Here is a 43646-nt window from a genome sequence, read left to right on the forward strand (position 1 = left end):
TTTCCGCCGCGACCGGCACCCCACCCTGCACCCGCACCTGCACCTGCTCCCACGCCGGCACCTCCTCCGCCGGCACCGGCACCCGCTCCGGCACCCCAGCCTGCACCGGCTCCTGCTCCGCCTGCAGTGAATCCCGGCGGAGTGGCGGCAGCCGTCAGTTACGCCCGTGCGCGCGTCGGAGCGCCCTATTTCTATCAGTGGGGAGGCAACGGTCCGCGGGGTTATGACTGCTCCGGGCTGGTGCAGCAGGCCTTTGCCTCAGGAGGCATCTCACTCCCGCGTACAGCGTCCGCGCAGTTCTACGCGGCACAATCCCATGTGCCGCTGTCGCAGGCACAGTTCGGTGACCTTGTCTTTTGGGGCGAGGGCGCCGGCATCTGGCACGTTGCCATCTACGTAGGTAACAACACCGTGGTCAACGCCCTGAACCCCTCACAGGGCATTCTCGAGGTGAATCTCGCGAATATGAGCGGGATGGGCGCACTCAACCCGCTCGCTGCGCGGTTCTAGGCGACCATCGGTCCGAAGTTTGCGCGGTCCGTCAGGCGAGGATCCTCCCTGTCCGGCACCACAAGAACCGGGCCTTTCGCGTGGTGCAGCACGCCCTGGCTGGTGGAGCCGAGCAGCATTCCGGCGAATCCGCCGCGGCCGCGGGTGCCAAGCACAACCAGCTCGGCCGTCCGTGATGCCTCGATCAGCACCTCAACGGGAGGCCCGTCGAGGAGTTCCACTGATATGTCCAGTTGAGGGAAATGGCTCTGCAGCCATGCCTTCCCCGCGTTGAGTTGAACCATGATCTCCGCGTGGAGTGCGTCCCGGTCAACCGGGGTGGGCATCCATGCAAGTGAACCGGTGAAGGGCGGCAGTGAACACACCACCCGTACGGGCAGACCACGAGACTGCGCCTGCTCGGCTGCAATCAGCGAAGCCATGCGCGCCTGCTCGGAGCCGTCAACTCCGACCACAACCACCTTTTCGATCTCTTCCGCGCGCGGGCACGGCTCGCCCTTCGGTTTCGGTGCGGATACGCCGGCCTCATCGAGCCTCGGGGCACAGTACAGCGGTACAACCACAGTGGGGCACTTTGAGTGCGCCGGCAGTGCGGCGCTCACGGAGCCAAGGAGGCGTCCAACGAAGCCTCCCCTGCCACGCGAACCCACAACCATGAGTTCGGCCTCCTCGGAGAGCTCAAGGAGCACACCTGCGGCATCACCGCTCTCCACCCGCGGCACAATTTCGATGTTGTGGTGACCGGCTATCTTGCTGATGGACTGATCGAGGACCGCCTGCGCCCCCTCCCGGATCACCGAATCATCCACGGTTGCGTAACCGGCATCCATGCTCGACGCCGCGAAGACCGGGACGGTATAGGCAGTTACTACATGGAGTGGGCAGTGGCGGCGCTCGGCCTCCTGTGCCGCCCAGACGAGAGCACACATGCTCTGGTCGGAGCCATCAACCCCCACAACCAGTCCGCGCCCCTGGGAATGCCACGGCGCCTCCGGCTTATGAGCCTCACTCATGGTCCGCCTCCTCGCGGTTGAACCTCAATTGACACCTTCGCTCAGCCGTCCAGATATTTCTAGCCTACTCTCCAGTAGGAGGACTATTCAGCACCCAAAAAGTTATATAGGCTTCGAGAATCGTTATCGGGCGGATGGTCTCCACAAAGGTTCCCGCCCGCTTTCAGTGCGCTTGGTTGACCCGTTCGCAGCCAAGTGTCCGCACAGCCCGGAAGAGGCGCCGGGCTGTGCGGAATTCTCCTTCGTCCAGGAGGTTTTCATCGATGCTGCCGAAGCCGATCGACCACGTCGCCGCTGATCCTTCCGTGCCCTCAGCCGCAGAGATGACCACCACAGTGGTGATTGGCTCCGGGTTGTCCGGGCTGGCCGTTGCCAGCGAGCTGAGCCGGCGCGGCGTGCAGTCCATCGTGGTCGAGAGCATCGAATGCCTGAACTCCGGGCCAAACCGAACCGTAATGACGGACTCGGTGTCGCTGTCCGAACGCACGGAACTCCTGCGGCTGCTGCGCTGCTACGCGTCAAGCCATTCACTGGACATCCGCCAGGAGACGGTTGCTGAGGGACTGTGCATGGTGGGCTACTCCCAGCTTCTTCCGGCTCCGGTACTCGGGTCCAAGAAATGGGCGGTGCAGACGCGGAACGGCGTCCTGCTCGCAGACCACGTGGTCTTGACCAAGTATCCACAGAACCAGCTGCGCCGTTTCGTGCAGTCCCTCGGCCTCGCAGTGGGAATCGACATCAAAGCGGCGCTTCGGGCTATCGGTCTCTACCTCATCGGGGTGGGCGAGATGCTGACGCCGACAACTCGGGAAATTGTCCGGCAGGCCAAGGTCATCAGCGACTCAATTGTCTCGCAGGGAGCTCTCGCGGCTCAGGTGATCCAGCCAGTGAAGGCTTCCGTGATGGCCGCCGCTGTTGCCGGATCAACCAGGCGTCCGCCCGCAATCAGCGCCTGAGAAGGTGCCTACGCGGCGTCGTCGTTGTTGCCCTGGGTGAGGCGCCGCCTGGCTCCAAGTGCCAGCACCACAGCGAGCGCAATCAGCACCGCAATCATCAGGATGACTCCCCAGGAAAGACCGGAGTCTGCCGCCGGCTCCTGGTCAAGCGCGCCGGGGTCAGCTGTTTCGATCGGGCCTGCTGTACCCGCGGACGCCTCAGGCGTCCCCGCAGCCTCAGACGCCTCGGCAGCAGCGCCTGCCGTAGCCGTGAAGTCGAAGGTACCTTCAATCGGGTGCGAATCAGAGGACACCACACGCCAGTTCACCGTGTAGGTTCCGGCCGGCGCCCCGGCGCGGATCGCCTGTGTGGCCACGGTGTCAGTGATGGAGACCTCGCCCTCAGCCCAGTCTTCGCCCGCAGCATCAAGCACCTGAACCTGCGAGCCGATGGTCGCAGGAACATTGGTGAACGTGAGTTCAATCGCCTGAGGCATTGTCTTGAGCGTTGCACCCGGCTCCGGAGTCGAGGAGCTCAGCTCATCATGCGCTGACGCAATCGAGGCTGATCCCAGGACTAACGCGAACGCAACCAGAAGTACGCCGGCCAGGAGCACGGCGGTGCGCTGAACGGAACGCGCACCCGGAATACGCGCCGCGCGCGCTGCAACTACTGCGGAAGGCTTCATGCCTTAAGCCTACGGGAGCGAACTGGCAGGATCCTGAATCCGCCATTGGATAGACTCCTTGAGCGAAACTCCCCCACCAACAGAGGAATACCCGTGCCTGAACTGCGCACCGCGATGGACCGCTACTTCCAGCTCACCGCTCGCGGATCAACCTACTCACGTGAAATCAGGGGCGGCATCGCCACGTTCTTCGCGATGAGCTACATAGTGGTGCTCAACCCGCTGATCCTCGCTGGAGCGGACGCAAGCGGAGGCAGCCTCGGGTTTGAACGTGTGGCGGCAGTGACCGCGCTCGTCGCGGGACTGCTGACCATCCTCATGGGCGCCTGGGCCAAGTATCCCTTTGCTCTTGCCACCGGGCTGGGCGTCAACGCCTTTGTGGCCATCACGGTTGCCACCAATCCGGAGCTCACCTGGCCGGAAATGATGGGCCTTGTGGTTCTTGCCGGCCTGACCATGCTGGTGCTGGTCCTGACGGGCTTCCGTACCGCAGTCTTCAATGCCGTGCCGGAGAGCTTGAAAACAGCGATCGTCGTCGGTATCGGGCTCTTCATCGCACTGATCGGACTGGTGAACGCCGGTTTTGTCCGGCGTATCCCAGATGTTGCGGAGACCACCGTGCCGGTCGGGTTGGGATTCGGGGGCGTACTCCTCGGCTGGCCCACCCTGGTGTTCGTATTCGGCCTGATCCTGACCATCGCACTGGTGGTCCGCAAGGTTCGCGGCGGCATCCTGATCGGTGTCATCGCCGCCACCATTCTGGCCGTCATCATCGAAGCCGTGGCGAACGTCGGGCCGAGTGTGGGACCGGACGGCTCCAACCCACAGGGCTGGTCGCTCGTTGTTCCGGAGCTTCCTTCCGGGGCCTGGATCGGCCTCCCCGACCTGAGCCTGGTCGGCAGTGTCAGCGTCTTCGGGGCGTTCGGCAGCCTCGGCGCCACCGCCGCCCTGCTGCTCACCTTCACCATCCTGCTCAGCATCTTCTTCGACGCCATGGGCACCATGGTGGGCCTGGCAAATGAAGCAAAGCTGGTGGACAACCGGGGCAACATCCCCGGCGTCGACCGCGTTCTCATTGTTGACGCTCTCGGAGCGGTGGCCGGCGGGGCGGGATCAGTCTCTTCCAACCAGATCTACGTCGAATCGGGCGCCGGTATCGGCGAAGGCGCGCGCACCGGCATCGCCAACATCGTGACCGGCCTGCTGTTCCTCGTGGCCATGTTCTTTACGCCGCTGATCTCGCTGGTGCCGTTCGAGGCAGTGGCGCCTGCCCTCGTCGTCGTTGGTTTCATGATGGTGTCCCAGGTGGGCCGGATTGACTGGCAGGACTGGGGAATCGCCATTCCCGCGTTCCTGACGTTCACGCTCATGCCGTTCACCTACTCGATCGCCAATGGACTGGGCGCCGGGTTCATCGCGTACGTCCTGGTCCGCACGTTCCAGGGCAGGGCCAGGGAAATCCACCCGCTGATGTGGGCCGTGGCAGGTGCATTCGTGGTGTTCTTCGGGATCGGCCCGATCGAGCAGCTGCTCGGCGTCGGCTGACCCACCCGTTGCTAGTCGGTGAGGACTGCCGCGCCACTGATGAAACGGGTCACCTGCGCATCCCGCCACAGGTGCGCCGGCACTCCGCCGCCAAGCAGCTCACGAGCCAGGCCGGGATCCTCCCCAAGTGGAGCATCGCTTCCGGCAAGAATCACATTCCCGTAGCGCCGGCCCTTGAGCATTGCGGGGTCCGCAATGATCACGGTATGGGTGAAGGCAGCGGAGATGGTCGCCGCCTCGCGCCGCGCCATCCCCAGGTCCGGGAAATCCCCGCAATTGACGACATAGACCCCGGCCGAATCCAGGACACGCTTGGCGTGCTCAACAAACTCGACGGTGGTCAGCGGGGCTGGAGTGCGGCTGCCCGCGAAGACGTCCCGGATGATGAGGTCCCGGCTACTCGCGGACAGTGCCTCAGTGACTTTGCGCGCTTCGCCAACACGGATCCGTAGCAGCGGTGCACGCGGCAGGTCGAACCACTCACGCACCAGGCCCGCGAGCGCGCCGTCGAGTTCCACGACCACCTGCCGCGCATCGGGAAAGGTCACGGCAAAACTCCGCGCCAGCGAGCAGGCCCCGCCACCAAGATGCAGGGCGCGGAGCCGGAACGTGGACGGCCACTGGGACGTTACCAGCGAACTGATCCAGCGCATGTACTCGAAGTCGAGCCGGGCAGGATCGGTGAGGTCGATGTGGGAACTCGGCACACCATTGATGTGAAGCACCCAGCCGTTGGGATTGAAGCGGTCGTGGACGAGCTCACAAGTGCCGGTGTCGATGGTGTGAATGCCGGGAACCGGACCGCCGTCTGTGCCCGCTGTTTCCCTGCGCTCGCGCTGGCGTCCCATTGATCCTTACGCTTTGCCTGGTGCCGTTCGGCTAGTAAGGACGGACGGCACCCTGGTGGTGCAGGTGTGCGTTGACCTGCCGCACCCTGCCCGGAATGGTGAACAGGTCAATGACCATCATGATCCACAGCGGGATCAGGAACAGGAACCCGAGAACAAACCACGCCGTGGCGTAGCCAATGAGACCCAGGCCCAGGTAGAGGAAGCCCATCCCGTTCTGGCGCAGGTAGAACTTGTGGGCGCCGAAGTTTCCGAGCAGGAACCAGAGCAGGTAGGCGAGCCAGCTTTCCTTCGCGGCGTAGACCACCACGTGTTGAGAAGGCTGGTTGCCGTAGTAGTTGGACACGTCATTCCCCTGTCAGTTGTGAACCTGATGCCGAAGCGCTGATGCGCGGCGGCTCGACGGCGCAGGCAGCGCGCACCATCCGAATCTCATGAAGGCCGTTCCACCGTTCGGAGAGTTGTTCCCGCTCTCCGTCCGGAGCGAAGCCGAGCTTGCGGTAGAAAGCGATGGCGCGTTCGTTGCCCTCCAGGACCCAGACGCACGCGGCGGCATCGCCGATAGCGGCATCGGCGAGCGCCCGGCCCAGACCGGTGCCGTAATACTCCTCCAGCACGTACAGCATAAAGAGTTCGACGGCGGCAGGAGGGTTATCACCCCGCGCCTCACCGCCTGCTGCAATACCGACGATCGCGCCGTCGTCGTTGACCGCTACCAGCGGTACGCTGCCGCTCTCATCGAATCCCTGTCTCCACGCTTCGGCGATGGCTTCGATGCCGTCATCCAGGCCATCGAGGACTTCTTCGCGCACCTTCCCCCGGTAGGCCTGGCGCCAGCCCTGGTTCTTCATGCGCAGCGCAGCTTCGGTCTCGTCGATGCGGAGCGGACGGATGGTGGCCATGCCGTTCATGCTATCGGGAACGACGACGGTCACTCGCCTGCAGCGGTTGTAGTTGCGTCCTAGTTGACGATGGCGACCGCAAACCCATCCCAGTCCTTGGACCCAACTGTCTGCAGGGCAGTCGCATCAAGGCGCGGGTGGCTACCGAGCAGTTCCAGCGCCCTGCGGGTGCCCTGGATGTCTTCGTCGCCGTTCTCGTCCAGCACGCTGCCCCCGCGCACCACGTTATCGAGCACAATGACGGATCCCGGCCGGGACAGCTTCACCGCCCACTCCAGATAGTTGGGGTTGTTCGCCTTGTCCGCGTCGATGAAGAAGAGGTCATAGGGCCCTTCCAGCGTGGGAAGCGTCTCCAGTGCCGCTCCCACGTGCACGGTTACCTTGTGCCCGACGCCGGCCACCTCCAGATTGCGCCTGGCCACCTCTGCATGGGCGGGCTCATACTCGCAGGTATCAATGGTTCCGCTCTCGGGAAGACCGCGTGCCAGCCAGGTGGTGCTGAAGCCGCCCAGCGTACCGATCTCCAGGACCCGCTTCGCCTGATGGATACGGGCAAGGAGCATGAGGAACTTGCCCTGCCCGGCAGTCACTTCAATGGCAGGCATACCTGCGTTGCGGGTATTGTCAACGGCCGCAAGGAGAGCGGCGTCCGGTTGGACCACCGTGCGGTTCAGGTAGCTGTCAACCTCTGTCCAGTTACTCATGAGTGGCCCTGGTACTCGTCCATCTCATCAATCGCGCGCTCGAGGCGCTCCACTTTTCCGCTGAGCTCGCCCGTGTGGCCGGGACGGATGTCCGCCTTGAGCACCAGGGAGACGCGGCTGCCGTACTTGGCCACTGCCTCCGTAGCGCGTCTGACCACGTCCATGACCTCATCCCACTCACCCTCGATCTCGGTGAACATGGAACTGGTGGAGTTCGGCAGGCCGGAGTCACGCACGATCTTCACGGCTTCGGCTACCGCGGCGTGAACCGAACCGTCCCCGTTTTCGCTGGTGTCCTGACGTGCGCCGCTGGGCCGGCCGGAAGGTGCAACTGAGAAGGCTACGAGCATGGGAAACAGTCTGTCAGGTTTGGCCCCACCGGTCACCCGTTCCGTACGTCGAGGGTGAACCGGCAGTCCGGAGGGTGACGCAGGCAGCAGGCGCCGGGCAGTGACTATGCACCGTCGATCGTGCAGGATGAAGGAATGACCACCCGCGGAATTTATGTCAGCGCCATGGCCCCCGGGTCAGGCAAATCGCTCATCTCCCTGGGGTTGGCCAGCATGCTGCAGGGGCACGCGGACAGGATCGGCTTCCTTCGCCCAATCTCGGAAGCGGAAGACGGCAACGATGATCCGATGGTTCTCCTCATGCGGCGCGCGTTCGGGCTGGATGAGAAGACCGCCAGGAGCGCCATGACGCGGGCGGAAGCCCGGGCCCTGCTCGTGTCCGGCGAGCGCGAGGAAATCGATGCGCGTTCCGTCTCCGTGTACAGCGAGATGGCGCAGTCCTGCGACGTAATCATCGTGGAGGGGACGGACCTGAGCGGGCAGGACGCCGCCGTCGAGTTTGATCTGAACGCACGGCTGGCCAACAATCTGGGCGCCATGGTACTTGCCGTGGTAAGCGCAAAGGACATGACCTCCGCTGAGGCAGCTGACGCCGTCGACGTCGCGCGCAGGGAACTGGACGCAGCGGAGGTGTCGCTGCTGGCCATGATGGTGAACCGTGCGGCAGAGAGCGCCGTAGAGGCCATCCGCGATCAGGTGCGCCCGGGGAAGTCCGGCCGCCCGGTCTACGTCATTCCCGAAATGAGCGAGATCTCCCAGCCGACAATGGCGGAGGTTGCCGGCGCCCTGGACGCGCGTCACATCGCCGGCGGCGCCAGCCTGGAACGTGATGTCTCCTCCATCCGCGTCGCTGCCATGAACGTTGGCCACTTCCTGGAACTGCTGACCGACGGCGCCCTCGTGATTGTTCCCGGAGACCGGGCGGACGTGCTGGTGGCAACTGTGGCGTCGTCGTTCTCGCCTGAGTTTCCCGTGCCCTCCGGCATGATTCTCACCGGTGGTCTGACGCCGGACCCCAATATCCTTGCCCTGCTTGCCCATGCCACCTTCCCTGTTTTCGCGGTCGACGACGACACCTACACGGCCGCGAAGCGCGTCAGTGAGGTGCGCGGCGAGATTGCGACCGGCTTGCGGCGCAAGGCTGCCGCCGCACTTGGTGTGTGGGCACGGCAGGTGGATGCGACGGAGCTGCTGGAGCGCCTTGAGCTGCCCCGGCCGGTGAAGATGACTCCGCTGCGGTTCCTGCACGAGCTGATCGAGAAGGCCCGCGCGGACCGTAAGCATGTGGTTCTACCCGAAGGCCTGGACGAGCGGATCCTCCGCGCCGCTGAGATCCTGCGCCGCCGGGATGTCTGCGACCTGACAATCCTCGGACCGGAGGGACAGCTGCGCGAGCGTGCCGCCGGCCTCGGTGTGGACCTGACCGGGCTCACCCTGCTGGACCCGGCAACCTCGGACCTGCGCGAGGAGTTCGCTGCGGAGTACGCGCGGCTGCGTGCGCACAAGAACGTCTCGCTCGACGACGCCCGGGACCGCATGCTCGATGGCTCCTACTTCGGAACAATGATGGTTCAGCTGGGTTACGTTGACGGCATGGTCTCCGGCGCCGCGCACACCACCGCGAACACCATCCGGCCCGCGCTTGAGTTCGTGAAGACGAAGGAGGGCGTGAAAATTGTCTCCTCCGTGTTCCTGATGCTGCTTCGTGACCGCGTGCTGGTGTACGGAGACTGCGCCGTCAATCCGGATCCCACCGAGGAGCAACTGGCGGATATCGCTGTGGCGTCGGCTGAAACGGCTGCCCAGTTCGGGGTTGAACCGCGCGTGGCCATGCTCTCCTACTCCACCGGAGAGTCGGGTTACGGAGGCGCAGTGGACGAGGTGCGGCGGGCCACGGAGCTGGTCCGCTCGATCCGCCCCGACCTGCCGGTGGAGGGGCCCATCCAGTACGACGCCGCCGTAGACGCCTCCGTGGCAGAGTCCAAATTGCCCGGGTCGTCGGTCGCGGGGCAGGCAACCGTCTTCATATTCCCCGATCTGAATACAGGCAACAACACGTACAAGGCGGTTCAGCAATCAGCCGGTGCGGTCGCCGTGGGGCCGGTGCTTCAGGGCCTGCGCAAGCCGGTCAATGACCTGTCACGGGGCTGCACCGTCGAAGATATTGTGAACACCGTCGCCATCACCGCCGTGCAGGCGCAGGGCACACCAGCGCAGGAGGCGCCATGATCATCCTCGTCATCAACTCGGGCTCGTCATCGCTCAAGTACCAGGTCCGGGATTCCGTGAGCGGGGAGCGCCTGGCCAACGGGCTGATCGAGCGCATCGGCGACACCGCGAACGGCGGCCCGAAGGATCACACCGAAGCGCTGGACCGGGTCACCGAGGAGCTGGACGCCAAGCTGCAGGGCAAGTCCATCGACGCCGTCGGTCACCGCGTGGTTCACGGCGGCGAACGGTTCAGCGAACCAGTGCTCATCACGAATGAGATCATCCGCGCGATCGACCGGCTCAACCCACTGGCCCCGTTGCACAATCCTGCCAACGTGCAGGGTCTGCGCGCCATTGCCGAGCGGTGGCCGGACATGCCGCAGGTGGCAGTGTTTGACACGGCCTTCCACCGCACGCTGCCCGAGCATGCGTGGCGGTACGCCGTGCCGGATGAGCTGTACAAGAAGTTCGGCATCCGCCGGTACGGGTTTCACGGCACCTCCTTCGAGTACGTGACTCGGCACGCCGCCGAGCTGCTCGGGATGCCGCCAACCGAATTCACGGGCATCATCGCGCACCTGGGCAACGGCGCGTCCATTACTGCTGTGCAGGATGGCCAAAGCATTGATACCTCGATGGGGTTCACTCCGCTGGAGGGACTTGTCATGGGAACCAGGTCCGGCGACATCGACCCGTCGATCCTGCTGTTCCTCAGCCGGGAGGGCTACATGGAGAAGGATCTCGATCAATTACTCAACCGCGGGTCCGGCTTGAAGGGCCTCACAGGCCACAATGACATGCGTTCCATCGAGGAGTCCGGGGACGCTGCCGGCACCATGGCGCTGGAGATCGCCTCCTATCGCCTCGCGAAGTACATCGGCGGGTACCACGTTGCTGTTGGAGGCGCGCAGGCGCTCGTGTTCACGGCGGGCATCGGGGAGAACTCCTGGCGTTTCCGGGAGCGGGTGGTCAAGCGTCTGGGCGCCCTGGGTGTCTACATTGACGACGCCGAAAACCAGAAACCGGGCGGCTCGCCGCGGGAGATCAGCACAGAGGAATCGGCTTTCCCGGTCCTCGTGGTGCCCACAGACGAAGAGGCGGCTATCGCTGAGGCGACTGCCGCCGTCGTCGGCTCTGTCTAGATCCCTGCTAGTGAGCCACTCGGCACACGCGAGCGGCCGTATTCACGGGGCTAGGGGGCGCCAAGCAGACGCGCCAGTGCCGCGGCGCCCGCCCCCACGAGGACGACGACGAGGAACGGTGCCCGCAGCCACAGCGCCACCCCTGCTGCGACGAGGGCCGCGAGGCGCGCATCAATCACCAGGGATTGCCCGCTCGAAAAGGTGTTCACGACGGTCAGTGACGCGAGCAGCCCGATAGTCAGCGTGCCGGCGACGCGGGTCATGTGCGGGTTCTCCATGAGGCGCGCGGGCACCAGATAGCCGGCGAGCTTCGTGAGATAGCTGATTCCGCAGGCAATGAGGATCCAGATCCAGAGGTTCACCGGTGTCCTTCCGTGGGATAGGGCTCGACATCGGGCTCCAGGCCCTCGCGCGGGGGACCGGAACTGAACCAGCCGGCCAGCGCAGCTACCGCGGCGGCCACCAGGATCGGGATGCCCGCAGGCACAAAGGGGACGGTGAGCAGGGTAACCAGCGCACAGACCACGGCGATGGCCGCCGGCTCCCGCGCCTTCAGCCGGGGCCACAGCAATCCGAGGAATGCGGCGACCGCAGCGCCGTCCAGGCCCCATTGCGCAGGATCACCGAGTGCGTTCCCCAGTAGCGCGCCCGCAAGGGTGAAGACATTCCATAGAACGTATATACCGATCCCTGCAACCCAGAACCCGCGCGCCTGCTCCTGGGGATCGCTTTGTCCCGTGGCCGTCGCCGTCGATTCATCAATGGTTACCTGGGCGGCCGCGAAACGGCGCAGGCTGCGCGGCCGGAGCATCGCGTTCATCTGCATGCCGTAGACGGCGTTGCGGATACCGAGCAGGGAAGCCGCGGACATCGCGGCCGCCCCGGTTCCGCCGCCTCCCACCACGCCGATGAACGCGAACTGGGAACCGCCGCTGAATAACAGGAGACTCAGTGCCATGGTCTGCAGGAGGTCCAACCCGGAGGCGACTGACAGGGCACCGAAAGACACCCCATAGAGGCCGGTAGCCACGGCAATTGACAGTCCAACCCGGACAGCCGGGGATCTCGATAACTCCACCGGCCAAGCGTATGCCGTTCCGCCTATGGGGTTCACTTCCGACGGAATCCCGGCAATACTGAGTATAGTCAGCATGCTTACCAACCCCTTGGAGAGACCAACATGAAGGCACTTACCTGGCAGGGCAAGCGATCGCTCAGCATCGACAACGTTCCTGATCCGCGAATTCAGGAGCCCACGGATGCAATCGTTCGCATCACTTCAACCGCGATCTGCGGATCTGACCTCCACCTCTACGAGGTGCTCGGTCCGTTCATGAACAAAGGGGACATCCTTGGCCATGAACCAATGGGCATCGTGGAAGAGGTGGGAAGCAGCGTAACCAACCTCACGCCCGGAGACCGCGTGGTCATCCCGTTCAACGTAGCGTGCGGCCACTGCTGGATGTGCAATCAGGGCCTGCAGTCCCAGTGCGAGACCACCCAAAGCAGGGACAAAGGCACTGGCGCGAAGATGCTCGGGTATTCGGAACTGTATGGCTCCGTGCCGGGCGGCCAGGCCGAATACCTGCGCGTTCCGCACGCAAACTACGGGGCCGTCAAGGTGGGCAGCGAGCTGCCCGACGAGCGCTACCTGTACCTTTCCGATATCCTCCCCACCGCCTGGCAGGGCGTGAAGTACGCGGACGTGCCCGACGGCGGGACCCTGGCCGTCTTCGGTCTTGGTCCCGTTGGCCAGTTCGCCAGCAGGGTCGGCAAGTACCTCGGTCAGCGGGTAATCGCGGTTGAGCCCGTGGCGGAGCGCCGCGCAATGGCAGAGCGGCACGGCATCGAGGTTGTCGACTTCTCGAAGAATGTCGGCGATGAGCTTCGGGAAATGACCGACGGGCGCGGCCCGGACGCCGTCGTTGACGCCGTCGGCATGGAGGCACATCACTCACCCCTCGGCGCCTTCGCACAGCAGGCCGTCGGGCTCCTCCCTGACGCTGTAGCCAAGAAAGCCATGGAAACAGCCGGAGTGGACCGGCTGAGCGTCCTGCACGCGGCGATTGATGCGGTGCGCCGGGGCGGAACTATATCAATCAGCGGCGTGTATGGCGGCACGGCAAGCCCCATGCCTCTGCTGACCATGTTCGACAAGCAGATTCAGACACGCATGGGTCAGTGCAATGTCCGCCGGTGGACCGATGAACTGCTTCCCATCGTGGAAGACCCCTCGGATCCGCTGGGCGTCATGGATCTCAAGACCCACGAAGTTCCTCTGGATGAGGGACCGGCTGCCTACGAAACCTTCCAGAAGAAGGAGGACGGCTGCATCAAGGTGGTGCTCAAGCCTTAACCGTCCACCGTTCATCTGACAGGACACGCCCCTTATGATCCTTCATAAGGGGCGTGTCCTGTGAAATCAGTGCGCGAGGGAGACCTGCTGGGCCGCGTGGATCGCATCGGCGGCCCGCACCAGCCCCAGGTGGGAGAACGCCTGAGGGAAGTTCCCGGCCATCCTGGCGTTTCCGGCGTCGTACTCCTCGGACAGCAGGCCAAGCTGGTTGGCGTAGCCCACCAGCTGGTCCATCAGTTTCTTGGCGTCCTGAAGCCTGCCGGTATGCGCATACTGCTCAACGAGCCAGAAGGAACAGGCAAGGAACGGGTGCTCGCCGGGCGCCAAGCCATCGATTGATGATTCGGTGCGGTAGCGGAGTAGCAGCCCATGCTCATCGAGCAGCTCTTCTTCCAGCCTCGCAACCGTGCCGATCATCATCGGGTCGCCGTAATCAACGAATCCGACCTGCGGCAGCTGCAGCAGTGATGCATCCACCAAGGTGGTGCCGTAATACTGGGTGAAAGAGTCCACCTCCCTGCTGAAACCCTGCTCAAGGATCTCGATGCGGAGCTCATCCCGGAGTTGCTCCCATCGGTCTGCCTCACCCTTGAGACCGTGTTCGCGGACCGCGCGGGCTCCGCGGTCGAACGCGGCCCACATCATGACGCGGGAGTGCGTGAAGTAGGCCGGCTCACCGCGCATCTCCCAGATACCGTGATCCTTGGCGCTCAGGTGTTTCTCCAGGAACCCCAACAGTGCATGCTGCAGCGGCCAGGAGAATTCGTCTTCCTTCACTCCGCGCTTGCGCAGCTTTTCCAGGGCAACCATCACTTCACCGACGACGTCGGCCTGGTATTGGGTCACGGCCCCGTTGCCGATCCGAACTGGAGCGGAGTCCGCGTAACCCGGCAGGTGCCCCAGGACTTTCTCGGGAAGGTTCCGCTCACCCGAAACGCTGTACATGATCTGGAGATCCTCGGGGTCGCCGGCAACCGCACGGAGCAACCAGTTCCGCCATTCCGAGGCCTCATCCTCGTAGCCGTGCGTCATCATCGCTTCGAGCGTCAATGCGGCGTCACGTAGCCAGCAGAACCGGTAATCCCAGTTACGCTCGCCGCCGAAGGCCTCGGGCAGCGACGTGGTGGGGGCCGCGACGATGCCGCCGGTGTCTTCATGCGTCAGGGCACGCAGCACCAGGAGTGAGCGCTTGACGATGCCGTCATACTCGCCCTGCTTCTCGCAGCTTTCCGCCCAGCCCTGCCAGTAGTCGATGGTTGCCTGCAGTGTGACGTCGAAGTCCAGGGGCGTCGGCTGCGGACGGTGGGATGGGTACCACACCAGCTCGAGGTCCACCTTTTCACCGGCTTCGACGGTGAACTCTCCCACGTGGCGGTGATCGGCGGCGCGCGGAAGATGGGTGCCACGCAGGAGCAGGGCATCCGGCCCGGCCATCGCGAGAATTCCGGGACCGCCCTCCTCATGGGTACGCCGCACCCATGGCAGCACCTCGCCGTAGCCGAAGCGCACTACAAGCTCCTGGCGCATCGGCACTGATCCGCTGATTCCCTCGATGCGCCGTGCAAGGGATGCGCGCCGGTCATGGATGGGCATGTAGTCGGTCACCAGGACTTCACCGGCTTCGGTACGCCATCTGGACTGCAGTACGAACGTGGAGTCGATGTACTTCCACTCCACCAGCTCCGCAACACCGGCGGCGTGCGCCGGCGCCACGAGCCAACGTCCGTGATTGTCATTGCCCAGCAGCGCGGAAAAAACCGACGCCGAGTCGAACCGAGGGTAACAAAGCCAGTCCACGCTCCCACCCCGGGAAACGAGCGCACCGGTATGAAGATCGGAAATCAGCGCGTAGTCCTCAATCGGCATAGCCATGCGATAACTCAATCACACCCGGCCGGTCGAGGACTCCCCTTTGAGCCTGCCAAGAACATGCGCCGGACGGTTGGTAGTGATCTCCTGGGCGCCGAGGTCGCGGAGGAGGTCTATGTCGTCGTCAGCGTCAACCGTCCACACCCGCAGGCGAAGCCCGGACTCGAGCCACCGCGCAACCCGGTCCGGATGCGCACGCACGTACGCGATGCTTGGCCCGGCGATTCCCACCGCTCCACTCGCGATGATGCGCTCGCCCTCGTGCAGCGCGCGCCGGAGGAGGTTCATCACGGCCGCAGCGGTGAGTGGGCCCAAAGTTTCGCGCACGTCATCAGGCTGCACGTCGGCCACCAGCTGGCAGACGACGTCGGCGGGCACGCGCTCCAACAGGTGGCGGACCGAGTCGGGATTGAAGCTCATGAAAGTGATGTGCAGGTTGGCGAGCCGGGAAGTCTCCGGGTCATAGCCCTCCCTCATCAGGAAGGCGATCAGCCGTTCCTCCAGCTTGAGCCCGAAGGGGCTCGGGTGCTTCAGCTCGATGGCCAGCTCAAGCTGGCGTCCGTCCGTACGCAGGAGATCCAGCAGGTCTTCGAGCGTGAGCAGCTGATCGGCCACACCGCCATACCCTGGCGGGATATTCGCCCCCTTCCATGACGCGAAGTCCAGTTCACGCAACTGTCGCAGCGTATGATCTCCCACGTCGCCCGTTCCGCTGGAGGTGCGGTCCAGCGTGGTGTCGTGAATGCAGACAAGTTCCAGGTCCTCAGTGAGGTGGACGTCGCATTCCACCCCGTCAGCACCTTCCGCGAGCGCCTGCAGAAAAGCAGCGCGGGTGTGTTCCGCGTACTGTTCGCTCGCCCCGCGGTGCGCGAAAACCAGGTGCTTCACTGCTCGTTGTTCTGCCACAGGCCTTACGCTAGCGAATCGGCGGCGTGACTGTCCTCCGGACGGCTGGTTAGATGGGAATTCAGCATCGATGCGGAGGACTAAGTGAGCATTGCGTTGACCGATACGGAGCGCGCCGCGGGTCTGAGGCGGATGAAGACCGTTGCGACGGGCCTGCTCGCCATCATGGCGGTGATTTTCCTGATCGCCTTCGCCCTTCAGGAGCAGTACCCGTGGTTGCAGTACGTCCGCGCTGCTGCGGAGGGCGGCATGGTGGGAGCCCTGGCCGACTGGTTCGCCGTGACGGCCCTGTTCAAGTACCCGATGGGGCTCAAGATTCCCCACACGGCGATCATTCCGCGCAAGAAGGACCAGATCGGCACATCACTGGGGCAGTTTGTGGAGGAGAACTTCCTGTCGGAGTCCGTGGTGCAGCAGAAGCTTTCCTCACTCGGCCTCGCCCAGCGCGCCGGCGCATGGCTCTCCCGGCCGGAGGGGGCAGACCGCGTAGCCGTGGAAGGTGCCGCCCTGATCCGCGGTGCTTTCACCGTGCTGGATGACGACGCCGTCCAGAAGGTCATCGAATCAATGGTGCGCAAGCACGTGGTGGACCCACCGTGGGGGCCGCCGGTCGGTCGCATGGCAGAGCGCGTCTTCGAGGAGGGACACCACCACCGGCTCGTTGACCTGCTGGTGGACCGGGCAGCCGAGTGGGTGGACGGCAATTACGACGTCGTTTCCAGCGTTGTGTCCCAACGCTCACCCACATGGGTGCCGCACTTCGTGGACGGGCTCGTCGGCGACAAGGTTTATGTGGAGTTCCTCAAGTTCGTTCGGGCGGTCCAGGCGGATCCCCAGCACGATGTCCGGCTCTCCATCGACAAATACCTCAAGGACCTCGCCCAGGATCTGCAGCATGATCCGGTCATTATTGCGAAGGCCGAGGAAATCAAGGCCGGCATCCTTGATGACCCGCGTCTGCATGATGTTGCCGCACGGGCCTGGTCCACCATCAAGACAGCCCTCCTGGAAGCAGTCAATGACCCTGATAGTGAACTGACCCGAAACTTCAAGGCTGCGGTCCGCGACTTCGGGCGGCGTCTCACCACGGACGAGGATCTTGCGCGCAAGATCAACACGTGGATTTCCGACGGCGCCGGTTACCTCGTGCGGACCTACCGAAGCGACATCGCGGGCATCATCTCCGAAACTGTGGAGCGCTGGGACGCCGAAGAAACCTCACGGAAGATCGAACTCCAGGTCGGTAAGGATCTTCAGTTCATCCGGATCAACGGCACCGTGGTCGGCGCTCTTGCCGGACTGGGCATCTTCTCATTGGCGCACGCGCTGTTCGGCTAGCGTCAGGGCTGCGGGCCGTTACCGGTCTCCGGGAGCTTCTCGAGCTCCGTGAGCAGCTCACCGGGGATGACGGTGGGCGGTGGACCGAAGGCTTCCCGGGTTGCCTCGATGACCGTACGGCCCATCTTATGGTTGGCCACCCCGCCCACAGCTGCGCCTACCCCGAACGGGAGCGCCCGGCCCAACAGGGCGCCGCCCTGGCGCGCGAGCATGCGCTTGAGGAAACGCTTGCGGATGCTGGCGCCGATGCCGCGTACTGCGGAGGAGGACATCGACCCCCCGACCACGTTGCCCCAGTGACGCGTGACCCCGCCCGCTGATGACCCGATGGTCGCCTGGATGAGAGCCGAGCCTTCCTCACCCATGAGGATGGCCATGACGAGAGTGCGGGCACGTTCCGGATCCTCTGTGGAGATTCCGTGCAGCTCCGCGACTGATTGTGCATAGAGCGCCGTTGCCTCCAGAAAACCGACGGTGGCGGCGGCGGAAAGTCCCAGCGAAACCACTGTTCCAATAGCCGGGACGACGGCGGTGCCACCGACAGCTGCTCCTGCGGTTGTGATCGCAACGAGATAGTCGCGCTCCAGTTTTGCGTTCAACTCGGCACCGGTGGCCGTTGGGTTTTTTCTGCGCAATCGCCGCAGGTTGGCGAGAACCAACGGTCGTTGAATATCGATAGCCCGTTCCACCGCGCGCTGGATGCCCGGCTTTGGTTGGCCGTTGCGGTCGAATACCGCTCCGCTGGCAAATTTCCCCGCGGGGTTGAAGCGTGCCATAACTGATCCTTCCGTCGAGATGTTCAAGTTTGGGCGAGCGCTTGCTCAACGCAAAACGCCCCGTCGGATGGGGGCCGGCGGGGCGTTTGGTCGATGTACCCGGTTTATGCGTGCGAGCGATTCTTGGTGATCGCTCCGTAAACGAGGAGAACGATGATCGCGCCGCCGATGGCCAGCAGCCACGAGGAGATCGAGAAGAACTCGTTCACGCCGACATTGAAGAGGAGGTTACCCAGGAAGCCTCCGAGGAGGGCCCCAATCACGCCCAGGATCAGGGTCATGATCCAGCCGCCGGCCTGCTTGCCGGGCAGAATCAGCTTGGCGATGGCTCCCGCAATAAGGCCGAGAAGAAGAAATGCCAGGAAATTCATGAAGTGCTCCTTTATCGAACTTCTAACTGCGCAACATATATGTCGATTTCGACGATGCACCGGAGTGCAACTGCACACTACCTTACTTGATAAGTGAGCTTAGTAATAGCATACGCCTCACCGGTGGAACTATTAAACTCCTGCTCGGCGACTTTGCAACCCCTTGTAATCGAAACTTCACCAGAAACGGGATCGACAGTATGCTGATCACGTGGCGCTTATATTCCGGCAACCCGCCGTGGCTACTGGGACTAACAGAAGAATTCCTGAAGCGGGTCAAATCAAGGAGTGGTTGGCATGAGAATCGGTTCCTCCATTGTCCTCATTGCACTTGGTGCAATATTGGCCTTCGCAGTCTCAGATAATCTGGTGAACTTCATCGACCTCACCCTGGTGGGTTACATCCTGATGGGGGTCGGCATTCTGGGGCTAATCATTTCGCTCCTTATGAATGCTCCCCGCAACCAGAAGCGGGTCAGCGAGTCGCGTACCGTCCAGGACCCCAACACCGGCGAGCGGATCACCCGAAACGAGACCCGCGACGGCGGGATCTGACCGAACCTGTCAGCGGGGCTGCCGAGCAGTCCGTACAAGAGAAGCCATCAGCGCCGTCGGCGCTGGTGGCTTCTTCCTTTTCGCGCCCTCTCCGAGGAACTGCCATAAGCAGATCTGCCTTTCCTTCCGTTTTCCATTGACACCCAAACAGAAACACAGATAGAGTCACTGAAACGGAAATGGTTGTGACGGCAGTCACGCAGCGAGGAGGAACGGTGTTCGCCGAGGAACGCTATAACAGGATCGCAGCGCTGGTTATGTCCGAGGGCCGGGTAACTGTGGCCCAGCTGGCATCGCGGTTCAACATCACCAAGGAGACTGTCCGGCGCGATCTCGCACTGCTGGAGAAGGACGGGCTCCTGCGTCGGGTACACGGCGGTGCCGTTCCGGCCGCCAGCGCAAGCACCACTGAGCTCAGCCTCACAAGCCGTGAAGGCCGCAACCAGGCAGAGAAAGCACGCATCGCCAAAGCCGCGCTGACAATGGTTCCCACCGAAGGTTCGATTGTGCTGGACGGCGGAACCACCACAAGCAGCCTCGCTGCACTCCTTGCGCAGGAAGCTGGGAACCAGCTCCTCGTCATCACCCACTCCGTACCGGTCGCCTCCACCCTGATCGGCTCATCACTCCAACTGGAATTCATCGGTGGCCGGGTCCGCGGCCTGACCAGTGCCTGCGTCGGCAGCGGCACTGTTGCGCGCTACAGCGGCTTCCGCCCGGACGTCGTTTTCATCGGAACCAACGGAGTGCACCCGGAATTCGGGCTCAGCACTCCTGACCCGGAGGAGGCCTCTGTGAAGGCAGCAATCGTTAGATCCGCTCGCCGCGTCGTCGTACTGGCGGACGCGTCGAAATTGAACACAGAGACGCTCGTCAGCTTCGCCGAACTTGGCGACATAGACGCCCTGGTCACCGACGCCCAGCCGGACACCGGTTTCACCCGCGCCCTCGCCGAGGCGGACGTCGAGCTGGTCATCGCATGATCATCACGCTCACAGCCAATCCCAGCCTGGACCGCACTATTGAACTCGCCGCCCCCCTGGCCCGCGGTGCGGTGCAGCGTGCAACGGCCAACCGCCAGGAGTCGGGCGGCAAGGGAGTCAACGTCTGCCGGGCCCTGTCCGCCGGCGGCGCCGAGGCGCTGGCAATCCTTCCCGGCCACGAGGATGATCCGGTACTCACCGGTCTCCACTCCGCCGGTGTCCCCTACCGCAATCTGCCCATCGCGGCAGCACTTCGCAGCAATGTCACGCTGACGGAGCCGGATGGCACCACCACCAAAATCAACGAGCCCGGTCCGGCACTGAACCAGCGGGAAGCTGACGCCCTTATTGACCTGGTGGTGGAACTGTCCGACGACGCCCGCTGGCTGGTCCTTGCAGGGTCCCTTCCGCCGGGCCTTGCCCCGGATTATTACGCTGAAGTCGTTCGCGCGGTAAGGAACCGCCACGGCGACCGCGCTCCACTGATCGCTCTGGATGCGTCCGAAGCAGCGCTCATAGCGGCGATCGAGAACAACGCCGCTCCGGACCTCCTCAAGCCGAACGCCGAGGAACTCTCCCAGCTCACCGGCCTTGGAGTTGGAGACAGCCTCGAGGACCAGCAGGACCTCGCGGTCGAAGCAGCTACCCGGCTGCTCGCCCGCGGCGTCCGTTCGGTCCTTGCAACCCTCGGTTCCAAGGGCGCTCTTTTGGTTACCGCCGACGGCGCGTGGCACGCACAGCATCCACCCATCACAGCAATCTCCACCGTCGGCGCCGGAGACTCCGCGCTTGCCGGCTACCTCCTGGCGCAAACCCGCGGCGCCAGTGCCCCCGACTGCCTGCGCCAGGCGGTGGCTCACGGCTCGGCTGCTGCATCCCTACCGGGTTCAACAGTGCCGGCCCTGCACCAAACCACACCGGACGCGGTTACGGTCCGGGTGCTCGCTTCAACCCATGCTTCCCCCAACCACCCATAACCTCCAAAGGAACTCCCATGTCCGCAATGATTACGCCCGAACTTGTCGTTCTCGACACGTCGCTGGGCACTGACCGCGCCGGCGTCATTCGCCGGCTCGCCGAACTGGTGGTGGCGCAGGGCCGCGCCGACCAGGTGGAAGGGCTTTTCGCCGATGCTCTGGCCCGCGAGGAAAAGACAGCCACCGGCATCCCCGGCGGCATCGCCATTCCGCACTGCCGGTCCACTGCCGTTCTTGAACCGACCCTGGCGATGGCACGCCTTGAGCCGAAGGTGGACTTCGGCGCCAAAGACGGCCCGGCAGACCTGGTGTTCTTCATAGCGGCTCCGGAAGGCGCCGACCAGCAACACCTCAAGCTGCTGTCGAAGCTCGCCCGCTCCCTGATCAAGAAGGACTTCACCGCCGCGTTGCGCTCCGCATCCACCGAGCAGGAGGTCGTGGCTCTGGTGGAGGAAGCCCTCGAAGCCGCTCCTGCCAGGAAGGAAGGCGGCGCTACTGCCGTGAAGCCTGAGTCCGCGGACCCGGGAACCACAACGCCGCCGGACGCAGCCCGGACCAAGCGACTGGTCGCCGTGACCGCATGCCCCACAGGTATTGCCCACACCTACATGGCAGCCGACTCACTCGTCGCCGCGGCCAAGGAGCGTGGCATTGACCTGCAGGTCGAGACGCAGGGCTCCTCAGCATCCACTCCCCTCGACCCGTCAGTGATCGCTGCAGCGGATGCAGTAATTTTCGCCGTCGATGTCGACGTCCGGGACAAGCACCGGTTCGCCGGCAAGCCGGTCATCAATGCGCCGGTCAAGCGCGGCATCGACGAGCCGGGAGTCATGGTCGAGGAAGCCATCGCCGCGGCAGATAACCCCAATGCCCGCCGAGTTGCCGATTCCTCCATGCCTGGGTCCGACGACGACGGCCCTCGTGAAGGTGTCGGCGGCCAGTTGAAGCGCGCGCTTCTTACGGGCGTCAGCTACATGATCCCGTTCGTTGCAGGCGGCGGGCTCCTCATTGCCCTGGGCTTCCTCCTCGGCGGGTATGACATCACCGGATTCGCTGATGACATGGTGGTCAACAACAGCCTCTGGAACCTCCCTTCCGAGTTCCCCGAGACAGCCCAGGGCGCTCTCGGCGCATACCTCGGGGCGGTGTTCTTCAAGATCGGTTCCCTGTCGATGGGCTTCCTGGTCCCAGCCCTGGCGGGCTACATTGCCTACGCACTCGCTGACCGTCCCGGCATTGCCCCGGGCTTCGTTGCCGGTGCTGTTGCCGGCTTCATGGGCGCGGGTTTCCTGGGTGCGATTGTCGGCGGTCTCCTGGCCGGCTACGTCGCCATGAAGATCGGTAAGCTGGCAGTTCCCCGCTGGCTGCGCGGCCTGATGCCGGTAGTGATCATCCCGCTGGTGGCGTCGATTGTGGCCTCCGGCCTCATGATCCTTATCCTGGGTGGTCCGATTGCCGCCCTGACCGTTGCGCTCAACGATTGGTTGTCGGGTTTGACCGGCACCGGTGCGGTTCTGCTTGGCATCATCCTCGGGCTCATGATGGCAATTGACCTCGGCGGTCCCATCAACAAGGTTGCCTACGCCTTCGCAGTCGCCGGCCTCGGCGCTGGAGCCATCGACAACCAGGCTCCGTGGCAGATCATGGCGGCCGTCATGGCCGCCGGTATGGTCCCGCCGCTGGCAATGGCCTTGGCCACCGTGATCGACCGCCGCCGCTTCTCCCTCGCAGAGCGCGAGAACGGAAAGGCTGCATGGCTCCTCGGCTCCGCGTTCATCTCGGAAGGCGCCATTCCGTTCGCTGCCGCTGATCCGCTGCGCGTCATTCCCGCCGGAATGCTGGGAGCCGCGGTCACCGGCGCGATGATCATGGGTACCGGAGTCACCTCCCAGGCACCGCACGGCGGAATCTTTGTATTCTTCGCAATCGGTAATGTCGTTATGTTTGTTCTATCGATTCTCGTGGGCATGGTCATCTCGGCCCTTGCCGTGGTGGCCCTGAAGCGGTTCGCCGTGCGCAAGCCGGCCCCGGCCGCCGCCTCCGAGTCGGTTGCCGCATAGTCCCTGACTGAGGAGTTGGACCATTGAGCACCTTCACCGGCGTAGGGGTAAGCCCCGGCAGGATCGTTGGACCGGTGCGGCAGATGCCGCGCCCGGTAGCTGAACCGTCCGCCCGGGAGAAATGGTCCAACACCACGGTTGATGAGGAAACGGCCAGGCTGAAGGCTGCCGCGAAAAACGTGCAGGCCGAACTTCAGCAACGCGCCGACGCCGCAACCGGTGACTCGAGGGCGGTCCTTGAGGCAACTGCCATGATGGCCGCGGACCCCATGCTTCTGAAGTCCGCGAACGCCCTCATTGTTGCCGGAACCTCTGCCGAGCGCTCGGTGTGGGAAGCCGGCTCCCAGGTGGCGGACATGCTGAGGGGCCTCGGCGGTTATATGGCCGAGCGCACCCAGGACGTCCTGGACGTCCGCTCCCGGATTGTCGCCGAGTTGCGCGGGCTGCAGGCGCCCGGTATCCCGACAGCCGACCATCCGTTCGTCCTTGCGGCGGAGGACCTCGCCCCTGCGGATACCGCCACGCTCAACCCGGAGCTTGTGATCGCCCTGATCACCAGCTCCGGGGGTCCGCAGTCACACACGGCCATCCTGGCCCGCGCGCTGGGGCTGCCCGCCGTCGTCGCCGCCCGCGGCGTTGAGACTATCGACGACGGCACTGAGGTGTTTGTCGACGGCGCCGCCGGAACCGTGCTCGCCGGCCCGGGCGATGCAGAACGGACGGCAGCGGCCATCTGGGCGGAGCAGGCACGTTCGCTCGGTAGCTACAGCGGAACCTGCACGACGAAGGACGGGCACCGGATCCCGCTGCTCGCCAATGTGGGATCGGGTGCTGACGCCCGCAAGGCGGCCGATGCTGGAGCTGAAGGCGTAGGACTACTGCGCACCGAGTTCTGCTTCCTCAACCGCGATACCGAGCCGACGGTCGAGGAGCAATCCGCGGCATACCGTGAGGTGTTCGACGCGTTCCCTGCCTGCAAGGTAGTGATCCGCACTCTTGATGCCGGCGCAGACAAGCCCCTGCCCTTCCTTACCGATGCCTCCGAACCCAACCCCGCGCTCGGTGTTCGCGGCTACCGCACCGAGCTTTCGACGCCCGGTGTGCTGGACCGCCAGCTGAAGGCAATCAGCGAAGCAGCCGACGGCGCAACAACGGACGTCTGGGTCATGGCACCCATGATTTCCACAGCGGAGGAGGCCCAGCACTTCGCTGAATCCTGTGCGGCAGCGGGATTGAAGGTGCCCGGCGTCATGGTTGAGGTTCCGTCTGCAGCGCTGACCGCAGGAGCAATCCTGCAGCGCGTGAACTTCGCGTCGATCGGAACCAATGACCTGACGCAGTACGTCATGGCAGCGGACCGCCAACTCGGGCCGCTGGCCGCCCTGAACGACCCCTGGCAGCCGGCTGTCCTCCAGCTGATCCGGCAGACGGTGGCCGGTGCCGAGACGGCGCGTGGCGGTAAACGTTCCAGCGGGGAACCCAACGGTGACAACGGGAAGTCGGTCGGAGTGTGCGGTGAGGCGGCCGCAGATCCGGCCCTCGCCGTCGTGCTGGTGGGTCTGGGCGTCACGTCGCTGTCCATGAGTTCGCGCGCATTTGCCGCCGTGGCTGCCGTGATTGGTTCAGTGTCCCTCACCGACGCACAGGGACTGGCACAACAGGCCCTGGCTGCACCCACTGCGATCGAGGCACGCACAGCGGTGCGTGCCGGTTTGCCGATCCTCACAACCCTGGGCCTGTAGGCTCGCACAACAGCAAACGGAAGGAAGATCATGATCGAACGCAAAGCAACCGTAGCCAGCCGGGTTGGGCTCCACGCCCGTCCTGCCGCCATCTTCGCCGAAGCGGCGGGGGAACAATCGGCTGACATCACTATTGCCCTGGAGGGGAGCCCGGCTGACGAGGCCATGGACGCATCAAGCATCCTGTCGCTGATGAGCCTGGGCGCCGAGCACGGTGATGTTGTTGTGCTCCGCTCCGAGGACGACGGCGCCGGGGACGCCCTGGACTCGCTGGTCCGTATCCTCGAAACCGATCACGACGCCTGACAGCAGGCTTTTCCGGCGGCGGCAGCCCGGCCTGGAAACGAAATAGGTGCGTCCACCCGTTCTAATGGACGCACCTATTGCTGTGTAACCCGTTGACCCCCCACGGACACCGGGAGTTACATAATCATAATTTTGACACACCAGGATGAAAACGTGAACAGAGTTCGCGATATTGGTCGAAATAATCCGGCGAAAAGACTAACCGTGGATCAGTCGCGCCGGTGTTCATTGGCCAGGAAATTGGCGGAGCGGTTGCGTACCGAACGCCGGCGGGACAGCCAGATCATGGTGAGGCCGCTGGTGACGAGGACAATCGCGCCGAACGGCAGAATGAGGTCCGCCGCCCCGGTCCTGACTCCGGTGAACTTGAGTGCAGTGTGGGCAAGCACCATAGCGAATCCGCCCGCCATGAAGGCCGCAGCGACTCGGTGAAGGCCCCGCGCGGAGGTGTCCCGCGCACTTGCGATCGCCGGGCCCAGCAGGCATGCGCCGACATACGCCGGGTAGATTCGGCCCAGGTGGGAGTACCAGTGCACGGTTGGTTGGTCTGCGTATTCCCGCAGCCCCGTCGAGGACTCCGGAAGGTCACTGAGTCCGAACAGAATCACCGTGGCCAAAACCGTGAGTCCCAGTACAGCAGCACCTAATGGTCCACTGATCAGCCTTAACGCGCTCTCGGAGCTGAACGCTGCCGCGCCTCGAAGCCCCAGGAGCAGCATGATGGCATACAGGCTGAACCGGATGAGCAGGTTCGCAATATTGGCCCCGCCGAGCAAGCCGTCAACAAAAAGATAAATCGGCGCCAGGCTGAGGCCCACCGCCACACACAGCAGAACCAGCACAGCGAAGATGCTCCGGCCTTTACCCCGCAGGGCATCCGGGAGGCGTGTAGCCGCGAAAATGACGCACAACGCGAGCGCAAGCCCCTGGATAAATGATCCTGCGCTCATCCGAGGTTCTCCCATAAGGTCTGGTCACGAGTGTTGTCCTGCTCCTGTTTACGGAGCCGCTTACCCAATCCGTCAAGCCGGTCCCGCGCTATCAGGATGAGTTTCGAATCAGGCAGGGAACTCAGCACCTGCTCACGGCCGTCATCTGCCCAGCTGCCTTCCTGCGGTGTGAGCAGCCCGGTGACAACCAGGCCGTTTGCGAGCGAAACCCCGGAAACCCTGGCCACCTCAACGCACAACTGGGTACTCAGCCGGCCGGCGCTGAGTTGCGCCGAGAGGTTTTGCGGAGCAATGCCGGTGCGCGTGGTCAGCGCCTGGCGGAGTTCACCGCCGTCGACCGCATCGAACCACGAGCGCACTGAGTAGCGATGGGGCAGTGGTGCAAGCCGGAAACTCAGCGGACTGCCCACCCAGTCTGTTTCCTCACTGCGGCCAAGGATCAGCCGCAGCAGATCCATCGGGGAAACCTGGCTGAGATATTCCTCGCCGGTGGGCGGCAGGATTCCCTCCGCGAGGTCCAGGTAGCCGTCAAACACACTCAGCGCCTGAACCGGCGGAATCCCGTAGGCGCGGGCGATGTTGATGACGGTTTCTATGGAGACTTTTCCACGGACCAGCTGCTGCGCCAGTGTGGACCGCTTGATGTCCGCCTTCCGGCAGAGGTCGGAAACCGTTGCCTCAGGTGCTATCTGGGTACGCCACAGCTGGAAAGCTTTGGCTGTGACTGCCATCATCACCCTTCAGGAACATTTCGACTGGACTTCTGACCCCTACTGTGAAGTATAGTTGGAGAGCTGGCTCCCCATTCTGCGATTCCCCCATACGCAGAACGCGGAGCCAGTTTCACTTTAATCTCTCCAGTGGCGCCTCGAGGCGGGCTGTCGCCCTACCAGCGCACCTTCTTCTCCCGCTTTCCCTGACGGTTACTGGCGTGTACTGACTTGTTCCTGCGCCCAGTGCTGTGCGCGCTGTCCAGGTCCCCGAAGGCGGGGTTCTTCCGGGCCAACGCTTCCCGCGCGCGCGGATCATCCACCAGTTTCTTTGCAGCATCTTCGGTCAGATGGACGTTGAGCGGCTGTTGATTGTCTTGCTGGGTCATGGCTCTCCTTCAGTGGCTCTGACCGGCTGGGCCACTCACCTACCGGCAATGACGACGACGGCGGCTCTTGCTGTCCGCCGGCGCTCCGCCGGTTCCGTAGGGGTCCTGTTGCGCTGATTGGCCGGTTCAGGGCGACCCTGATCCGGACTCATGCACGGGAGGAGTGGAAACAAACATGGAGACGAAGGCCTCAACACGGTCTTTTCGAATGGTTTCGTTGATATTTGGACGAGTGCGCCAGGCACGCGACCGGCACAATTACTCGAAAATTATTGTTCCCATGCACTTCAACCTACACGAGCCCCCGGAGCCTTGGCCAGAGGTGTCCCGGATTTTGGCGCGCAGACAGCGGCTACTTACCCCGACGGAGCAGAACGAGTAGATTTCCAACAAAGGGTCAGGGAGGAACAATGGGCGAAAATACGCCGAACATCGACAATCGGTACAGTTCCATCTACCAGCGGGGCGGCGGATCATCGACCACCCAGGGTGATCGCTGGCCCGCACCGAAGGAACCACCGCAGCAGCGCCGGGCAGTATCCGAGGCGCACACCGCAACCTCACCCGAGCAGCCCGCCAACGTTGTTGAAGTGATGCCGGCAGGAGCGGTCTTGCCGGACCCCGGACCGGCGCACCCGCGGTTCAATCCGTTTGTTTTGGTGCTCTGGCTGCTCGGGGCGGCCATGCTTGCCCTGGGCTTGTGGGCGGTGTTTGCACCTCTACAGGTTGATCAGACCGCAGTCAGCGGCCCGTTCCCGCAATGGATCTTCATCATCAGCCAGTCGGCGGGCGGCATCATTGTCAGCGCCAGCATTCTGCTCACGGCGGCAGGGGCACTCAGCGCGGTCTTCTGGGACCGGCGGCGCCGCCTCACCTCCAATCAACAGGGGTGACCGGCCTGACCGCGGTTCGCGGCGGTTCCTGTTGAGTCGGTCTGGTCAGCGCTTCTTGACGTCAACATCGACGTACACCAACCGGTGGTCGCTCGTGGGGAAAGGGAAAACCCCCGTGAGCTCCGCGCCGGGAGCCCCTGCGCGCGGCCAGAAGATGCCGGAGCCGCGCACCTTGAGAGTCTTGGACGGCAGCACATAATCCACCCGGAGGTTTCCCGCCTCAGCGTCCTCGAAGTCCGCCGTGTCCAAAGCCGGATTACCGCGATGCCCGGTATTCACCCGCCCCTGCAGGACTGACGCTTCGGCCGCGCCTTCCGCTGCGGGCTCCGGATCCTGGAGTTCCTTCAGCTCGAGCAACGAACTGATCGAGCCAGGGCGGGAATCGCCATCAGCCGGGTCGCTGTTGAGGTCTCCCAGCACAACGAAGTCGTCACGTCGGTCCAGTCCGCCGCGTTCGCCGTCGTCGTCGTAGATGTAGCGCGCGTTGCCGCCGCCGCGGATATAGTCCACCCAAAAGCGGATCTCGTCGCTGTTCCGTCTGCCGTTGCGGTCTTCCTCAGAGTCGAAGACCGGGGGCGTGGGGTGACTGGCGAGAACATGGACTGTCGAATCACCGATGGTCACCGGAACGTCCCAGTGCGATTTGCTGGACAGGCGGAGAGCCGCCAGTTCCTCCTCGGTGAACCAGTCCGCCGCGCCGGCGGTAGCCGGGTCATCGGGCAGGAGCGCACCCGGCATGTCCGCCCAGAGGAAATTCTGGAAGGTGCGGACATTCCTGGTGTCGATGGGGTACCTGGAGTAGAGAACCATTCCGTACTGGCCCTCGAACTGGCCGAACCCGAACGCATCGTCCGGGCCGCCCACGGTCCCGTCATTGTTCAGGTCCATCCCGCTGGGAACACCGGTGTTGGATGTGGCGGTGTAGACGTAGGGGTAGCTGACGGGGGGTTCACCGTTCTGGCTCACCTCGAGGTAGTTGGTCCTGAAGAGTTCGGCCGCCGCGTGGTCTGCGTCGTAATCGAATTCGTTGAGCAGCACCACATCAGGGTTGTTGATCTGAATCACTTCGGCGATGCGCCGCGCCTGCTCATCATGGCCGGTCGACAGGTCCTCGACGAGCTCACCCTCGGCGGACCGGTTCAGGCTTGCGTTGTAGGTGGCGAAGCGCACTTCCTGCTTGCCCTGGCCCTGCGCAGCACCGTTCGGTTCGTGAGCAGCTGTTGCCGTTGACGGCACCGCCAAGCCGGCAGCGGCGACCGCGAGCGCGACGAGAATAGCGGCCGTTCTGCGGCGCGGTGCTCGTGCTGAATCCATGGACTTCCCCTCCGGTCCCCCAGTGACCGGTCCAGCCTAACTGTCCCGGCTGGGAGGGGTCGAACGGGCTCCTGCGGCACGCTCGGCCTTCTCGAAGGCAGTCTCCAGCTCGCTGACCGCGGATTCATAAGCAGGTGCAGCTCCGTCGTCGTCAGTATCTTCCTGCTCGCGCAGCACCGCCGCGGTCCGCATCGCGCGGACCAACCCGGCAGTCTCGGGACGCTTGACGTCCGTCATGTCCGGATAGTCGATGGCGACGGCGGGATCCAGTTCATAGCTCACCCACCGCTGCAACACGGATTCATGGCGCGCCCGCAACGCTGACCGCGCCTCTTCCACGGATTGACGACGACGGCGCACAGCCCGCTCCTGCTCCCCGCGCCAGACCCAGCCGCCCGCCAACCCCATCCCGAGCATGCCTGCCAGCCCGGTCACCGCAGCTGTCTCGGGGATGAGCACCATGGCTCCCAGCATGGCGCTGAGGCACGCGAACCCGCCGGTGAAGCCGTACCAGAAGACGCCATCGCGGTCCTTGTCCGTCAGCAGCCCGCGCGAGACGGCGAAAGCGGTCAGCGCAATGAGCGCTCCGATGACGGCGACGGCTAGCGCCGTCTGAACGGGTAACGCCAATAGGCCGGGCATCGGAGTTCCTCCCGGCACTTTCCCGTGCCGCTCGATGGAAAGGATCTGCACTTCCAGTACAGGCTTCCTGTGCCCGGGAGTCAATGCTTGTTGCCTGAAAGCAACCTTGGAAAGCGGATCGGCCTTCCACGAAAAAGCGCGCCCTCACCGATACCTCGGCGGGGGCGCGCTCCTCGTACTCGCGGGTGGGCCCTGTGGGACTCGAACCCACGACCCACGGATTAAAAGTCCGATGCTCTACCAACTGAGCTAAAGGCCCACGTCACCCGGGCACGCCCGAACAACGTGTCTACTTTATCGCACCCGATCGGGCGATAAGGCAACCTGGGCCGATATGCCCTGTGCCGTGGGAGCGAACCCGCGGGTTTGGTTGGCGCCTAGCCCCCCAATAGGCGCAGGAGTATTCTCGACCCATGGACGGCGAATATGTAGACAACAGCCCTCGGCACCACAAACCCAAGCCGTTTGCGCCCGCAGATTTTGAGGTTTTCGCCGGCGGTGCAGACCCGTCGCGGGTTTCCGAAGCCGCCCACCTTGCCGCGCACGCACTGGTTCACCACGGCCGCGAGACCGATGACCCCGTGGTGACGCAGCGCCTGGTGCAACTGGCTGACCAGCAGGGGCTGGAAGCCATTGCCGAGTTGTGGGCGGAAAGTCCCGCTCGTTCCCTGCCCGGCGCACTCTGGCGCCTCTACGCGCTCCGTGCCGCTACCCAGCAGAACCCGGAAAAAATCGCCGCCTTCTTCAAAGCCGGCAAGGAGGTGGCCCAGGTTTCGAAGGTTGTCGCGGGAGTCGCCGAGCCCCCCGGCGCGGACGAGGTCCAGCACATGGCGGACACCATTCTTTCCGGCGCGTTCGACGGCGAATTCGACGTAGCGCTTGAGCGCTTTGCCGCTTTCTGCCGGGTAGTGGCGCTCGGCCAAACCAACCACGCGGACGACGTCGATACCTCCAACGGCGCCCACGCCACCAAACTCACGCGCAGTTCACACCAGCTGGTCAAGACTGCGGAGGACCTGGAGCACGCTGCCGCTTCCTGGCGCCGCGGCGAGCTGGACTAGCAGCACCGTGCACTCCCGGCCACTGGCCCTGTCCTGGCGCGCGAACCCGGTCTAGGATCGCCGTATGGAAGCGAATGCTGCGGGAGTCGAAGTTTTGACCGACAGTGAATGCTGGAACTGCCTGAGGGCAGTTTCAGTGGGGCGGCTCGCCGTCGCTCTCGAAGACGGCCCTGACATTTTTCCGGTCAACTACACCACCGATCACGGAACGCTCGTATTCCGGACAGGAACCGGAACCAAGCTTGCAGCGGTGCAGGCTGATGCCCGCGTTGCGCTGGAAGCGGACGGGGTGGACTCCGAAGCGGGTGTCGCCTGGAGCGTCGTCATCCGGGGTGGGGCGGAACTGGTGAAACTCCCCGACGACGTCCTTGAGACATTCTCGCTTCCCCTCTTTCCGTGGCAGGGAGGCAGGAAAGACCAGTTTGTCCGGATCATTCCGGAGACAGTTTCAGGACGGCGATTCCCCGTAGTTGAGCCGAAGACCTGGTGGACTCCGGAGTCCAGCGCAACCCATTCGGCGCCGGAGTAGACAGTGCTCGTTGACATGCACGCGGGTCAGTAGCAGACTGAAACTGGTGTCGGACCGTGGAACCCCCGGGCTTCAACATTTAGCCGCTTCGAGCGGCCTTCCGCCGAGAGGCGCTCCCGGTTCGGCGCCACTTTTGTGCCCTCAGGGGGCCGGCCGCACAGCGCCGGCCACCTGAGTGAGGCGCAGGTAGTCTTAGGTGGCAACCGTCCGTGCGACCGTAGGTGATCCTTGTGAAGCTCCGCCTCTTTCCCCAGGAAAACGCAGGACTTGAACTGCTCTCCAGCATGGCCCAGCAACTGGTCCTCGGAGTCCGCAGCATGTCCGGCATCCTTGGTGCCGCACCCCAGGACTATGATCAGCTGGCCGAAGAGCTGCACCAGTATGAAGGCACCTCGACGGACCTGCACTTTGCCCTGCTGACCTCGATGCGCACGAGCTTCATCAACCCGCTCCCCCGTGAAGACCTCTACTCCATGTCGCGTCTGTTGAGCGAAGCCATGGAGAAGCTCGACGGCGCTGCGGAGCTCATCGCCCTCTACAAGCTGACCAAACTCAGCCGCCGCGCAACCGAGCAGCTCGAGGTGATCACCCGGCAGGCGGAACTGACCGCCGAGGCGATGCGGCAGCTCAATTCCCTCGATGACCTCGAGGACTACTGGATCGAGATCCTGCGACTGGCCAAGCGTGCCGAACGCACGCACCGGATCTGGTGCTCGGAGCTGCTCGCTGACCACAAGCCGCTGGTCTACGCGCGGCACCGTGACGTCGCCAACCAGCTCGTCGACGTCACAAAGGACATCCGCAAGGTGGCAACCCACGTCGGAGCGATCCTCGTCAAGGAATCGTAGGTGGAGGTCTTCCTCCTCGGCACCGTAGTGCTCCTCGCTGGCGGATTCGCCTTCATCAACGGGTTCCACGACGTCTCCAACTCCATTGCCACGTCGGTCCGTACCCGCGCACTGACTCCAACTGTGGCAGTCCTGCTCGCTGCGCTGTTCAACCTCGTCGGTGCCCTCATGAGCGCCAGCGTGGCGACTCTCTTCACCGGGAACAGCATCAGCCTCCCCACCGGGCAGAGCGGTCTGGGCATTTTGCTCGCCGCCCTGCTGGCAGCGTGCGCCTGGGGTATCTTCACCTGGTACCGAGGCAAGCCGTCGTCGTCCACGCATGCATTGATCGGCGGACTGATAGGGGCCGGCGGGGCGGCGGCAGTGCTCGGCGGGGAGTCCATTGCCGCGTCCGGCCGCGTATTCCTCCTGGAGATCGGACTGCCGCTGCTGCTGTCGCCGCTGATTGCCTACCTGCTCGCCTACGTGGTTGTCTTCCCTGCCACGTGGCTGCTGCGTCACAATTCCCCGCGCAAGGTCAACAACGGGAACCGGATGGCCCAGGCCGTCCTGACCGCCGCATTCGCCTTGGGCCACGGGCTGCAGGACGGTCAGCGCACCATGGCCGTGATCGTCCTGGCGCTGGTGGGAGCCGGCCTCTACTCCGGGAGCGATATTCCGCTCTGGGTCCAAGTCTTTGCCGCCGTGCTGCTGGCGGGCGGATCACTGCTTGGAGGCTGGCGCATTACACACACCCTTTCCAACCGGCTGGTACGCATTGACCCGCTCCGCGGGATGGCGGCCCAGGGGGTCAGCGCCGTCATGCTTTTTGTCGGCGCACTGTCGCTGAACATGCCGCTCTCCAGCACGCATACCATGACCTCGGCAATTGTGGGCGCCGGCGCCAACCAGCGCTACGCCACGGTTCGGGGACGCGTGGTGCGCTCGGTATTGCTGGTCTGGATTACGACGGCGCCCGCCACCGCGCTGCTCGCCGCCATCCTTTTCCTGGCGATGAGCCCGCTGCTCTAGATTGCAGGCTGAGGCAGGTCCTTATCCGAAGCGGCCGGAGACGTAGTCCTCGGTTGCCTTCTCCGAGGGCATGTTGAAGATGTTGGTGGTCTCGCCGTATTCGATCAGCTTTCCCGGCTTGCCGGTGCCCGCGATGTTGAAGAACGCCGTTTTGTCCGAAACGCGGGCTGCCTGCTGCATGTTGTGGGTAACGATGACCACGGTGTACTCGCTCTTGAGCTCGTTGATAAGGTCCTCGATAGCGAGGGTTGAGATGGGGTCCAGCGCCGAGCAGGGCTCGTCCATGAGGATGACCTCGGGAGAAACCGCGATGGCCCGCGCAATGCACAGGCGCTGCTGCTGGCCGCCGGACAGGCCGGATCCGGGACGGCCGAGGCGGTCCTTCACCTCGTTCCAGAGGTTGGCGCCGCGCAGCGACTTCTCCACCAGTGCGTCCGCGTCTGACTTCGAGATCCGCTTGTTGTTCAGCTTGACGCCGGCCAGCACGTTGTCGCGGATGGACATCGTGGGGAACGGGTTGGGCCGCTGGAAGACCATTCCGATCTGGCTGCGGACCGTCACGGGGTCCACCGCGGAGTCATACAGGTTGTCACCGTCCAGCAGCACTTCCCCCTCAACCCGCGCACCGGGAATGACCTCGTGCATGCGGTTCAGGGTGCGCAGGAAGGTGGACTTCCCGCAGCCCGACGGGCCGATGAAGGCCGTGACGGAACGTGCGTCGATGCTGATGTTCACGTCTTCCACAGCGAGGAACTTGCTGTAGTAGACGTTGAGGTCCTTGACGTCGATTCGCTTGGACAATGGAGATCCTTCTGGGTTGTGCCGGCGGGTCAGCGGCTGGTCTTGGGAGCGAAGAGGCGGGCGATGAGGCGCGCCGCGAGGTTCAGGAGCATGACCATGATGATCAGCACCAGCGCGGCCGCCCAGGCACGCTGCGTGCTGGGGTCTGTGGCCGTCGGTGAGGTGGGCGTGAGGATCTGGTAGTAGATAAAAGTGGGCAGGGTGCTCATCCAGTCACCGAAGACGTTCCAGTTGATGGAGCTGGCAAAGCCTGCCGTGACCAGAATCGGAGCGGTTTCGCCAATCACCCGGGCGATGGCCAGGGTGACACCGGAGGCGATACCTGAGATCGCCGTCGGAATAACCACACGCGTGATGGTGCGCCACTTGCGAACGCCCAGCGCGTAGGCCGCTTCACGGAGTTCATTCGGGACAATTTTGAGCATTTCCTCCGTGGAGCGCACAACAACCGGGATCATCAGCACAGACAGCGCGACGGCGGCAACAAAGCCGGTGCGCGTGCCCGGCCCGAATAGCTGGCCGAACAGTGCAGCGGCGAAGAGACCGGCCACGATGGACGGGATACCCGTCATTACGTCAACGAAGAACGTGATGGCTCGGGCAAGCTTTCCGCCCGTGGAGTATTCCACGAGGTAGACGGCGGAGAGGAGCCCGATCGGCACGGAGATGAGCGTTGCCCACAGGGTGATCTGCAGGGTGCCGACAATGGCGTGGTACGCACCTCCCAGTACCGGTGTTCCCTCTGCGACAACCTGGTTGTCAATGGCTCCGGTGACGCCGTTCATGGACGTGAACAGGAAGTTGTAGGTCAGCCCCGGGAGGCCGCGCTCCAGAACGGTCCAGATAACCGAGAGCAGCGGAAGGAGTGCGACGAGGAATGACCCGTAGATCAGGAACATGGCGAACCGGTTGCGGGCCTTGCGTGAGCCTTCGACGACGCCCGTGACAGCTGTCCCCGCACCGATGAAGATGAGCGCACTGAAGAGGGCGAAGGGAACCAGGCTGAAACCGACCAGCGCGGCCAGTGCTGCGCCAACGACGATCGACGCTGCCAGGACCACCCATAGCGTGTAGGAGGGCATCCTGCCCTTGGTCAGCTGGGAGCGGCGCGGAGTCAAGGTGGCGTTGGCCATTAGTTAGCCCCTGAAAATTCTTTGTGACGGCTGATGATCCACCGCGCCACGATGTTGACGGCAAGCGTAATGACGAAGAGGACCAGGCCGGCGGCGATGAGTTCGGCCAACCGGAGCCCGTAGGCTTCGGGGAAGTTCAGTGCGATCTCGGCCGCGATGGTCTGGTTGCCGGACTGAATGAGGCTGGCTGTCAGGGCACCGCCGGAGAGCACCAGCGCCACGGCCATGGTCTCACCCAACGCGCGGCCGAGGCCGAGCATCGCCGCGCTGATGATGCCCGGGCGGGCAAAGGGCAGGACCGCCATGGTGATCATCTCCCAGCGGGTGGCTCCCATGGCGAGCGCCGCTTCCTCGTGAAGCTTCGGCGTCTGGAGGAAGATTTCCCGGCTGAGCGAGGTGATGATCGGAAGGACCATGACAGCGAGCACAATACCGGCGGTCAGCATGGTGCGTCCCGTCTGGCTGGCGGGGCCTTCGAAAATCGGAATCCAACCGAGGTTGCGCGCCAGCCAGTCATAGGCGATGGCCAATTGCGGAGCGAGGACGGCGTATCCCCATGCGCCGTAGACCACCGAAGGTATGGCCGCGAGCAGGTCGATCACATAGCCGAGCCCCTGCGCGAACCGGCGGGGCGCGTAGTGCGAGATGAACAGCGCAACGCCGATGCCGAGCGGTGTGGCAATCAGCAGCGCGATGGCCGCGGCAATCACGGTTCCGATGACGATCGGGAAGATGTAGGTGAAAAAGCCGTCCCCGCCGGTAATTTCCGATGGCTCGGCGCCGAAAACCGGCAGAGCCTCAATGATCAGGAAGACTGCGACGCTAAAGAGCGCTGCCAGGATCAGGCAGCCTGCGGCCAGGCTCGCGCCGGAGAAAATCTTGTCTCCGGATTGACCTGCACCGCCTGCTCGTTTCAGTGCATTCGTGGACACGGGGGGACCTTTCGGCGCTGCGCGGGGACGTCTGGAACAGTGCTCACGCAACTGTCCCGCTCTTACAAGGTACCTGCAACCCTGCCGGGACGCAGACAGCCAACAGCCCCGCCAGGGCCTTCTGGGCCTGGCAGGGCGTCATTGACCTGTTAGGAGGCAACCTGAATGGAATCAATCGCTTCCATTGCCTGCTCGCGCAGGGCCTCGGAGATGGGCGCGTTGCCCGCAGAGGATTCAGCTGTGGCCTGGCCCTCTTCGCTCACTGCGTAGCTCGCGAAAGCCTTGACCAGGTCCACCGTCTCCTGATCCTGGTACGCGCTGCAGTAGATGTGGTACGAGACAAGCACGATCGGGTAGGCACCGGACTCGGTGGTGTCGCGCTTCAGTTCCAGCGACATGTCAACCTCGCTGCGTCCTTCGACCGGTTCTGCAACTTCCACTGCGCGGGAGGCTGCTTCGGCGCTGAGCGGCACGTATTCCTCGCCAACCTTGACGAGGGCCTGTCCCAGGTCTCCGACGGCGGAGGCATCGGTGTAGGTGATGGCGCCTTCCGTGGAGGAGGTGGTGGAGACGACACCGTTGGTGCCCTGGGCGTTCTCAGCGACGATTTCGGCAGGCCAGTCGCCGGAAACCTCGTAAGTCCATACGTCCGGTGCCGCGGCAGCCAGGTACTCGACGAAGTTCTCGGTGGTACCTGAATCATCTGCGCGGTGAACAACGGTGATCGGCAGGTCCGGCAGTTCAACGCCCTCGTTCTGTGAAGCGATCACCTCGTCATTCCAGTTGGTGATCTCACCGGCGAAGATTGACGCGATCGTGTTCGCGTCAAGGTTCAGTTCCTGGATTCCGGGGAGATTGAACGCCACGGCGATGGGAGAGACGTAGGCGGGGATGTTAATGGCGCCATCGGGGCCGCAGATTTCCTTGGACGCCTCGTATTCCTCGTCATCCAGGTACGCATCCGAGCCGGCGAACTGCACGCCTTCGGCAAGGAATGCCTCGCGGCCTGCACCGGAGCCGTCCGGGGAGTACTGAATGGTTGCTTCGGGGTTCAGCTCCTCGAAGCCGGTCTTCCAGGCGGTCATCGCCGCGTTCTGGGAGGATGCACCCGCACCGGTCAGGGTTCCGGAAACCGTGCTTTCGGGAGCCGCGCTTGCATCACCCTCAGTACCGGGGTTGACGGCGGCGTCGGAACCGCACGCCGTGAGGGCCAGGGCGGCCACAGAAATAACTGCCGCTGCGCGGCCAAAGCGAAGAGCCTTCACGTGAATATTGCCCCTTCCAGGGTTTGAACAGTCGGTGCTCAGATGACACCCGCGTTGTCTGTACGAGATTCGGTACTCACCACACGCTAGGCACCGCAGGTAACGAGATTGACGGGTCAAAATGAACGGAAGATGAACGCCGGTGGGACATTAGCCGTGATCCGGTTGCAAACCCTTGTGCTTTGGACGGAATGAGTTATTGAGCTGTCACCTTCGTCCTAGTGCCCAGCCGTTAGCGTTAGAGGTATGACCACGGACAGCAGCGTTGACGGCGGATACGCGAAGCACGAGGATGCCACGGCTGTGCGTCCGGGTCACCCGTTGCGGTGGCGCCGCCTGCTCATAGGGCTCGGCCTGGTGCACGCCCTGGTTGTCGGATTCAGCCTGATCTCTCCGCTGCTGACAGGTCAGGCAAGAGGTGAAACTCTCTTCAGCGTGTACTTCGACGTCAACTATGAGGGCAACTTTCCTACCTGGTGGTCCGTGGTGCAGCTGGCCGCAGCAACAACAACCCTCCTGTTCGCCGCCGTCCTCGCCAGACATCAGAGAATCAAGGGGGCCACCGCCTGGTGGATTCTGGCCGGCATGGTGTTCCTCCTGTGCCTCGACGAGGGAACCTGGCTGCATGAACGCGTCGACACCCTTGCCGGGCAGTTTGTGGACGTCGCGGACTTCACGTTCGTCTGGCTGGTGTTCGGCATACCCATCGCCGTTGTCGTGCTCGTACTGGCGACCGTCAGCGCCCGGCACCTGCCGGAAGCATCAACCCGGCTGATCGTGCTGGGAATAGTGACCCTGTTGTTTGCAGCCGTCGGGCTCGAGTTAGTGGCGGGGGAAGTCATTCGCCTCGGTGCTCCGACCGCAGTGCTGGCGGTGGTCTACCACCTCGAGGAATTCCTGGAACTGGTGGCGGGGGCGCTCTTGCTTGCAGCGCCGCTCGCGGCCGTCCGGACGCGGACTATGGGCAGGTCCACCACCTTTACCCTGATGGACCGCTCCCGGCGGTAGGGTCAGGCGTATGACCCGGCGCTCGCGACTGGACCGCGCACGTTCCTTTCTGCGCAACCGATCCCGCGTAGGCCTGCGCCGCAGCCGCTCATCCTTGCTTCCGGCCATCCAGATCACCGTCGGCGCTGTTGGGGCGTATGCGTTTGCAGAGCAGGTACTCGGCCACGATGGGCCCCTTTTTGCTGCCACCTCTTCGCTCATCGCACTAGGGTTTTCGAGGGATCCGCGGCTGCGTCGGGTGCTGGAAGTCGGTTTCGGATGCACACTCGGTATCGCTGTGGGCGATGTGCTCCTGGCGTTGCTGGGCACAGGACTCTGGCAGGCCGCCGTCGTTCTTTTTGTGTCCGTCCTGCTGGCGCGTTTCCTGGACAGCGGGACCATTTTCACCACCCAACTGGCACTGCAGTCCCTCCTGGTTGTGCTCCTGCCGGCCCCGGAAGGAGGACCGTTCACGCGAAGTGTGGACGCCGTCGTCGGCGGTGCTTTCGCACTGCTGATCACCATGGCGATGCCGCGTGATCCGCGCCGCGAGCCCAAAGGCGATGTCCGCAAGCTGCTAGGGGAGCTCTCCGCGGTGCTGCGTGAGAACGCCCGTGCGCTGTCCGCCAGCGATCCCACGCAGGCGTGGCACGCGCTGATCCGGGCACGGAACTGCCAGCCGCTGATGGACGGGCTCTCGACTTCCATGCGCGCGGCGACGGAGGTTGCGCGCCTTTCACCGGCGTACCGGCGGCACCGGGGCGAGCTGGGCGAGCTGCACGGCTCGATCAGCTATATCGATCTCGCGATCCGAAATAGCCGGGTGTTCTCCCGGCGGCTGACCTCGGTGATCAATCACGCGGCGCTCTCGGACGAAGCCGTGCAGTCGCTGGCGCAGGTGATCGAGGAAACTGCCGATGCCGTGGATGTCCTCGCGCTTGCCCTGCACTCCTCCTCCACAGCGGAGCGCGATCAACACCTACGCAGGGCGCGGGAGGATCTTGCCGCGGTGGCCACCGTCCTGCACCCCGCCCGCCTCAATGTGAAGCGGCTCGAGGGTGAGGGGCTGGTGGTTCTGTACCGGCCGCTCATCGTCGACCTCCTCGAAGCCACCGGCCTCTCCCATGAGGACGCCGCCGGGTACCTGCCCAAACTGTGAGTAGCAACAGCTGAGCCTCGACAGGACTGTCAGTTGCACCCGGTACGTTTGAACCATGGCTACAAAGACCGCGCGATCGCGCACGCAATCCCCCGCCTACCGCTGCGGTGAGTGCGGCTGGACCACCGCCAAGTGGGTGGGCCGGTGCGGCGAGTGCCAGGCGTGGGGCACGGTCGAGGAGGCAGCCGCGGCAGGCGTAGCGCGTACTACGGCGGCCACTACCGTTGCGCGCCCCGCCCTCCGGATCGCTGAGGTGGATTCCACCACGGCGTCCTACCACCCAACCGAGATCGGCGAACTCGACAGGGTGCTCGGCGGCGGATTGGTTCCGGGTGCGGTCATCCTCGTCGCCGGTGAGCCCGGGGTCGGCAAGTCCACGCTCCTGCTGGACGTCGCGGCGAGGGTCGCCCGGCTGGGACGCACGGTTCTCTACGTCACCGGTGAGGAATCAACCGCACAGGTGAAACTGCGGGCAGAACGGATCGGCGCGTTGGCGGACACGCTGTACCTTACGGCGGAATCGGACCTCAGTCAGGCATTGGGCCAGGTTGAGAAGGTGGATCCCGCTTTGCTCATCGTGGATTCGGTACAGACGCTCAGCAGTCCGGACGTGGACGGCAGTGCGGGAGGTGTCACCCAGGTGCGGGAGGTGGCGGCGTCGCTCATCAACGCTGCCAAGACCCGCGGTATGACCACGTTGCTGGTCGGCCACGTCACCAAGGACGGCTCTATCGCAGGCCCGCGGCTGCTTGAGCACCTTGTGGATGTGGTGTGCCAATTTGAGGGTGAACGGCACTCACGCCTCCGCCTGATGCGCGCGGTCAAAAACCGTTATGGCCCCACCGATGAGGTGGGTTGCTTCGACCTGACGGATACCGGGATCGTGGGACTCGCGGATCCAAGCGGGCTGTTTGTCTCCCGTACCAAGGAGCCGGTGGCGGGAACCTGCATCACCGTCACGCTCGAGGGCCGGCGTCCACTGCTGGCCGAGGTTCAGGCGCTGCTCGCCGAATCGGCAACTTCGCAGCCGCGGCGCGCCACGAGCGGTCTCGACGGCTCCCGGGTCTCCATGCTCCTTGCCGTCCTGCAGCGCCGGGCTTCGCTGCAGCTGCACAAGGATGACAGCTATGTGGCCACAGTCGGCGGCGTAAAGCTGAGCGAACCGGCAACGGATCTCTCGGTTGCCCTTGCCATTGCTTCCGCCAAGACCAACCAGGCGCTTCCCTCCCGCATGATCGCCTTCGGAGAGGTGGGGTTAGCCGGCGAGGTGCGTCCGGTGCCGGGAATTTCGCGTCGCATCCAGGAGGCCGAGCGCCTCGGGTTCACCCACGCCGTCGTACCGGAATCGCCCAACGGCCCCGGGCGTATCCCAGCCGGCTTCACCGTCAAGCAGGTCAGCACGCTCACGGAAGCCCTCGAATTGCTCTTCTAAGGCTTCCCGATGCGGTCCCAGTGCCCGCTGAACGCTGGAACGTTACGCATTTGAGTGGAAACTGGGCCGTCAGCCGATGCCGTGCTCCCATAGGATTAGGAACTGTCGGTCCGTGCATTCGCCTGCCCGGCTTCGAAGAGGGAGTGAGATGGTACGCAGTCCGGAGGACGCGCTGAAAGCAACCCTGGCGCGGGTGGCGCCGGGTACGCAGTTGCGCGACGGCCTTGAGCGGATCCTTCGCGGCCGCACCGGTGCCCTGATCGTCCTGGGGTTCGACCGCACAGTGGACTCGATCTGCTCTGGCGGCTTCGACATCGGAATCGACTTCTCCCCCACCCGGCTGCGCGAGCTCGCAAAAATGGACGGCGCTATTGTCTGTGACCGGGACGCCAGCAAGATCCTCCGCGCCGGCGTGCAACTGGTGCCGGATCACCGGATCGAAACGCAGGAGTCAGGAACACGCCACCGGACTGCCGAGCGCGTAGCCATCCAGACCGGCGTTCCCGTCATTTCCGTCAGCCAATCCATGCAGATCATCGCGCTCTACGTTGACGGCCTCCGCCATGTGTTGGAAGGGTCCGAGCCCGTGCTCGCCCGCGCCAACCAGGCGCTCGCCACCCTCGAACGGTACCGCGCACGCCTGGACCAGGTCACCGGATCACTCTCGGCACTCGAAATTGAGGCCATGGTGACTGTTCGCGACGTCGCCGTTACCCTGCAGCGCCAGGAAATGGTGCGCCGCATTTCCGAGGAAATCTCGCAGTACGTCCTCGAACTCGGCATCGACGGACGCCTCCTCTCCCTACAGGTGGAAGAGCTGACCACGGGCCTCGGCCCGGGCAGCGAGATGGTTCTTCGCGATTACTCCGGGCTCGGCGCAAGCACCATGCCGGTCGAAGACCAGTTGACGCGCCTCCAGGGTTTCAGCTCCACAGACCTCATTGATCTGGGCACCATCGCAAGCGTGCTCGGCTTCAACCCGTCCACAGACTCCCTCGATGCGGTGGTGCAGCCCAAGGGGTACCGGCTGCTTTCGGGAATCAAGGCCGTGCCTCCCACGGTCGCCAACCGGCTCGTGGACCACTTTGATGGACTGCAGAACCTCATGGCCGCCAACATCGATGACCTCATGGCGGTGGACGGGATTGGCGAACAGCGGGCACGGACTGTCCGGGAAGGCCTCTCACGGATCGCGGAGACCAGCCTCCTCGACCGCTTCATGTAGTCCGTGTAAACCTGAAGTTCATCTCTACTCAAGCGTGAAAAGAACTTCGTCGCTGGTGCGTTCACCCAGGCGGGTCCGGAACGCGTACTGGCCGGCGCCGGGCACCGCATCAACTGTTGCGCACTCGGGAGCGCTCCGGATCCGTTCCCAGGTGAAGCGCGCAGTTTCCGACTTTCCCGGCTCAATGATCACTTCCAGGTCCTCAGCGCCCTCCTGGCAGTCCCGGGACGAGAAGATCCGGTCTTCGCCGCTGGTGATCAGGAACTCCATCTGCGATGTCCCTACATTCACCGGGCAGGGAACCTCACCCGTATTGCTGACGGTGAGGGAGAGGACGGGATTCTGGTCCGGCGCATAGGTTTCGGCGTCCACGCTGCCGGTGACCTCGATGGACGCCGGATTGCACACCGGCTCAGTCGGTGTTGGTGTTGGCGTTGGGCTCGACTCCGTCGGGGAGGGGGACGAGGAGGGGGTTGCGGACGCAGTCGGGTTCGCGGCGGCGCTGGTAGGAGCCGCGGCGGCCGGCGCCGGACCCGGCTCCGAGCGGAAAAGCCCGGCAAGTGCAATCCCTGCCCAGATAAGACCTCCGACAAGCAGGAGGGCGAGCAGTGCCACCACCTGACGACGCCGTTTGTAGACCTGGGGGCTGGGTGTCCGCCGGGGACCGTTCACCCGGCTGCTGCCTGTACCTCCTGCCGAGCTCATGATTCAAGGCTAAGAGACGTGACGCCGACGCGCATGCTCACCACGCCGCGCGGCGGCCAGTTCCGCCGATGCTTTGGGTAGGGTGGATCCTGCCGATTTGTCGAACATCTGGAGTTCACCGTGGACGCCGCAGTGCTGCATGCTCGCCTGAGTGACTGGTTCGACGACGCCGCCCGGGACCTCCCCTGGCGGCTTCCCTCCCGAACCCCCTGGGGCGTTCTGGTGAGCGAGTTCATGCTTCAGCAGACTCCCGTCTCGCGTGTCCTGCCCGTATGGGAGGACTGGATGTCCCGCTGGCCTGCACCAGCTGACCTCGCTGCAGCCCCCGCGGGTGAGGCCCTCCGCCACTGGGGGCGCCTGGGTTACCCACGGCGGGCGCTGCGCCTCCACGCGGCGGCGACTGCCGTCGTCGTTCATCATGGGGGCAACGTGCCCAATTCCTATGCTGAGCTCCTTGCACTGCCAGGCGTGGGCACCTACACAGCTGCCGCCGTCGCGGCGTTCGCCTTCGGTCATCGCGAGACGGTCGTCGACACGAACATCCGCCGCGTCCACGCGCGGCTTGTGGGCGG

At 64.1% G+C, this 43646-nt stretch carries 45 protein-coding genes, 1 tRNA gene and 1 pseudogene; 23 read left to right on the forward strand and 24 right to left on the reverse strand.

Annotation, left to right across the window (positions count from 1 at the left end):
* Positions 1 to 141 precede the first annotated feature (141 nt).
* Positions 142 to 510: a C40 family peptidase gene (locus P4U43_RS10925; protein ID WP_277358763.1), complete on the forward strand. Its 369-nt coding sequence runs from the start codon at positions 142 to 144 to the stop codon at positions 508 to 510.
* On the opposite strand, the gene P4U43_RS10930 is transcribed toward P4U43_RS10925, so the two are convergent.
* The gene (locus P4U43_RS10930) at positions 507 to 1523 is read right to left on the reverse strand and encodes a universal stress protein (protein ID WP_277358764.1); all 1017 of its coding nucleotides are present in this window, start codon (positions 1521 to 1523) and stop codon (positions 507 to 509) included. The two genes, P4U43_RS10925 and P4U43_RS10930, sit on opposite strands and share 4 nt — an antisense overlap.
* A 263-nt stretch (positions 1524 to 1786) precedes the next feature.
* Between P4U43_RS10930 and P4U43_RS10935 the strand changes: the two genes are divergently transcribed.
* Positions 1787 to 2479, forward strand: coding sequence for an FAD-dependent monooxygenase (locus P4U43_RS10935; RefSeq protein ID WP_277358765.1), 693 nt, complete (start codon positions 1787 to 1789; stop codon positions 2477 to 2479).
* A gap of 8 nt (positions 2480 to 2487) precedes the next feature.
* Here the strand turns inward: P4U43_RS10935 and P4U43_RS10940 are convergent, their stop codons facing one another.
* Positions 2488 to 3147, reverse strand: a complete 660-nt coding sequence (locus tag P4U43_RS10940; protein ID WP_277358766.1) for a copper resistance CopC family protein — start codon at positions 3145 to 3147, stop codon at positions 2488 to 2490.
* A 114-nt stretch (positions 3148 to 3261) separates the two neighbouring features.
* Between P4U43_RS10940 and P4U43_RS10945 the strand changes: the two genes are divergently transcribed.
* Positions 3262 to 4692, forward strand: a complete 1431-nt coding sequence (locus tag P4U43_RS10945; RefSeq protein ID WP_404800727.1) for an NCS2 family permease — start codon at positions 3262 to 3264, stop codon at positions 4690 to 4692.
* Between the two features lie 11 nt (positions 4693 to 4703).
* Here the strand turns inward: P4U43_RS10945 and P4U43_RS10950 are convergent, their stop codons facing one another.
* The 5 genes from P4U43_RS10950 to P4U43_RS10970 are packed head-to-tail and all read right to left on the reverse strand — an operon-like array spanning position 4704 to position 7496.
* Positions 4704 to 5540: a spermidine synthase gene (locus P4U43_RS10950; protein ID WP_277358768.1), complete on the reverse strand. Its 837-nt coding sequence runs from the start codon at positions 5538 to 5540 to the stop codon at positions 4704 to 4706.
* Positions 5541 to 5571: 31 nt separating this feature from the next.
* Positions 5572 to 5886 carry a TM2 domain-containing protein gene (locus P4U43_RS10955; RefSeq protein ID WP_277358769.1) on the reverse strand — a complete coding sequence of 105 codons (315 nt, stop codon included), beginning with the start codon at positions 5884 to 5886 and terminating at the stop codon, positions 5572 to 5574.
* Position 5887: 1 nt separating this feature from the next.
* Positions 5888 to 6442, reverse strand: coding sequence for a GNAT family N-acetyltransferase (locus P4U43_RS10960; RefSeq protein WP_277358770.1), 555 nt, complete (start codon positions 6440 to 6442; stop codon positions 5888 to 5890).
* A 59-nt stretch (positions 6443 to 6501) separates the two neighbouring features.
* Positions 6502 to 7146, reverse strand: coding sequence for an O-methyltransferase (locus tag P4U43_RS10965; RefSeq protein ID WP_277358771.1), 645 nt, complete (start codon positions 7144 to 7146; stop codon positions 6502 to 6504).
* Complete coding sequence (locus tag P4U43_RS10970; RefSeq protein WP_277358772.1) at positions 7143 to 7496, reverse strand: thiamine-binding protein; 354 nt, start codon at positions 7494 to 7496, stop codon at positions 7143 to 7145. The genes P4U43_RS10965 and P4U43_RS10970 overlap by 4 nt, the downstream gene beginning before the upstream one ends.
* A 135-nt stretch (positions 7497 to 7631) precedes the next feature.
* Here P4U43_RS10970 and pta point away from each other — a divergent pair, with 135 nt between their 5' ends.
* Both pta and P4U43_RS10980 read left to right on the forward strand, forming a co-directional pair.
* Positions 7632 to 9725: a phosphate acetyltransferase gene (pta, locus tag P4U43_RS10975; RefSeq protein ID WP_277358773.1), complete on the forward strand. Its 2094-nt coding sequence runs from the start codon at positions 7632 to 7634 to the stop codon at positions 9723 to 9725.
* Positions 9722 to 10849, forward strand: coding sequence for an acetate/propionate family kinase (locus P4U43_RS10980; protein WP_277358774.1), 1128 nt, complete (start codon positions 9722 to 9724; stop codon positions 10847 to 10849). Before pta ends, P4U43_RS10980 begins: the two co-directional genes overlap by 4 nt.
* Before the next feature lie 50 nt (positions 10850 to 10899).
* Here P4U43_RS10980 and P4U43_RS10985 read toward each other — a convergent pair whose 3' ends face one another.
* Both P4U43_RS10985 and P4U43_RS10990 read right to left on the reverse strand, forming a co-directional pair.
* Complete coding sequence (locus P4U43_RS10985) at positions 10900 to 11211, reverse strand: AzlD domain-containing protein (protein ID WP_277358775.1); 312 nt, start codon at positions 11209 to 11211, stop codon at positions 10900 to 10902.
* Entirely contained in the window at positions 11208 to 11927 is a 720-nt protein-coding gene (locus tag P4U43_RS10990; protein WP_277358776.1) for an AzlC family ABC transporter permease, read from the reverse strand. The genes P4U43_RS10985 and P4U43_RS10990 overlap by 4 nt, the downstream gene beginning before the upstream one ends.
* Before the next feature lie 102 nt (positions 11928 to 12029).
* Here P4U43_RS10990 and P4U43_RS10995 point away from each other — a divergent pair, with 102 nt between their 5' ends.
* On the forward strand, positions 12030 to 13205 hold the full coding sequence (locus P4U43_RS10995) for a zinc-dependent alcohol dehydrogenase (protein WP_277358777.1): 1176 nt from the start codon (positions 12030 to 12032) through the stop codon (positions 13203 to 13205).
* 66 nt (positions 13206 to 13271) lie between these two features.
* Here P4U43_RS10995 and P4U43_RS11000 read toward each other — a convergent pair whose 3' ends face one another.
* Positions 13272 to 15077 (reverse strand): glycoside hydrolase family 15 protein, encoded by a 1806-nt coding sequence (locus tag P4U43_RS11000; RefSeq protein WP_277358778.1) that lies wholly within the window; start codon positions 15075 to 15077, stop codon positions 13272 to 13274.
* A gap of 12 nt (positions 15078 to 15089) precedes the next feature.
* Positions 15090 to 15980, reverse strand: a complete 891-nt coding sequence (locus P4U43_RS11005; RefSeq protein ID WP_277358779.1) for a glycerophosphodiester phosphodiesterase family protein — start codon at positions 15978 to 15980, stop codon at positions 15090 to 15092.
* A 132-nt stretch (positions 15981 to 16112) separates the two neighbouring features.
* Here P4U43_RS11005 and P4U43_RS11010 point away from each other — a divergent pair, with 132 nt between their 5' ends.
* The gene (locus tag P4U43_RS11010) at positions 16113 to 17318 is read left to right on the forward strand and encodes a DUF445 domain-containing protein (protein WP_277358801.1); all 1206 of its coding nucleotides are present in this window, start codon (positions 16113 to 16115) and stop codon (positions 17316 to 17318) included.
* Between the two features lie 2 nt (positions 17319 to 17320).
* Here P4U43_RS11010 and P4U43_RS11015 read toward each other — a convergent pair whose 3' ends face one another.
* Together P4U43_RS11015 and P4U43_RS11020 are read right to left on the reverse strand one after the other, a co-directional pair.
* Positions 17321 to 18094: a hypothetical protein gene (locus tag P4U43_RS11015; RefSeq protein ID WP_277358780.1), complete on the reverse strand. Its 774-nt coding sequence runs from the start codon at positions 18092 to 18094 to the stop codon at positions 17321 to 17323.
* Between the two features lie 104 nt (positions 18095 to 18198).
* Entirely contained in the window at positions 18199 to 18465 is a 267-nt protein-coding gene (locus P4U43_RS11020) for a GlsB/YeaQ/YmgE family stress response membrane protein (RefSeq protein ID WP_277358781.1), read from the reverse strand.
* Positions 18466 to 18762: 297 nt separating this feature from the next.
* Between P4U43_RS11020 and P4U43_RS11025 the strand changes: the two genes are divergently transcribed.
* The 6 genes from P4U43_RS11025 (at position 18763) to P4U43_RS11050 (ending at position 25088) form a co-directional block, all read left to right on the forward strand.
* Entirely contained in the window at positions 18763 to 19020 is a 258-nt protein-coding gene (locus P4U43_RS11025) for a DUF6458 family protein (protein ID WP_056545827.1), read from the forward strand.
* A gap of 215 nt (positions 19021 to 19235) precedes the next feature.
* On the forward strand, positions 19236 to 20003 hold the full coding sequence (locus P4U43_RS11030; RefSeq protein ID WP_277358802.1) for a DeoR/GlpR family DNA-binding transcription regulator: 768 nt from the start codon (positions 19236 to 19238) through the stop codon (positions 20001 to 20003).
* The gene (locus tag P4U43_RS11035) at positions 20000 to 20980 is read left to right on the forward strand and encodes a 1-phosphofructokinase family hexose kinase (RefSeq protein ID WP_277358782.1); all 981 of its coding nucleotides are present in this window, start codon (positions 20000 to 20002) and stop codon (positions 20978 to 20980) included. The genes P4U43_RS11030 and P4U43_RS11035 overlap by 4 nt, the downstream gene beginning before the upstream one ends.
* Positions 20981 to 20997: 17 nt before the next feature.
* A complete protein-coding gene (locus P4U43_RS11040; protein WP_277358783.1) occupies positions 20998 to 23040 on the forward strand; it encodes a PTS fructose transporter subunit IIABC in 2043 nt (680 codons plus the stop codon).
* Positions 23041 to 23063: 23 nt separating this feature from the next.
* On the forward strand, positions 23064 to 24782 hold the full coding sequence (gene ptsP / locus P4U43_RS11045; RefSeq protein WP_277358784.1) for a phosphoenolpyruvate--protein phosphotransferase: 1719 nt from the start codon (positions 23064 to 23066) through the stop codon (positions 24780 to 24782).
* Between the two features lie 30 nt (positions 24783 to 24812).
* On the forward strand, positions 24813 to 25088 hold the full coding sequence (locus P4U43_RS11050; RefSeq protein WP_056545823.1) for an HPr family phosphocarrier protein: 276 nt from the start codon (positions 24813 to 24815) through the stop codon (positions 25086 to 25088).
* Between the two features lie 209 nt (positions 25089 to 25297).
* On the opposite strand, the gene P4U43_RS11055 is transcribed toward P4U43_RS11050, so the two are convergent.
* The 3 genes from P4U43_RS11055 to P4U43_RS11065 all read right to left on the reverse strand — a co-directional run bounded on the left by P4U43_RS11055 (position 25298) and on the right by P4U43_RS11065 (position 27137).
* Complete coding sequence (locus P4U43_RS11055) at positions 25298 to 26038, reverse strand: hypothetical protein (RefSeq protein WP_277358785.1); 741 nt, start codon at positions 26036 to 26038, stop codon at positions 25298 to 25300.
* Positions 26035 to 26772: a hypothetical protein gene (locus tag P4U43_RS11060; protein WP_277358786.1), complete on the reverse strand. Its 738-nt coding sequence runs from the start codon at positions 26770 to 26772 to the stop codon at positions 26035 to 26037. The genes P4U43_RS11055 and P4U43_RS11060 overlap by 4 nt, the downstream gene beginning before the upstream one ends.
* A 152-nt stretch (positions 26773 to 26924) precedes the next feature.
* Positions 26925 to 27137 carry a hypothetical protein gene (locus P4U43_RS11065; protein WP_056545819.1) on the reverse strand — a complete coding sequence of 71 codons (213 nt, stop codon included), beginning with the start codon at positions 27135 to 27137 and terminating at the stop codon, positions 26925 to 26927.
* 410 nt (positions 27138 to 27547) lie between these two features.
* Between P4U43_RS11065 and P4U43_RS11070 the strand changes: the two genes are divergently transcribed.
* Positions 27548 to 28030, forward strand: a complete 483-nt coding sequence (locus P4U43_RS11070; protein ID WP_277358787.1) for a tetraspanin family protein — start codon at positions 27548 to 27550, stop codon at positions 28028 to 28030.
* Between the two features lie 45 nt (positions 28031 to 28075).
* Here P4U43_RS11070 and P4U43_RS11075 read toward each other — a convergent pair whose 3' ends face one another.
* From P4U43_RS11075 to P4U43_RS11085, 3 genes are all read right to left on the reverse strand, one after another.
* Entirely contained in the window at positions 28076 to 29344 is a 1269-nt protein-coding gene (locus P4U43_RS11075; RefSeq protein WP_277358788.1) for an endonuclease/exonuclease/phosphatase family protein, read from the reverse strand.
* A gap of 36 nt (positions 29345 to 29380) precedes the next feature.
* Positions 29381 to 30037, reverse strand: a complete 657-nt coding sequence (locus P4U43_RS11080; protein WP_277358789.1) for a hypothetical protein — start codon at positions 30035 to 30037, stop codon at positions 29381 to 29383.
* Between the two features lie 135 nt (positions 30038 to 30172).
* Positions 30173 to 30245, reverse strand: a tRNA-Lys gene (locus tag P4U43_RS11085).
* Positions 30246 to 30399: 154 nt separating this feature from the next.
* Between P4U43_RS11085 and P4U43_RS11090 the strand changes: the two genes are divergently transcribed.
* From P4U43_RS11090 to P4U43_RS11105, 4 genes are all read left to right on the forward strand, one after another.
* Positions 30400 to 31047 (forward strand): hypothetical protein, encoded by a 648-nt coding sequence (locus P4U43_RS11090; RefSeq protein ID WP_277358790.1) that lies wholly within the window; start codon positions 30400 to 30402, stop codon positions 31045 to 31047.
* 64 nt (positions 31048 to 31111) lie between these two features.
* A complete protein-coding gene (locus P4U43_RS11095; RefSeq protein WP_277358791.1) occupies positions 31112 to 31576 on the forward strand; it encodes a pyridoxamine 5'-phosphate oxidase family protein in 465 nt (154 codons plus the stop codon).
* 230 nt (positions 31577 to 31806) lie between these two features.
* Positions 31807 to 32424 carry a DUF47 domain-containing protein gene (locus P4U43_RS11100; protein ID WP_204533535.1) on the forward strand — a complete coding sequence of 206 codons (618 nt, stop codon included), beginning with the start codon at positions 31807 to 31809 and terminating at the stop codon, positions 32422 to 32424.
* Entirely contained in the window at positions 32425 to 33435 is a 1011-nt protein-coding gene (locus P4U43_RS11105; RefSeq protein ID WP_277358792.1) for an inorganic phosphate transporter, read from the forward strand.
* Between the two features lie 21 nt (positions 33436 to 33456).
* On the opposite strand, the gene pstB is transcribed toward P4U43_RS11105, so the two are convergent.
* From pstB to pstS, 4 genes are all read right to left on the reverse strand, one after another.
* The gene (gene pstB, locus P4U43_RS11110) at positions 33457 to 34236 is read right to left on the reverse strand and encodes a phosphate ABC transporter ATP-binding protein PstB (protein WP_056545807.1); all 780 of its coding nucleotides are present in this window, start codon (positions 34234 to 34236) and stop codon (positions 33457 to 33459) included.
* A 29-nt stretch (positions 34237 to 34265) separates the two neighbouring features.
* Complete coding sequence (gene pstA, locus P4U43_RS11115) at positions 34266 to 35369, reverse strand: phosphate ABC transporter permease PstA (protein ID WP_277358793.1); 1104 nt, start codon at positions 35367 to 35369, stop codon at positions 34266 to 34268.
* A complete protein-coding gene (gene pstC, locus P4U43_RS11120; RefSeq protein ID WP_277358794.1) occupies positions 35369 to 36301 on the reverse strand; it encodes a phosphate ABC transporter permease subunit PstC in 933 nt (310 codons plus the stop codon). Before pstC ends, pstA begins: the two co-directional genes overlap by 1 nt.
* A gap of 149 nt (positions 36302 to 36450) precedes the next feature.
* On the reverse strand, positions 36451 to 37566 hold the full coding sequence (gene pstS, locus P4U43_RS11125; protein WP_277358795.1) for a phosphate ABC transporter substrate-binding protein PstS: 1116 nt from the start codon (positions 37564 to 37566) through the stop codon (positions 36451 to 36453).
* 246 nt (positions 37567 to 37812) lie between these two features.
* Here pstS and P4U43_RS11130 point away from each other — a divergent pair, with 246 nt between their 5' ends.
* The 4 genes from P4U43_RS11130 to disA all read left to right on the forward strand — a co-directional run bounded on the left by P4U43_RS11130 (position 37813) and on the right by disA (position 42369).
* Positions 37813 to 38574, forward strand: a complete 762-nt coding sequence (locus tag P4U43_RS11130) for a hypothetical protein (RefSeq protein WP_277358796.1) — start codon at positions 37813 to 37815, stop codon at positions 38572 to 38574.
* A 10-nt stretch (positions 38575 to 38584) separates the two neighbouring features.
* Entirely contained in the window at positions 38585 to 39712 is a 1128-nt protein-coding gene (locus P4U43_RS11135; protein WP_277358797.1) for an FUSC family protein, read from the forward strand.
* Between the two features lie 55 nt (positions 39713 to 39767).
* Positions 39768 to 41144: a DNA repair protein RadA gene (gene radA / locus P4U43_RS11140; protein ID WP_277358798.1), complete on the forward strand. Its 1377-nt coding sequence runs from the start codon at positions 39768 to 39770 to the stop codon at positions 41142 to 41144.
* Positions 41145 to 41292: 148 nt separating this feature from the next.
* Positions 41293 to 42369, forward strand: a complete 1077-nt coding sequence (gene disA, locus P4U43_RS11145) for a DNA integrity scanning diadenylate cyclase DisA (protein WP_277358799.1) — start codon at positions 41293 to 41295, stop codon at positions 42367 to 42369.
* A 24-nt stretch (positions 42370 to 42393) separates the two neighbouring features.
* Here disA and P4U43_RS11150 read toward each other — a convergent pair whose 3' ends face one another.
* Positions 42394 to 43074 carry a hypothetical protein gene (locus P4U43_RS11150; protein ID WP_277358800.1) on the reverse strand — a complete coding sequence of 227 codons (681 nt, stop codon included), beginning with the start codon at positions 43072 to 43074 and terminating at the stop codon, positions 42394 to 42396.
* Between the two features lie 120 nt (positions 43075 to 43194).
* Between P4U43_RS11150 and P4U43_RS11155 the strand changes: the two are divergent.
* Positions 43195 to 43646, forward strand: a pseudogene (locus P4U43_RS11155) (A/G-specific adenine glycosylase); the annotation flags it as partial.

It is taken from the genome of Arthrobacter vasquezii (genome assembly GCF_029455255.1).
Classification (GTDB): domain Bacteria; phylum Actinomycetota; class Actinomycetes; order Actinomycetales; family Micrococcaceae; genus Arthrobacter_D; species Arthrobacter_D parietis.

Bases quoted from the DNA above. Each gene is read 5' to 3' on its own strand.
- P4U43_RS10930 (WP_277358764.1), bottom strand. From the start codon at position 1,523: ATGAGTGAGGCTCATAAGCCGGAGGCGCCGTGGCATTCCCAGGGGCGC.
- P4U43_RS10935 (WP_277358765.1), top strand. From the start codon at position 1,787: ATGCTGCCGAAGCCGATCGACCACGTCGCCGCTGATCCTTCCGTGCCC.
- P4U43_RS10940 (WP_277358766.1), bottom strand. From the start codon at position 3,147: ATGAAGCCTTCCGCAGTAGTTGCAGCGCGCGCGGCGCGTATTCCGGGT.
- P4U43_RS10945 (WP_404800727.1), top strand. From the start codon at position 3,262: ATGGACCGCTACTTCCAGCTCACCGCTCGCGGATCAACCTACTCACGT.
- P4U43_RS10950 (WP_277358768.1), bottom strand. From the start codon at position 5,540: ATGGGACGCCAGCGCGAGCGCAGGGAAACAGCGGGCACAGACGGCGGT.
- P4U43_RS10960 (WP_277358770.1), bottom strand. From the start codon at position 6,442: ATGGCCACCATCCGTCCGCTCCGCATCGACGAGACCGAAGCTGCGCTG.
- P4U43_RS10965 (WP_277358771.1), bottom strand. From the start codon at position 7,146: ATGAGTAACTGGACAGAGGTTGACAGCTACCTGAACCGCACGGTGGTC.
- P4U43_RS10970 (WP_277358772.1), bottom strand. From the start codon at position 7,496: ATGCTCGTAGCCTTCTCAGTTGCACCTTCCGGCCGGCCCAGCGGCGCA.
- pta (WP_277358773.1), top strand. From the start codon at position 7,632: ATGACCACCCGCGGAATTTATGTCAGCGCCATGGCCCCCGGGTCAGGC.
- P4U43_RS10980 (WP_277358774.1), top strand. From the start codon at position 9,722: ATGATCATCCTCGTCATCAACTCGGGCTCGTCATCGCTCAAGTACCAG.
- P4U43_RS10995 (WP_277358777.1), top strand. From the start codon at position 12,030: ATGAAGGCACTTACCTGGCAGGGCAAGCGATCGCTCAGCATCGACAAC.
- P4U43_RS11000 (WP_277358778.1), bottom strand. From the start codon at position 15,077: ATGGCTATGCCGATTGAGGACTACGCGCTGATTTCCGATCTTCATACC.
- P4U43_RS11010 (WP_277358801.1), top strand. From the start codon at position 16,113: ATGAAGACCGTTGCGACGGGCCTGCTCGCCATCATGGCGGTGATTTTC.
- P4U43_RS11015 (WP_277358780.1), bottom strand. From the start codon at position 18,094: ATGGCACGCTTCAACCCCGCGGGGAAATTTGCCAGCGGAGCGGTATTC.
- P4U43_RS11020 (WP_277358781.1), bottom strand. From the start codon at position 18,465: ATGAATTTCCTGGCATTTCTTCTTCTCGGCCTTATTGCGGGAGCCATC.
- P4U43_RS11025 (WP_056545827.1), top strand. From the start codon at position 18,763: ATGAGAATCGGTTCCTCCATTGTCCTCATTGCACTTGGTGCAATATTG.
- P4U43_RS11035 (WP_277358782.1), top strand. From the start codon at position 20,000: ATGATCATCACGCTCACAGCCAATCCCAGCCTGGACCGCACTATTGAA.
- P4U43_RS11040 (WP_277358783.1), top strand. From the start codon at position 20,998: ATGTCCGCAATGATTACGCCCGAACTTGTCGTTCTCGACACGTCGCTG.
- P4U43_RS11050 (WP_056545823.1), top strand. From the start codon at position 24,813: ATGATCGAACGCAAAGCAACCGTAGCCAGCCGGGTTGGGCTCCACGCC.
- P4U43_RS11055 (WP_277358785.1), bottom strand. From the start codon at position 26,038: ATGAGCGCAGGATCATTTATCCAGGGGCTTGCGCTCGCGTTGTGCGTC.
- P4U43_RS11060 (WP_277358786.1), bottom strand. From the start codon at position 26,772: ATGATGGCAGTCACAGCCAAAGCTTTCCAGCTGTGGCGTACCCAGATA.
- P4U43_RS11065 (WP_056545819.1), bottom strand. From the start codon at position 27,137: ATGACCCAGCAAGACAATCAACAGCCGCTCAACGTCCATCTGACCGAA.
- P4U43_RS11070 (WP_277358787.1), top strand. From the start codon at position 27,548: ATGGGCGAAAATACGCCGAACATCGACAATCGGTACAGTTCCATCTAC.
- P4U43_RS11075 (WP_277358788.1), bottom strand. From the start codon at position 29,344: ATGGATTCAGCACGAGCACCGCGCCGCAGAACGGCCGCTATTCTCGTC.
- P4U43_RS11090 (WP_277358790.1), top strand. From the start codon at position 30,400: ATGGACGGCGAATATGTAGACAACAGCCCTCGGCACCACAAACCCAAG.
- P4U43_RS11095 (WP_277358791.1), top strand. From the start codon at position 31,112: ATGGAAGCGAATGCTGCGGGAGTCGAAGTTTTGACCGACAGTGAATGC.
- pstA (WP_277358793.1), bottom strand. From the start codon at position 35,369: ATGGCCAACGCCACCTTGACTCCGCGCCGCTCCCAGCTGACCAAGGGC.
- P4U43_RS11130 (WP_277358796.1), top strand. From the start codon at position 37,813: ATGACCACGGACAGCAGCGTTGACGGCGGATACGCGAAGCACGAGGAT.
- P4U43_RS11135 (WP_277358797.1), top strand. From the start codon at position 38,585: ATGACCCGGCGCTCGCGACTGGACCGCGCACGTTCCTTTCTGCGCAAC.
- radA (WP_277358798.1), top strand. From the start codon at position 39,768: ATGGCTACAAAGACCGCGCGATCGCGCACGCAATCCCCCGCCTACCGC.
- disA (WP_277358799.1), top strand. From the start codon at position 41,293: ATGGTACGCAGTCCGGAGGACGCGCTGAAAGCAACCCTGGCGCGGGTG.
- P4U43_RS11150 (WP_277358800.1), bottom strand. From the start codon at position 43,074: ATGAGCTCGGCAGGAGGTACAGGCAGCAGCCGGGTGAACGGTCCCCGG.